Here is a 55,986-nt window from a genome sequence, read left to right as displayed (position 1 = left end):
CCTGCAAACCAGCAGGCAGGTACACCCAATGGGATTGACCACAGGATGGCGGTGACAGGCTCAATCACTCCGAATCCGGCGCTGTTGGCGATCAGGCCAGCCAGAAAAAGGTTTATGGCCACGGTCAGCGCAGACGCTGGATACAGCAACATGGCCAGTTTCCACACCGGCCATTTGCCCTCAGTGGCTGGTTCCTTCCGAGAAGGTGATTTTGTTCCAGACATTGTACTTTCCCGAAGGTTTGCGCATCGGCAGACGGCGGACCTCTTCCAGTGTTTTTGCATCATAGATGATCACCGCGCCGTCATCTTCCCAGATCGAAACCAACGCATGGCTTCCGTCCTTGGTGAATTCCACATGGGCCACGGTTTTGCCCGGCGCTGGGCGCAGGGTCCGCACGATCTCAAGGCTTTGCTTGTCGATCACATGCATCACATCCTTGTTGGGCCCAAAGAAAACATCGGCCCAGACATATGGCGAGTTTTCATGGCTGCGCATGAAAAACCCCGGCCCTTCGGTCTTGATCCGCTTGACCGTTTCCCATGTCTCCATATCGATCACCGAGACGGTGCCATCAGTCAGGTGCGGCGTTGCCATCACAGTTGTATCGCCGCGCCGCCAGGTAATCCCGGAACCCAGATGCGGCATGCCGGGCAGATCCAGGTCAGCCACTTTTTGGCCAATGACCAGATCAATCACCTGACCGCCGTTCCCGTCGCGAGATGCGCCCATGACGTATTCATAAGTCTGGTCGAAAAAGAAATCGTCCAGATAGTCGGGCGTAGTGATCTTGCGTACTGGGAAAGGGTTAGGGTTCTTGAACTGCCCTTCGATACGAAAATCGTGTCCCAGCCCGGATTGGGGTGGATTGGCGCCATAGAAGACCTCCCAAATCTCTGGCACATCCTTCAAGGCCAGCACAAAGCTTTCCCGTGGCGGAGCTTGATAAACGGCCGAAACGCGGCTGGGATTACCTTTCCTGCTTTTAATCTCGATCACTTTTGCCACCGAAAGATCCCGGGTGGACAAAAGGGTCAGGCTGTTGGGTAGGTAATTCGCCACCGCCAGCCATTTGCCATCGCCTGACATGGCAATGTTGCGGCTGTTTAGTCCCGCCCGCACGCGACCCACCTGTTGCAACGCCCAGATGTCATATTTCTGGACCCAGCCATCGCGGGACATGATGAACACGTAACGTCCATCGGGGCTGAACTTTGGGCCGCCATGAACGGCAAAAGGAGTTTCAAATCTGTCCAAAACCTCAAATGTGTCACCGTCCAGAACGCTGACATGGTGGTCTCCGGTTTCCACCACCAACGTGATGTTCATCGGATCACTGGACCAGACGGGCGCATCAATCTCGACATAGTCTGCGTCCAGCGTACGGCTGGCCATGATGTCCGCCTCGGCCCAGTCCGGGGCGGTCTCGAGCGGGGATTTCAGCCAACCTGCCAACTCCTCGATCTGCAGGGCGTTCAGATTATGCGCAAAGGCTGGCATCTGGGTGGCGGTGCGCCCTTCGGCGATCACGGCGGCGACCCGCGGGCCGCGCATGCGTTTTAGCGTTTCGGGTATCAAGGCCGGACCAACACCGCCCAGCCGGGTGTCACCGTGGCAGGACGCACAATGTTCGGCATAGTCGGACTGGGCGTCGGCCCATGCGGCGCTGGTCAGCAGAAGCGCACACAGTGTTCCAAGCGTCCGAGCCCTAAAAGAACTGATGCGCCGGATCATGGCTTTTCCCCCGGAAAGGTGTGACCTGCAGGCGTTTGCCCGCTTTATCCACGCCAATTTCATCGTTTGACAGGTAACAGGCCGGGTCCTCGGCCCAGGGATCGCCCGTCAGTTGCAGGGCCCGGATGCGCGTGTTGCCACCGCAAACATCCCTGAGCTGACAAACTCCACAGCGCCCTTTCAACGGACGCGGGCGAGTGCGCAGCATGGCCAGCATCTTGTCGTCCCCGGTCCACAACTCGGAAAACGGCGTCGTTTTCACATTCCCGACCGTGTAATCTGACCAGTAGGTGTCGGGATGGACCCGACCAAGATTGTCGATATTGGCCACCCCCAACCCGCTGGAGTTCCCGCCCCAGGCCGCCAAATGCGCACGTATATGCGAGGTCTTTTCGGCATCAAAATGCGTCCTGACCCAGTTCAGAAAATATCCGGCGTCGGCATCGTTATTGCCGGTGACGATATCCAGCGGGCGCCCGCCCGAGGCTGCCTCCCACGCACGGTCCAATAACAGATCCAGACCTTTGCGCGTGCGCAGGTGTTCGGCATCTTCGCCCCTGTTCTTGTCGCCGCGACCGGCGTAAACCAGATGAGACAGGTAGAATTTGTCGACCCCCTCATCATCACACAACTGCAGGAGATCGGGCAGATGGTGCTGCGTGCCCTCGGTCAAACAGAATCGCAAACCGACCTTGATGCCGCGTTTCTTGCACTCGCGCACGCCGCGCAGGGCATCTGAAAAGGCGCCCTCGACACCTCGGAACCAGTCGTTTGTGGCCCCGATTCCGTCAAGTGATATGCCGACATAGTTAAAGCCGACATCAGCGATCATATCGGCGGTTTCATCGTAAATCCGCGTGCCATTCGTCGACAGCGCCAGCATCGGCACCAACTTGCGCGCCCGGTTGGCGATATCAAAGAAATCGAACCGATCCAGCGGTTCCCCCCCCGAGAGGATCAGGGCCGGGACGCGAAATTGGCCGAGATCCTCAAGGGTTACCATGGCTTGCTCGTGGCTGAGCTCACCCGGGAACGCGACATCCGCCGAAACAGTATAGCAATGGCGGCATTTCAGGTTGCAGCGCCGGGTCAGATTCCAGATGACCACCGGCTTAACCGGGCCGGGGCGGCGCTTGCGCACGGGGGTCGGGGTGACCAGTTGCTGCATGTATTCAGTCAGGCGGAACATGGCGTTTGGCCTTTCGGTTTCAGGCGCAGCCCGGTCTTTTTCAGGATGCGCGTTGAATACAGGATGTCCTTGGCCCGGCAGGCACTGCCCAGAATACCGGCAATCTCGGCCCGTTTTTCTTCGACTTCACCCCTGTCTTTGCCATGCACCATGGCGAACAGGTTGTAAGGCCAGTCGGGCAGGGCACGTGGACGTTCATAGCAATGGGTGACAAAAGGCAGACCGCCAATATGTGCCCCCAAATCAGCGATTTGACTGTCATCGACGTCCCAGACTGTCATGCCGTTCGAAGTCATGCCCAGTTTGTAGTGGTTCGGGGCTGCGGCGATACGACGTATAACGCCGCGCGCCTTAAGTTCTGCGAGGCGATACAGCAGCGCTTGTTCGTCCATCCCAAGGCTTTCAGCGACCCGAGCGTAGGGCGAAGGCACCAGGGGCAATCCGCCCTGCAGAACCTCGATAATCAGTCTGTCTTTTGCGTCGATCATGCCGCCACCCGGAAGCCGATGAAGAATTCCTGCAACTTGGGAAATCTGAGAACTTCGATCCCCGTCTCTTGTTCGATCGCATCGGCGCAGGCCTCAATCCCGTGGGGCGTTTCGGTGGCCAACACGAACCACATGTTCAGCCGGTGCGTACGTTCATAATTATGGGCAACTTCGGGATGCGCATTGACTTTGGTCAGGACGGATTCAAATGCCTCTGTCGGTATGGCCATGGCACATAGGCAAAAAGCCCCGCCCATCGCGGCCGCGTCAAAGAACGGGCCAAAGCGCGTGATGACCCGGTCATCCTTCATCCGTGATAAGCGAACCAACAGATCCTGTTCCGAAATCCCCAGTTCTTGGGCCACCATCGCATAGGGTTGTGAGGTCAGAGGTAAGTCGTCCTGCATTCGGTTCAGGATTGCCCGATCAGTTTCGTCCAGGGTCATGCCGCCGTCTCCTTGGGTTGGATCAGCGCGCCGGTCTGTTTGAAACAGCGCGTCGAAAACAACACCTTGTGCTGCGCGCCAAACAGCTCAGGCAATGCCGCAGCCCCGGCCAGGACGTTTCGCGCTTCGCTGCGCGAGCGGGCGTGGATCATGGAATACAGGCGGTAGGGCCAGATGTTTTCAACGGGTCGACGCTCATAACACAGTGTCACGCCAGGGTATTTTGCCAGCGCAGGTCCGGCACGATCGACCTGATCAGTTGGCATATCCCAGACCACCATCGCATTGGCCGACCAGCCCAGTGCCCGGTGTCTTACGATCACGCCAAGACGCGAGACAATTCCAGCCTCGTGTAAGATCCGGATCCGCGTCATGGCGTCCTCTGGTTTACGGTCCAAAGAGGCGGCCAGCGCTGCGTAAGGTTCGCAAACCAGCGGTAAGCCGGAACTAAGCGCCTGCATCAATGAGCGATCACCCTTTTGCAAAACGGAACAGTCCACCTTGCGCGGTGCCGGTACGTTGCGTTGCTTGCCTGTCATTCGGAAGCCCAAATCAACATTGAACGGCCGAACCAGACGCAAGTCCAAAACCTGCAAACCGGTTTGCAGGCCAATCCGGGCCAGAGTGGCGTCCACATGCGCGCGATCAGGGCCGGTCGCTACAAACCAGAGGTTCCATTTGTCCTCACGTTGATAATTGTGGTTCACACCGGGCTCTGCGTCGATCAGGGCGGCAATGTCCTCCAGATGCTCCTCGGGTGCGGCCACCGCGGCCAGAGTGCTGGCCGTCACCGCGCCCGGAGTGATCGTGGCCCCGACCCGGGTGATCCGGCCGGTCGAACGCATTCGCGCCAGGCGGTTCAGCACTTCAGCTTCGTCCAGCCCCAGCGCCTTGGCCACTGGCTGAAACGGGCGGTCGACAATCGGAAATTCGCGCTGAAAATCGTCCAGCAGGCGACGGTCGATCGGGTCAGTGATATGTTGCATGGGTTACAACCCTGTTCTGTGCGCGCGGGCGGTGAAAAAGATACCCGAGGGGCTGTCCGCCGCGATCTCGCGCAGCTTTTCAAAGCTATGCGTGTCGTAGACCACGACCTTGTTGGCGTCGCGGACACTGATCCAGACCTCATGCCCGCGTGCCGTGAACTCCATATGCAGGACGGCAGGGCCCGGAGAGAATTCGTGGATGACCTGTTTGCTGACGCTGTCGATGACCTGAATTGTATCGTTCAATGGATGGGCAAAATTCACCCAGACCTGTCGCCCATCCGGGCGCGCCATGGCAAAGACCGGCTGACCATGGGTTTGGGTGCGGCCTGTTTCTGTCAAGGTTTCGGCGTCAATCCAAAGAACCTCATGGTGGCCGACCGCGGGCAGGACAAATTCGCGATCCGTCAGTGCCCAGCCCTCAAGATGAGGCATCTTGTATACCGGCATCTCTTCCTGTCCGCGCCCATAGCCCGGAAGCACGCGGATCGGTTTTGGATTGTCTGCCCATAGGTCCAGCGCGGTCAGCCCGTCCTCGCCAAACAGACCGGTGATATAAGTGCGACCATTGGCGGTGATCAGCGCGTCATAGGGGTTCTTACCCATATCGGTGATCTTGGTGATCTCGGGCGCGCCATTTGCGAAATCAGCAATCCAGGTCTCGCCCGTGTCCCACATGGAAAACACGAACCGACGGCCCGGCGCATCGACAAGACCTATGGTTTTGCTGTCGGTGGGAATGTCGGCAACCAGTTCCAGCGTATCCGCGTCGAACACGCGTACGCCACCCGGCTCATAGTTCGACACCGCAACCAGTTGGCCGTCATCCGAAATTGCGCCGCCAATGGAATTGCCAGCCTGCACGACCCGATTTGCAATCTGACGGGTCACTATATCAACCTTGGTCAGCCCGCCATCGCGGCCAAAAACATAGGCAAAGCGTTCGTCGGGTGAATAGACCAGGGAGGCGTGGGACAGATCGCCCAACCCTTCGATCCGTGCCAATGCGGCCCGGTCCGACTGGTCCACCAATAAGACCGACCCTTTTGCCCGTTCGATCACAAGGCCCAGATCTCCGGTGGCGGTGGGGTCTGCATTGGCAGGTGTCATCATCATTAGGGCAACGATGCCAAGGGCAAGTTGTTTCATTTTGCCTCCTGTTCCAGCAGGTATCGGGCGATCCATTCGGCCTCTTCTTCGCTGATCAGGGGGCGCCAGGGGGGCATAGCCGTGTCGGGGATGCCGTCTAGTATGACCCCCGTCAGGACGTCCGCCTCGTAATGTTCCAGAGTTTCCGGTCGCAGATCAGGACCAAGCCCACCTTTCAGGGACAATCCGTGACACGAGCCGCAATCCTGGTGGACCAACCGTTTCAGGGCGGTTGGGTCGATGGCGTCAGCGGCCAGAGCGGAAGTGGCAACCAGAACGACGGCTGTCAGAACAGTATGCGCGGCCCAGCCCGGCTGCTTGCGGTCCATATGCGCCAGGCTACCCATGCGCCCGCTCCAAAATCTCGGTCAGGGCCTGATTGGCATAAAGCGAAACGACCTTTCCGATAATGAATAAGGTAGGGGCCTTCAGATCCGCCTTGCGCACATCCGCGGCAATCTGGTCCAGTCGGGATACAAGGCGGCGTTCAGAGGCACTGGTGGCCTGCCCAACAGCCAGGACCGGGGTGGATCCGGGTAGGTTCTCGGTCATCAAGCCGATGGCGATCTGGCCGATATTGGCCACGCCCATATAGACGACCAGCGTCGTATCCGGGTCCGCCAGTCGTTTCCAATCCAGATCAAGAACCTTGTCGGACTGCCTGTGCCCGGTGACATATTGAACCGAGGTCGCCAGTCCGCGATGGGTCAGGGGCACGCCGGTCGAACACGATGCGCCTTGTGCCGCCGTGATGCCCGGTGCGTATTCGACCGTAACACCGTGTGCCATCAGAAAAGCGGCCTCTTCCGAGCCGCGACCAAAGATCATCGGATCCCCGCCTTTCAGCCGGGCCACAACGTGACCTGCGCGTGCGTGTTCCAGCAGGATTTCGTTGATACGATCCTGAGGAACAGTGTGGCACTTGGGGGCCTTGCCGACGGCGATCAGCCGTGCGCCCTCGGTGTGCATGGCCAGAATTTCATCCGAAACAAGGCGGTCATAGACCACCACGTCCGCCTCCTGCAGCATACGCAGGGCGCGCATGGTGATCAGTTCGGGATCACCAGGGCCTGCACCAATCAGAAAAACCTTACCGCTCATGTGCAAACTCGCTTGTTCTGAATGTCTTCGGAACCCGGTGTTTTGGTCGTTTCCATGCGCGAATATGGGACGTTGCTGGGGGAACCGGGCGTGTCATGGAAACAAGTTGGCGCACAGGTAAACCGACCTCCTTGACTTAAGTTAAGGAGCACGGGAATTGCGCCCGCGCATCTTTCAGCCTGCCGCTTATCAGGGCTCTACGGTGACCATTCCGAACATGTTCTGTGTCTCCCAATGTGGTCCGCACAGGTAATCCTGGGCGCCGGGAACAAGAAATGTCAGATCAACAAATTCCTCGGGGAACAGGCGGTCACTCTCGGCTTTGCTGCCATCTTTCAGCAGGACGCTATGGCTGGTGCGTTTGTCTACGTTCACCCAACGCACTGTGGTCCCCGCTTTGACCGTCAGTTGGGCTGGGCAGAAATTGTATTTGTACATCAGCACAACCTCTGCATCTTCCACATCTGAAGACGGCTGACCGAACAGGTCCACGTAGCGGGTTTCTGCCTCAGCGCAGATCTCAGCTGTGTCTTCGTCAGCGGCCACCGCAGGTGACGCCAAAGTCAGAAATGCAGGAAGAAGTAGGCGGATCTTCATCGTCCAAGTCTCCATACCTAATACTTTGGGGCCGGTTTACCCGGCCCCATCAGTCATTGCCCGACCACGTTGATATTGGCACTGTCGTCGTCCAGCGCGAAGCTTGTGTTCAGCGTTACGTGGTGGAAACGTGCCGCGGCAAAGTCATCGTGGATTGCAAAGCCGACCGTATAGGTCTTGCCCGGTTCCAATGGCACATCACCCGGTGCGCCCGAGTTTAAGGGCCGCGAGAACGTGACGGTCCAAATACCACCCGACAAGTTGGCCGAGGCGGCGATTTCACCATCATTGACTATGCGCTGTTCCAGAAGATAGCCGTTGCTGGCGCTGCCATCGGCATAGACGCGCATCAGATCCAGATAGGTGCCGTCATCCAGATATTGCGCGATCTGCGCTTCGGCCTGCAATTTGTCCCAGCCACCCAGAGCTTTCCCGCGCCGGCCTTTGACTTCGACCTCGGTGCGGCTTTCGCTGATATATTTGGTCACAGTGTCCTGAGCGGCCAGGCGGCCTGCAACATCGCCATTGGCGACAATCGCATCTGCACCCGGATCAAACGGCATATAGGTGTTGTCCGCGTGGCACGAGGCCCAGCAGCCCACCTGATCCCCCATTTCGATCCCGGTTCCGGTGATCATCATGGCGACCTTGATCTGGTTGTCCGGGTCCATCTTCCCGCCATCCACAAATGGTGCAGGATTGTGACCTGCATCCGGCCATTGCAGGCGGATATAGAGGTTTTCGGCATCATGGGCCGCCTGAACAGTTGCGTCGATCACACCACGTTTTCCAGGGATCGGGGTTGGTTCCAGCTCGCCGCCTGCGACGATCTTGTTTCCAATCATGTCCAATTCCTTGGCATGACAAGTCGAACATTGGTCGCCACCTTTTGTCAGTGGTCGGGCGCCGCCGTGGAACTTGCCATTCTGAACCCATTCAAACGAAGCCTGACCGGGATAAAACAACTTCAGATCCGCGCTTGCGATGCTGGTCCAGTCGATATCGCCTCCGATATCGCTGCCACCGCCTGCCGGGGCTGTAGATTCTTCACCGCTTGATTTGGCGCGCTCTTCGGCGACTGCAGCGTCCACAGCGGCTGCGATCTGGGCTTGCACCGCCTCTTGTTGTGCTGTCTTGGCCGATTTTTCGGCTTCGGCCTCAGCCGCCTCCTTGGCTTCTACACGGTCGAGACTGGCCAGGTATTCTGGCGGAATTGCACGGATGAAATCAGGATTCGGGGCTTCAATCTGTTCCAGATATTCATCTGTGGCCCTGTCACGGATGTTCGAATGCGCAATCCCTTTGTGGCAGTCGATACAGGTCTGGCCTGTCTCCATTGCGTTCAAATGTTGCTGGCGCGCGCGGGGGCGCTGGAACTCGGGCATCATCGATTCAAAGTCGTGGCAGTTGCGGCACTCGCGCGAATCTGTAGCCTTCATCCTTTCCCATTCATTCATCGCCAGATGGATACGCTTAGCTTCGAACTTCTCGGGTGTACTGATCGAGCCAACCACCTTGCCATATAGTTCTTTGGACGCCTTGATCTTGCGGATCATCTTGTGGGTCCAGTCCTTGGGTACGTGACAGTCGGAACAGACCGCCCCGACCCCCGATCGGTTCACATCGTGGATGGTCCCGGTGTATTCTTCATAGACGAAATCGCGCATCTCGTGGCACGAGATACAGAACTCTTTGGTGTTGGTGGCTTCCATGGCGGTGTTGAACCCACCCCAAAAGACGATCCCGGCGGCAAAGGCAGCGGCAATACCGGCCACAGGCATTCCCCACAGGAAATACCGACGCCAGATCGGTGGTTTCTTATCTGGATCGGAGGTCATGTCCGGGCTCCGTTTTGGCTGTGTTGACTGGCGCGGCGTGTTAGGCCTGCGCATTCGGCTGATGGATGAAACAAGGACAGGGCGGGCGAGGGGCCCGCCCTGCTCCGAGTTGATCGAAACCCGTCAGGTGACGTGGTTCGACCGGTTGTAGACGTTGAACTTGCCGGTCGGGGCGTACAGCCCTTCGATGCGACCGATCTCTTCCAAAGTCTTGGCGTCAAAGATCACGATCTGACCGTTGGGTTCTTTTGAATCCGACAGGTTCCACTTGGACACCCAGACCTCGGTTCCATCCGCGTTGAATTCAAAGTGAACAGCGGCGCTGCCTTCGTCTTCGGTGATCTGGATGGTTTTCACGATCTCGCCGGTCTCTTTCGAGATGACCTGCACAGATTGCTGCACTTCCGGTTCCGGGTGTTTGGTCTGGTCAGCCCAAATATAGTCCGATTCCGGATGCGTACGGACGAACAGGCCCGGGCCGTCTGTTTCCACTTCGTAGCAGATCTTCCAGGCGTCATCGGGTCGGTTTTCGGGGTCGTTGCCCCAGACCGTCACGGTGCCAACCCCGAGGTGGGTTGTGCCAGCTACCGGCCCGCAATTCGGGTCAATCCAGTTTGCGCCCGGACCGGGATGCGGCAACGCGGCCGTGTCGATCATCGCCTCAAGCTTGTGGGTCTCGGTATCTACAACCACCATCTTGTTCGATGCGTTTGCAGCGATTTGGAAATACCGGCCCGTCGGATCGAAGAACCCGTCATGCAGGAATTTGGCGCTGTCGATCTTGTCGATCCGCAGATTGTCTAGATCAGTATAATCTACTTGCCACAGTTGCCCCAACTCTTTGACGGCAACGATCCAGGTCGGCTCATTCGGAGTTGTGTAGATAGCGGCCACGCGAGCCTCTTCCACATAGTCCCCGTCTACGTTCACGCCTCGGGTCGATACAACCTTGACCGGCTCCATCGTCTGGGCGTCAACGATTGCAAAGTGCGGCGGCCAATAGCCCCCACCGATGACGTATTTGCCATCGCCGGAAACAGCAACGTCGCGGGCGTCATAGGCAATCTTTACCTCAGACACCAACATCTTGTCCGGCGTCTGCCAGAGGTCGATCTTGGTCATCTTGCCGTCGCGGCCCATGGTGTACCAGAAGCGACCGGGCTGTTCCGGCTCTTCCAGAGAATGGTGTTCGGATGCTTTCAGAACGTGCACCGCATAGCCGGTCGGAATATGTGTCAGCACCTCTTTGGTGTCGCCATCGATAACAGCGACTTTGCCGACGTCGCGCTCGATAACAACAAAGAAGTTTTCCCAGTTGCGGCCATGCATCGGCTCGGTTGGGTAGTCCTCTTCTTCAACATATATCTTGCGGGTCGCCATCATCTGGTCCAGCGACATTTCAGGTGGTTTGGGCGGCTCCATCATGATGTAAGTCGCCATGTCTTTGATTTCCTGCTCGGACATGATGTCCGAGAAGTTGTTCATCCCGCCTTCGGTGCCCCAGGCGATGATCTTCTCAAGCCGCTCTTGCCCAAGCGCAAGTGTACCGCCTTCGGTCACGGCGCCGTCAGCTGCGGTTTTCTTCCAATGCGGTTCAAGGTTCTTGCCAGTGGCGCCTTTACGCAAGACACCGTGGCACCCCGCGCATTGTTCAAAGTAAAGTTGTTTGGACGCTTCAAACGCTTCTTCGTTCAAAGTTGGCTCTTCGGCGAAAGCTGGTGCAGCGACACTGCCCAGCAACATCGCGAAACCGACCCCGAAGACGCGGCCCGTTTTGGTATAGCTGATTCCAAGTGACATGATCACTCTCCATTTGCTGGTGAGGCGGTCCAAGCGTGGGGCATCGCGCAAGGGTGCTCCTTGACGAAAGTCAACACCAGTCGCGCAATTCAGGTGGCGGGCAGGGAAAAACGTCAATTTTCCGGCTGGGAAAATCTGTATCTTTGGCACACTTTTTCGGCCGGTTTGATTTTTGTTAAGTCGCGCAGCCGGGCGGCTTGCTAGGGCTTGGAAAACACCAAGGAGAGCAGCCATGCCCGCAATCATCACCCGCGTGTTTGGTGAAGGGTTTCGTGTATTCTTTCTGTCCGCCGGCCTCTATGGCCTCTTTGTCGGAGTGGTTTGGGGGCTGTGGCTGACGGTGCCATATGCAGTGCCGGATTATGGCATGGCCCCGCCCATGTGGCACGCGCATGAGATGATCTTCGGCTATGCAACAGCCGCGCTGGGCGGGTTCTTTCTGACCGCGGTGCCAAATTGGACCGGCGCACCAGATGCGCGTGCGCAGTTCATAACGTTGGCCGCCGGATTGTGGTTGGCTGGTCGGATGGCGATGTGGTTTTCAGGGATGCTGCCTGCGGCGCTTGTGGCGGTGGTCGACCTGGCCTTTGTACCGATTCTGGCGGCCAAGATTGCAACCCAGCTCATCCGGAGGCCGAAACCTCAGAACATGCTCTTTCTGCTGTTGCTCAGCTTTATCTGGATTGCTGATCTGTTCTCGCATCTTGAATGGACGAGGATAACAGATGACACATTGCATACCGGGCTGCGCGCGGGGTTGCTGGCGCTCTGCGCGATGATTGCCATTCTTGGCGGACGGATCACCCCGGCCTTTACCCGAAACGCCATGAGACGCGCGGGCGTTCCCGAGTCGAACTGGCCAATATCTGTGCCAATTCTGGACAAATCAGCGATGGCGGTTGCCCTGACCCTGCCACCAATCGTTCTGGTGCTGGGATCAGGTGCTGTGGCTGGATCGATGGCGCTGGTTCTAGGGGTGGCGCAGGTTTCGCGCATGGCCCGCTGGCGCGCGGGCTGGGCTGCGCGGGAGCCGATCCTATTGGCACTGTATCTTGGGCTTGCAATGCTGGCGCTGGGACTGATCCTCTGGGGGCTGTCAGTGCTGGGTTTCGGAAACGAGATCGCTGCCCTTCACATCCTGGGCATCGGATGCGTCGGCGGCATGACCCTAGCGGTCATGAGCCGCGCCGCGCTTGGCCACAGTGGTCGCGCGCTGGTGGCACCCGGCCCAATGGCGGTGGCCTATGGTCTGATGGCGGTGGCGGCCCTGTCGCGGTGGATTGGGGCAGATCTGAATGCAGGTTACATGGTTGCGATGCTGCTGTCGGACGGGTTGTGGGTCAGCGCATTTGCGCTTTTCCTGATCGCGATGTGGCCCGCGCTGACGGGTCCCAAGGTGCAACGGTCAGCGTGATTTGATTTCCTTTTGCAAGTCTTGACTTTCGTTAAGGATATACCGTGCCCATCCCGTCATTTTAGCCAGACTAGCTAATCTGCGCAAAGGAGAGCGCAATGCGAGAAGTCATGACCAAGAGCATGGCACGCAATATATTCTATGGCGGGTCACTGTTCTTTATCCTCATCTTTCTGGCTCTGTCGGCCCATTCTCACTGGTATATCGTGAACTCTGAGAACGCAGCAAAGCTCGATGAAAGTGTTATCAGGGGCAAGCACGTCTGGGAAAAACACGCCTGCATCAACTGTCATACCATCCTTGGCGAAGGTGCATACTTTGCACCAGAGGTTGGCAATGTGATGACACGTTGGGGCGTGCTGGACGACCCGGAATCGGCCTTTGAAGCCCTCAAAGGCTGGATGGAGGCGCAGCCGACAGACATTCCCGGTCGTCGTCAGATGCCCAATTTCAACCTCAGCGACGAAGACATCCGTGATCTGACCAACTTTCTGATCTGGACGGACAATATCGACGCTCAGGACTGGCCGCCCAACGAGGCGGGCTGAGAAGGGAACGGAGCAATGAAATACGAATCCCAAAAAATCGCCTATGCCTACTTTGCGGTGGCAATGGCCCTGTTCGCGATACAGGTTCTGGGCGGCCTTCTGGCCGGCTTTATCTATGTATCACCCAATTTCCTGAGCGAGCTTTTGCCGTTCAACATTGTGCGGATGCTGCACACCAATTCGCTGATCGTGTGGCTGATCCTCGGGTTCTTTGGTGCGGCCTATTTTCTGATCCCGGAAGAGGCCGAGCGTGAGATCCATTCGCCCATGCTGGCCTATCTGCAGCTGATCATTCTGGTGGTCGGTACACTGGGCGTGGTCTTGACCTATACGTTCAACCTGTTTGAAGGCAACTGGCTGCTGGGTAAAGAAGGGCGCGAGTTCCTTGAGCAACCCAAATGGGTCAAGGCCGGCATCGTCGTGGCCGCACTGATCTTCCTGTACAACGTGTCGATGACCGTTCTGAAGGGCAAGAAGACCGCGATCACCAACATCTTGTTGCTGGGTCTTTGGGGTCTGGCGCTGCTGTTCCTGTTTGCCTTCTACAACCCGGGCAACCTGTCCTTGGACAAGCAATACTGGTGGTATGTTGTCCACCTGTGGGTCGAAGGTGTCTGGGAACTGATCATGGCCTCGATCCTGGCCTATCTGATGCTGAAGCTGACCGGGGTAGACCGTGAGGTTGTCGAGAAATGGCTCTATGTCATTGTCGCCGCCGCGTTGTTTTCGGGTATCCTTGGTACAGGTCACCATTACTATTGGATAGGCACACCAGGGTACTGGCAGTGGATCGGCTCGATCTTCTCAAGCCTCGAAGTGATCCCCTTCTTTGCGATGATGGCCTTTGCCTTTGTGATGGTCTGGAAGGGCCGTCGGGACCACCCGAACAAAGCGGCGCTGCTGTGGTCGCTGGGCTGTGCCACATTGGCCTTCTTCGGTGCCGGTGTCTGGGGCTTCCTGCACACGCTGCACGGGGTGAACTACTATACCCACGGTACGCAGATCACTGCGGCTCACGGTCACCTGGCGTTCTATGGTGCGTATGTCTGCCTCAACCTGGCAATCTTCAGCTATGCAATGCCGATCCTGAAGAACCGCGATCCTTATAATCAGGTTCTGAACATGGGCAGCTTCTGGCTGATGTCCAGCGGTATGGTTTTCATGACCTTTGTGCTGACCTTTGCTGGAACAGTGCAGACGCACATGCAGCGGGTGGTCGGAGATTACTTCATGGATGTGCAGGATCAGGTCGCGATCTTCTATTGGATGCGCCTTGGCTCTGGCATCGTCGTGGTCTTGGGTGCGCTGCTGTTCATCTACTCGATCTGGGTTCCCCGGAAAGAGATCATTGAAGCCGGCGCGGCCGAAACCCCAGCGGAGTGATGGATATGGATGGCTCCATGAAACTGAGAACGGGGGCGGCTGACGCCCCCTTCTACCTGCCACAGGGTGATGAATGTGACGTGTTCGCTGCTGCCTATACCAACAACCTGCCGGTCCTGCTGAAAGGCCCGACAGGTTGCGGCAAGACCCGGTTTGTGGCGCATATGGCCGCCAGCCTTGGCCGCCCGCTTTACACGGTGGCCTGTCACGATGACCTTGCCGCTGCGGACCTGATCGGGCGCTACCTGCTGAAAGGCGGGGAAACGATCTGGGTCGATGGCCCCCTGACCCGCGCGGTGCGCGAAGGCGCGATCTGCTATCTGGATGAAGTGGTCGAGGCGCGCAAGGACGTGACCGTCGTGCTGCACCCGCTGACTGACGACAGGCGCATCCTGCCGATCGACCGCACCGGTGAGGAGCTTGTGGCCGCGCCCGGTTTCATGCTGGTCGCCTCATATAACCCGGGATATCAGAATATCCTGAAAACCCTGAAACCCTCGACCCGGCAGCGGTTCATCTCACTGGAGTTCGACTTTCCGTCGCCCGAGATGGAGGCAAAGGTCGTCGCTAAGGAAAGCGGGCTGGCGCTGGAACGCTGCAAGCCGCTGATCCGCTTGGCAGGTAAACTGCGCGGGCTCAGGGGGCAGGATCTTGAAGAGGGCGTTTCCACCCGTCTGGTCGTCTATGCCGCCACGCTGATCGCGCAGGGCATGTCCACCGACCGCGCGATCCTTGCCGCCATGATCGAACCTCTGACAGATGACGAGGACATCAAACGCGGGCTCCTCGATCTTGTCACGGCTGTCTTTGGGTGAGGCCGGCCGATGGTCAGGATCGATTTTGAGCCATGGGAACCCGAAGAAACGATCGGGAAACTGTGGCACTCCCTTGCCAGCCGTCTCGATGCACCCCAGGTGCATGTTGGAGCCGCGGTCGACCTTTCTGAGGTCGCGGGGCGGCTGGCAGTCCTTTTTCGCGGGCTTGGGGGCAGCCCGGGCGTTGAATTGCGCCCGGTCTCGCCCGAGGTTTCACACCATCGCCTAAGCTGGCGCCGTCGGTTGGGTACCGAAGTTGAACTGATGCCGCGCGCTTCGTTCGATGGCGAAGTGCTGCGCCTCCCGGACCGTCTGGCGGTGTTTCCCGCGCGCGAGGCGAACGGAGCGCTGTATGTTTGGCTGGCCGCCGCAGCGGCCCATGCGGGAACCCGGATCGTCGAAGGTGATCCGTTGCGCGCCGATCTGCACGCGCTGAGCGCTGCACAAACCATGGTTAATGCAACCTTGGACAACGCCCCCGGCTTGCGACCGCTTTACACCGAGCTTTGCAAAGGTGTTCTGCATGACCGCAACAAATCCGGCCTCCCGCCTGTGGAAACAGCGGTTGAAGAACTGATCCGCCATCGGCTGGGCGACCCCGCGTCTTTATCCCCGAAGGCCAGGCAATTCATGTCATTTGACGATGACCTGACTGCCCCACGCGGATATCAATCTTTCCGCCCTGTCCCTCTGTGGCCGGAATTGCGCGCTGTTGGTTTTTCAGAGCATAACGATGTCGAAAACCCCGATACTGAAGGCCCGCCCGAGGAATCGGGTGAGAAAACCCACCGTGCCCGGCGGCGCAAATCCGACCAGGCTGAACGCAGTGACAGTTTCATCCTTCATAAATTCGAAGCGATCCTCAGCTGGGCCGAGTTTCTGAACATCAACCGTCGCATTGATGACGATGATCCCGACAATGCCAAAAAGGCCGCCGATGATCAGGATGAGATCGGTTTGGGCCAGATTTCCAAGGCGCCGCCGACCAAGCTGAAATTGCATCTGGACCTGGCACCCGAGGATGTGAATCGCGAACGTCTGTCGGGCCGTATTCTCTATCCGGAATGGGACGTGCGCACCGGGCAATATCTGCCCGATCACGTCAACGTTCTAACCTCGGACGCCGATATTCGTGAGGATGCCGCCGAGTTTGGAAAAGACCCCGCCACCGCCCGCCGTATCCGCGCCGTCAAACGCCAGTTCGAAGCGCTGCGCCCGGGCCGCGTGATGACCCGAGGCCATCTGGACGGCGATCAACTGGACATAGAAGCCGCCGTTCGGGCGCAGGTTGACCGCTGTGCAAACGGTGAAGGTACCGAACGCATCTGGCAACAATCCCGCCCCGAGGCACGCGATCTGGCGGTTTCCATCCTGCTGGATGTCAGCCGCTCGACCGAAAGTGCCGTGACTGGCCGCGCCGTGATCGACATCGAACGCGAGGCGCTGGCAGCGCTGGCCTGGGGCCTGAACGCCTGTGGTGACGATTTCGCCATTCACGCCTTCAGTTCACTGAAACGACAGCGGGTCTATGTGCAACGCTGCAAACGGTTTGATGAGGTGATGGGCAGCCAGGTTGAACAGCGCATCGCATCGTTACGCCCGGGGCACTATACAAGGCTGGGCGCCGCGATCCGCCATTGCTCGGCCGATCTGGCCACCCAAACGCGTAAGCGCCGGTTGTTACTGGTGATCACCGATGGCAAACCCAATGATCTTGACCACTACGAAGGCCGCCACGGAATCGAAGACACCCACATGGCCGTGCGCGAGGCGCGCCGGGCCGGGCAATCGGTCTTTGGCGTCACCATCGACAAGACAGGTAAAAGCTGGTTCCCGCGGATGTTCGGGCAGGGCGGCTTTGCCGTCATCCCGGACCCGCATCGCCTGACCATGGCGCTGCCGCAAATCTACCGCCAACTGGTCGGCGCATGAGCGACGCGTCCCTTATCGACGAGTTGCCCGGCGAATTACTGATGTGGGTTCTGATCATTTCGGAGCTGCTGGTCTTTGGCGCGGGTCTGATCGCTTTCATGGGCGTGCGCCTGACCGATCCGGCGGGCTTTGCCGAGGCGCAATCGCATCTGCACCGCACCGGAGCCGCGCTGAACACTGCGGTTCTGGTCACCTCTGGCTATCTGGCCGCGCAAGCCTTGCATTGGCGGCAGATTGCGCGTCGGACTGCTGCCCGCCTGGCGTTAATCGCAGCTGCCGCGCTGGGCGTTATATTCCTGATTATCAAAGGCATGGAATACGCGGACAAGGCTGCACAAGGAATTACCTACGAGACCCATCCGTTCTTCCTGTTCTACTATCTGCTCACCGGCTTCCACGCGGCACATGTGTTGGCTGGGGTTGTTATCCTGCTGCTGGTCGCCTGGCGGGACAATCCCCGCAACATCGAGGCCGGCGCCCAGTTTTGGCACATGGTCGATCTCGTCTGGATCATGCTGTTCCCCGTGATCTACCTGTTGGGATGACGGACATGACCCAAACCTCATCGGATCCAAAAAGCTCCCGCTGGATGCTCTCAAACCCGCTCACCCGCGCATGGCTCAGCCTGTTGGTTCTGAGCACCGCTTCGGCCCTGCTGACGATACTCCCTCTGTCCGCACCGGTGTTGAGCGCAGGCATTTTGATCCTGGCCCTGTCTAAAGCCCGCATTATCCTTGCACGATATCTGGACCTGACGCACAGCCTGGCCTGGCTGAGCGGTTTCACCATGGTGCTGACCGGATTTGCGATGGTGATCTTCGGCCTCTCACTGTTTTGACATGAAAAAAGCCACCCCCGTGGGGCGGCAGTTCTCCAAGTGCGGGGACGCCTCGGTTATTGTGCGGCCATCGGCATTCTCGCGATCTGACACCGTTGCCACAGGGCCGATAAGGCACCGACCAGATGGTCGATATCTTCGTTTGTATGAACCGGAGAGGGGGTAATTCTCAGGCGTTCGGTGCCTTTGGGAACGGTCGGATAGTTGATCGGCTGAATATAGATCCCGAATTCTTCCAGCAGCGTATCCGAGATGAATTTGCATTTCACCGGGTCACCTACCATCACCGGGATGATGTGGCTGGGATTGGGCAAATGCGGGATGCCTTCGGCGTCCAGTTTGGCGCGCACCTGCGCAACGCGGGTTTTCTGCAGATCGCGCTCGGTATTGGATTGCTTGAGGTGTCGGATCGAGGCGGCAGCGCCTGCTGCTATTGCGGGCGGGAGGGCGGTGGTAAATATGAACCCGCTGGCAAAGCTGCGGACAAAGTCACACAAGGCAGCGGATGCCGCGATGTAACCGCCAACCACGCCGAAGGCCTTGCCCAGCGTCCCTTCGATGACAGTCAGGCGATCCATCAACCCTTCGCGTTCGGCGATGCCACCACCGCGCGAGCCATAAAGGCCAACGGCGTGGACCTCGTCCAGATAGGTCATCGCACCATATCTATCCGCCAGGTCGCAAATCTCTTTGATCGGAGCGATATCCCCATCCATCGAATAGACAGATTCGAAGGCGATCATCTTGGGCGCATCTGGATCGGCTGCGGCCAGCTTTGCCTCGAGGTCCGCCAGATCATTGTGCTTCCAGATCACTTTTTGTGCCCGCGAATGGCGGATGCCTTCAATCATGGAGGCATGGTTCAAAGCGTCCGAGAATACGATCAGACCTGGGATCTTCGCAGCCAGCGTCCCAAGTGCCGCCCAGTTCGACACATAGCCAGAGGTGAACAGAAGGGCGGCTTCTTTCCCGTGGAGGTCGGCCAGTTCCTGTTCCAGCAAAACGTGGTCATGTGTCGTGCCCGAGATATTGCGTGTGCCCCCTGCGCCCGCGCCGCAACGGTCGAGTGCATTGTGCATTGCCCCGACTACATCAGGATGCTGGCCCATTCCCAGATAGTCGTTGGAACACCAAATTCGTACGTCGCGCTGTAAAGCGCCATCTGTCTGGCGTGCATTCGGGAACGCGCCACAGCGGCGCTGTAGATCAATGAAGATGCGGTAGTTGCCTTCGTCGCGCAGATGCTCAAGGCTTTCGCCAAAAAAACGCTCGTAGTCCATCTCGAACACTCCTGGGAATACTGGCTTTCCAGCAAGACTATGTGCCGGGCCCGCTACGCAACATGACAAATGTCAAGCCGCAGAAAGGAAAGGCTGGCTTGGAAGCCGAAGGTTTGGCATAGCCTTAAGAGGACGGACGTACTGATCGGGTACGCAACTAGAAAAGAGGGGAAAGCTTCGTGGCGCATGAGGCACTAAAAGCGATCGCCAAGCAGTCACTATTGCTCAAGAGCTTTCCCGAGCATCATATCGACACGCTGTTAAGTCACGCGATCTGGCGGAAATATGATCGCGGAGAGACGATTTTTCTACAGGAAGAAAAAGCCCAGGCCATTCATGTGGTTCTGTCGGGCTGGGTAAAGCTGTTTCGCATGTCCCCTACCGGTGCCGAAGCAGTTGTCAGCGTTTTCACCCGCGGCGAAAGCTTTGGCGAAGCGGTCGCCTTGCGTAACGTTCCCTATCCGGTTTCGGCCGAGGCAGTTTCGGCCTGTGAGATCATGCACATTCCAAGTCCGGTCCTTTTGTCCCTTATGCGAGAGGACCCGGAAATTGGGGTGTCAATTCTGGCAGCTACCTTTACCCATCTGCATTCTCTGGTCGCCCAGCTTGAGCAGCTTAAGGCCCAGACCGGCGCACAGCGGGTGGCAGAATTTCTTCTGACTCTCTGCGAAGCCGAGATGGGGGACTGCATTGTCGAGCTGCCCTATGACAAGATGTTGATTGCCGGGCGCCTGGGCATGAAGCCCGAAAGCCTGAGCCGCGCCTTTTCCCGGCTAAAGCCGTTTGGCGTTAAAATTGACCGGACACATGCCCTGCTCTCGGACATTCAAGTACTGCGAGACTATGCAGAAAGTGACCCCTCCGAAAAGTGACCGAATTTATTGACCGGTGCTTTGCCGGGTGCGCCAAAGAGCCCCGAGAACGTGCTTCTTTGTTCAGGCTAGGACATGCGCATCGATCCCGTGAACGCGATTCCCTGTTTCCGGATAAGGGCCTTGTGCAACGTCAGGTAGTCCAGAACTCCAAAACAAGCTGGTTTTGGTGCTTCCTGGATCCACGCAGCTGAGTGATATGCCGCCAAGTTCCAGTCGGCATCTTCCGTCTGTACTTAGGGTCGAAATCGAATGGGAAACTCTAACCTTCAGGGGCTTCTACGATGTCAAAAATCCGTTCAACGACTATCTATTCGGAACCGGCATTCTGACAGCGCTAATTACCGCTTTCCTGTCGATAGTCATTTCTTTTGCGGCTTCGGCGGAGGAAGATTGTCTCAACATCTTTGCCCACATGCGGGATGTTTTGCTTTCGGTTCTAGAGTTGATCGAAACTGAGCGGCTGCCTGAAACCAACACCTTTATCCAGCATAGTTTTGGCGGATCCAAATTTGCAGCACACGGTGATAAGCATGTGAGCACCGAATACGAACAGCATGGTGCAAAGGCTTATATGCAGGGACCCGTGTTTACCACCGGGTCAGTGCATCTTCGTCTTCGTCCTTGGCCGAAACCCACTCCGCACCAGCGGTGGTGATTTCTTTCTTCCAGAAGGGGGCGCGGGATTTTAGGTAGTCCATCAGATATTCGGCCGCCTCGAACGCATCCTTGCGATGCGGTGCGGCAGTGGCCACCATCATGATCCGATCCCCCGGAGCGAGCCTGCCATGCCGATGGATCACCAGCACATTGCCCAGCGACCAGCGGTCTATTGCTTCTTGCGCAATCTGGGTCAAGGCCCGTTCCGTCATGCCCGGATAATGCTCAATCTCCATCACGTCCAAATCGCCCGTGGCCAGATCACGCACAACACCGGTAAAGGTCACGATTGCGCCATTTGCAGCATCGCCCGCCGCAAAGTCATTTGCCTCGGTACCTAGGTCAAACGGGTCTTCCTGCACCACGATGCGCATGACTTCAGCCACCTGTCATTGGTGGGAAAAAGGCAACCTCACGAACGCCCGCCAACGGGGCGTCAAAATCCGACAATTCCTGATCCAGCGCAACACGTAAGGCCGACAGATCCGCAAAGGCCGCTGCATAGCGATCCTCGCGCGCGCTAAGTTCTGCGACCAGATCGGATACGGTGGCGGCCTCGGTTTCAACCCGTTCTTTCGGCAGGCCAATCCGTTCGCGGACCCATGCGAAATACAGCACATCCATCCCTTAGTTCTCCTTCAGGTGTGGCATGGCTTTACGTAGGTAGTCATAGCCGGTGATCAATGTCAGCGCTGCTGCGATCCACAGCAGCCACAGGCCGATCCGACTGGACCAGAACATCCCTTCAAGATGCCAGCGCAGGCCGTTCAGGTCGTCTTCCTGCCCGGTCAGAATCTGGTCGATCAGCGTTGGGTCCATGCCGAAGCTGGCCATCACAAAGTAATGCTCGAAGATGCCCTGTGAAAACAAGACGGCTATCGCCACCATCTGAGCCGTGGTTTTCCATTTGGCAAGTTTGGTAACTTTCAGCGTTCCAGCCGTATCACCCAAATATTCGCGCAGGCCTGACACAAAGACCTCTCGGAACAGGATCACAGTGGCAGGCAGGACCAGCCACGGCGTCCAGTGTTCGGCCGAATACCCGACCAAGATCATCAGCGCGATCACCACCATCGCCTTATCGGCAATCGGGTCCAGCATGGCGCCAATTTTTGTTTCCTGCTTCCACGCTCGTGCCAGATAGCCATCGAACCAGTCGGTTAAGGCGGCTGTCAGAAACAGGATCAACGCGAACCAGTCGGCATAGGGCCGGGTGAAATACAAAAACATCACGGCCAGCCCCGGGGCTGCCAGCAGACGCAGGACGGTCAGAATATTGGGCAGGTTCCACTTCATGCAGCGGACCCTACATCGCTAAAATCCAACAGAAAAGATAGACAGTCAAAAAACCGTACTTGTCCCCTGAACTTGGTCAAAGCGCCGCAGGCAAGGCGTGGTGCGCCCATGCCCCTTGGAGTTTGTTCTTTTTGCGGTCAGGTTCACCGCACGTATCCGGGACAGAAGGCACATCATGACAGCTCATATACAAACCGATGCCCGGTCAAATCTGACCGGCAGCCTGTGGATGATCGCTGCAATGGCGGGGTTTGCGCTGGAAGACGCGCTGTTGAAAGCGGCTTCGGGTGCCGTACCGATCTGGCAGGTGATGGTTCTGTTCGGGGTGGGTGGGGCGCTGGTCTTTGCGGCGGTTGCACTGGCGCGCGGCACGCAACTGTTTCAGCCGGATGTCCTGTCGCGCCCGATGAAAGTGCGCGTGCTCTTCGAGGTATTCGGACGGTTATTCTATGTCTTAGCCATTGTGCTGACGCCTTTGTCCTCAGCTACTGTGATTTTGCAGGCGACTCCGTTGGTCGTGGTCGCTGGCGCTGCGCTGATCTTTGGCGAAACAGTTGGCTGGCGACGGTGGAGCGCGATTCTGATCGGTCTGATTGGCGTTGTAGTCATCCTGCAACCGACCGGAGACAGCTTTTCGGCGCTGTCCATTCTGGCGGTGCTGGGCATGTTGGGCTTTGCCGGTCGCGATCTGGCCAGCCGCGCAGCCCCGGCGACACTGGGGACTGAGGTTTTGGGCTTTTACGGCTTCCTCAGCATCATCGTTGCCGGTTTGGCCTATCGCCTGTGGGAGGGCGTGCCAATCGTCCCGCTCGATCTGTACAACGGTCTGTTTCTGACCGGTGCGGTGCTTATGGGTGTGATGGCCTATGCCTCGCTTATGAAGGCGATGCGGATCGGAGAGGTCTCGGCCGTGACGCCGTTCCGCTATACGCGTCTGCTGTTCGGTATCGGTCTGGGCGTGTTCCTGTTCGGCGAGCAACTAAACCAGACCATGTGGATCGGCAGCGCGCTGATTGTGGCCTCGGGGCTGTACATCCTGTGGCGCGGGCGGCGGGCCTAGCCCTTGTCGTGGAAGAAATCATAGACCTTTTGCGCCAAGCCGGCCGAAATCCCTTCGACCGCTTTCAGATCGGCCAGGTTGGCCCGGCCAACTGCTTTGGCGCTGCCGAAATGAGCCAACAGGGCACGTTTGCGCGCGGCCCCCACGCCGGGGATTTCATCCAGCGGTGTGGCCCCCACGGCCTTGGCACGCTTGGCTCGATGGGTGCCGATGGCAAACCGGTGGGCCTCGTCTCTTAGGCGCTGAATGAAATAGAGCACCGGGTCGTTGCGTTTCAGCGCAAAGGGCCTTTGGCCGGTGCGGTGAAATTCTTCCTTACCATGGTCGCGGTCAACGCCTTTGGCGACACCTATCATGGGAATCTCCTCGACCCCGTGCTGCGCCATAATCTCATGGACGGCGCTCACTTGCCCGGCGCCACCGTCAATCAGCAGCAGATCGGGCCACATTCCCTTGTCACGGTCGGGATCTTCTTTTTGCAGGCGGGTAAAGCGGCGGGTCAGCACCTCTTTCATCATGCCAAAGTCGTCACCGGGGGTCAGGTCATCTCCACGAATGTTGAACTTGCGATAGGCATTTTTCATGAAACCTTCGGGGCCGGCCACGATCATGCCGCCCACGGCATTGGTGCCTTGAATATGGGAGTTGTCGTAGACTTCGATCCGGTTTGGCGGGGCATCCAGATTAAATGCCTCGGCGATCCCGCGCAACAGTTTGGCCTGCGTGGCACTTTCCGACATCCGCCGGGCCAGGGATTCACGCGCGTTGCGTATGGCCCCTGCGACAAGTTCTTGTTTCTCACCACGCTGGGGCACAAGGATTTCTACCTTGCGACCGGCTTTTTCGGTCAGCGCCTCTTGCATCAGATCGGCGTTTTCAATGGAATCTGACAGGATCAACTGACGGGGTGGTTCCTTGTTGTCGTAGAACTGACCCAGAAACGCCTCCATCACCTCGGCGGCTGACACATCTGCCCCGACGCGGGGATAGAAGTCCTTGTTGCCCCAGTTCTGGTTGGCGCGGATGAAGAACACCTGAACGCAAGCCTGCCCACTGTCCATATACAGGCCGATCACGTCCGCCTCGGCCACACCGCGCGGGTTAATGCCTTGCGAGGTCTGCACCTGCGTCAGCGCCCGGATGCGATCGCGCAGGCCAGCGGCGCGTTCAAACTCCATCGCCTCAGACGCGGCCATCATCTGTTCGGCCAGCTCCTCTTGCACTTTGGTCGACCGGCCTGACAGGAATCGTTCCGCATCCTTGACGCTTTCACGGTAATCCTGATCCGAGATCAACCCGACACAAGGCCCAGAACACCGCTTGATCTGATAGAGCAGGCAGGGACGGGTGCGGCTTTCGAACATCGAGTCAGAACAGTTGCGCAGCAGGAAGGCCTTTTGCAGCTGGTTCAGGGTTCGGTTCACGGCACCCGCGCTGGCGAAGGGGCCGAAATACGCGCCTTTTTCCTTTTTTGCTCCCCGATGCTTTTTGATCTGTGGAAAGACATGGTCCTTTGCCACCAGAATATTGGGAAAGCTTTTGTCGTCGCGCAGCAGGACGTTGTATTTCGGTTTGAGCTGCTTGATCAGGTTCTGTTCAAGCAGCAGCGCCTCGGTCTCGGTCCGGGTCGTCAGGAACATCATCGAGGCCGTGGCCGCAATCATCCGCTCGATCCGGCCAGAGTGTCCCGGTCTTGTATAGTTCGACACCCGTGCCTTCAGATTGCGCGCCTTGCCGACGTAAAGAACCCGGCTGTCCGCATCCAGCATCCTGTACACGCCAGGTGAACTGTCGAGCGTTTTCGCATATCGCTGGATGCAGGCGTATCCTGTCGACTGGGCCGTCGAATGGGCGTCATTCTGAGAGCTGTTGGTGTCGTCTTGAGAGGTCATGGCCAAAATATGTGATTCTTTGACCATGGCTGCAATCTTGAGCGCTTCAGATCAAGGGAAAACAAATCCACGTATTCTGTGGATAACTGTGCAGATAACTTTTGTGGGGCTTGAATTTTCCCTTGTTTCATTAAGGATTCCTTGATTTGCTTAAAAAATAGGCACATATGTAATCTATTGAATTTAAACAGTAAAAATTTCTACACATGGCAAGTGTATGAAAAAAAAGACATTTTTGTAACGGATTGATAACAGAAATGAGAGCGGTGCAAAACTTCCAGCACCAAACGTTATTCCACGCCCAGAACATCCGGTGTCTGCCACCCCAAATGCTGTCCGCCATCCACGCAGAGAATCTGGCCGGTGACCGCATGAGCATCCAGGAAATACCCAAGTGCAGCGGTGATGTCAGAGGGGTTTGACCCACGTTCCAGAATGGTGTTGGCGCGCTGTGCTTTGAAGTGATCTTCGGATTGCCTGTGACCCTGCATCGTCGGTCCCGGTCCGATGGCATTGACGCGGATCGCCGGGGTTAGCGCCTGAGCTGCAGTACGGGTCAACGCCCATAGCCCCATTTTGGCGACGGTGTAGGACATGAATTCGGGCGTTAGTTTGCGGACCCGCATGTCGACCATATTAACAATCAGGCCCGTTGCCAGCGGCTCGCCCATATCATCGGTTTCAGGTTCCAGACCCTGTTCAGCCATCGCCTGAGTCAAAACGAATGGCGCCCGCAGGTTGCTGTTCATGTGGCGGTCCCAGCTTTGCCGGGTGGCCGTGTGGATGTTGTCGTATTCAAATATCGAAGCGTTGTTGACCAGGCAGGTAATGGGTCCGCCCAGCGCCTCGGATGCGCGTGGCAGCAGGGCAGCCACGCTTGCTTCTTCTAACAGGTCGGCCTGCAGAGCTACAGCATTGCGGCCTAGGGCCCTGATTTCAGCGACAACCTTAGATGCCTCTTGTTCAGAGGAGGCGTAATGGACCGCCACGTCGTACCCACGCCCGGCCAGATAAAGGGCCATTGCCCTACCAAGGCGAATTCCGGCACCGGTAACTAGGGCTCGGGTCATGCGGCCTCTCTTTGTGTCACACCAACAAGGAAATAACGTAAACCGCGTAAAGGCTTGTCAACAGAATTCCCCATCCGCGGGTGATATCCCGTTTGAAAAATACAAAGGGGACCAAAAGGAGTGATGCGCCCAGCATGACCCAAAGATCAAATCGCAGGAATTCTGGATCAACAGGAATGCGCCCAAACAGGGTTGCAATGCCGACGATGGCCAACAGATTGAACATGTTGGACCCGATAACATTGCCCAATGCGACATCGGCTTGTCGGCGCAGTGCTGCCATAACTGTGGTCGCCAGTTCCGGCAGGGAAGTTCCCACCGCTATAAGTGTCAGTCCGATTACAGTCTCGCTGACGCCGTAAGTGCGGGCAATGATTGTAGCGTTGTCGACCAGAAGATGTGCGCCCATCGGCAGGCCTATCAGTCCGAGCACCAGGTAGACTGAAATCTTCCAATAGGGCATGTCTGGATCGGCTTCTTCCAAGCCATCAAAATCGTCATCCTCGGCGCAGGCTTTGCCACAGGCCTTGCGATGGGCATGGGCTTCTCGGAAGGCGGTCCATAGAACAAAGCTGAGAGCAGCCAGCAAAATCGCGCCGCTGAACAGGTTGAACACGCCGCAGAAGGCAAGGCCGATGAACAGAACGGTTGCCAGCAACATGAACACATAGTTCTTGCGGCTGTCACATTCGCTGGTGTGCAGCGTGGCAAGCAGCGCTGGCAGGCCCAGCACCAGCAGGATATTGGCCGTGTTCGACCCCACAACGTTACCCAGGGCGATGCCCGGTGCGTTTTCCTTAATTGCGCTGATTGCAATCAGAAGTTCTGGCGCCGAGGTGCCGAATGCCACGATCGTCAAACTAACGATCAACGCCGGTACTCCAATCCGCAGGCTGAGGTTCACGGCACCGCGTACCAGCGCATCACCCGCCAGCAACAGGATCAACAAACCGAGACCGGATAACAGCCATGCCGTCATGCGCGGCCTCCTTTTTCGCAGGCACAGGGACCTTTACCGATCCTGAACCGATGACAGCGCGGGCATCTTGCGGATTGCAGTTTTTTCTGCCCCGGGAACCGCAGTTTGCCGAACATTGCCAGGACGCCCATGGCAATCAAAAAGAGGGTCACGATCTTGATAATCACGTTACAAACCGAAACGTGCGTATGCGGCACGCTCCTCAAGTCCGGCAACCGCGTCCTGTGCCAAGGAGGCGCCGAACCGTGACCAGAATGGCTTGCGCAGCCCGTAACGGCGGAATTTTACTTTATCGCCAAACCGGTCCTGCATTTTGGGTTTGAGATGCGCGATGCCGTCGATCAGGCCAAGTTCATGCGCGCGGCGTGCCAGCCAGACTTCGCCAGTGAACAGATCAGCACCCGTTTCAAGCTTTGCCCCGCGTCGTGCTTTGACATGAGCAGTGAAGTTTTCGTGGATATCGCGTAGCAGGCCTTCAAGCCTTGCGACATCTTCGGGTTTTTCCGGGGCAAAGGGATCCAACATGGATTTCGAATGACCCGCCGTGTGCACTCGCCGTTCGAAACCTTGCCTCTCAAGGAAAAGATGTGCGCCGAACCCCGAAGAGATCACGCCAATCGAACCCAGTACCGAACTGTCATCGGCGTAAATCTCATCAGCTGCCGCTGCCAACCAATAGCCACCCGAAGCTGCCACATCCTCGACAAATGCGAAGACGGGAACATCCAGTTCTTTCGAAAGACGCTGAATGCGCGCACCGATCAATGAACTTTGGACCGGGGATCCGCCGGGCGAGTTGACCTCAAGCGCGACGGCGGCAGGTTTGCCTTTGCGAAATGCTTTTTCGAGAACCGGTGCCAGAGTTGTGTCAGACATCGACCCGCGCCCGGACATGCCGATTGCACCCGACAAGCGCACGACCGAAACGGTTGGCTGTTTTTTGAGAAACGGCAGGCTGACCTTCATGGGTGCCGATGTAGAGTGCGCCCACGCGGTAAACAAGGGAGCGGCTGACCGTTATCGGTCGCGTGAACGTATTTACTGAAGGTGATGGGCAAAAATGCAACGCCGTCCATGGCCTAACTCCGGATGCGCCAGCCAGTTTTGAAGATCCATCCGATGATGCCCAGACACACGCCGGTAAACGCCAGTATGGCCAAAAGGCTGAACATGATCGGCACATCGGCCAGGCCGTAAAACGACCAGCGAAAGCCTGAGATCAGATAGACGACCGGGTTGAACAGGGTGATGGTCTGCCACAGCGGGGGCAGCATCGAAATCGAATAAAAGGTACCGCCCAGAAAGATCAGCGGTGTCACCACGAGTTGCGGAACCAAAGACATCTGCTCGAAATTGCTGGCCCAGATGCCGATGATGAAGCCCAGCAAGGAAAAGCTGAGGCAGGTTAGGACTAGAAATGTCGCCATGGCAAGCGGGTGTTCAATACGCAAATCCACAAAGAATGCAGAGGTCACAAGGATCACGACACCCACAAACAGCGATTTTGTCGCTGCCGCTCCGACATAGCCGATGACGATCTCGATGAAATTCACCGGCGCCGAAAGAAGCTCATATATCGTTCCCAGAAACTTTGGGAAATAGATCCCGAAAGAGGCGTTCGAGATCGACAGCGTCACAACAGATAACATGACCAGCCCCGGAACGATGAACGCCCCATAGGATACGCCTTCGACCTCTTGTATGCGGCTGCCAATCGCCGTGCCAAAGACAACGAAATACAGCGATGTCGACAGGACCGGAGATATGAAGCTTTGCGCAAGGGTGCGGAAGAACCGGGCCATTTCGAACCGGTAGATGGCAGTAATGGCGGACCAGTTCATGTGGCTTCTCCCGACACCATATTGACAAAGATCTCTTCAAGGCTGGACTGACGCGTTTGTACATCGCGTAAAATCAGCCCGGCCTCGGCCACATCGTTCAACAGGGTGGTGATGCCAGTGCGGTCGGCGTTTGTGTCGTAGGTATAAACCAGCGCGTCACCCTTGCCATTCAGTTTGAGATTGTGTGCGGCCAGACTGTCGGGGACGGTTTGAATGGGCTGGGTCAGCATGACTTCGATCTGCTTCTTTCCCATCTGCGCCATCAAAGTGTCTTTGTCCTGAACCAGTAGCAGTTCACCCTTGTCGATGACGCCGACACGGTCGGCAATGGCCTCGGCCTCTTCGATATAGTGGGTGGTTAGAATGATGGTGACACCGGCCTGCTTCAACTCGGCCACGATTTCCCACATGTCTTTGCGCAGTTCGACATCAACACCTGCGGTCGGCTCGTCCAGAAACAGAACACGCGGCTCGTGTGCCAGCGCTTTTGCGATCAGAACCCGACGTTTCATACCGCCCGATAGTTCTTTGATCGCGTTTTTGCGTTTTTCCCACAAAGACAATTTGCGCAGAATTTCTTCGATACGTGCGTTGTTCTGCCCAAGCCCGAACAGCCCGCGCGACAATCGCACAGTGTTCCAGACCTTTTCAAAGGGTTCGAGCGCGATTTCCTGCGGAACCAAACCGATCATCCGGCGTGCTGCGCGAAAATCAGTCTGGATATCGTGGCCGCCGACGGTCACGCTTCCTGAGGTTGGCGTCGTTATTCCACACACCGTCGAAATCAGCGTGGTCTTGCCTGCACCGTTGGGACCCAGAAGAGCCAGGATTTCTCCCTGCTCGATGTCCAGAGACACGCCCTTTAGCGCCTCAAAACCTCCGGCATAGGACTTTCGCAAATCCCTGATGGACAGAATTGTTGTCATGCGCCTCCCCCGTTCTGGCGGCGACACTACCCTGCGAGTTAGCCACAGAACAGGCCCAATTCACACATTCTGCTCAGCTTTCCAATTGGCCTTTCCAGTCCGGGCTTGCATTTCCTGGCTGGCCCCGAAACCCTGCGCGGGCAGGAGGACTGGTATGTTAAGTGGAATTCGGATCATCGAAATCGAGGGCTTGGGCCCCGGTCCCTTTGCCGCCATGCTGTTGGCCGATCTTGGTGCAGATGTGATCACCATCCACCGCAAGGGTCAGGCCGCGACTCCGGGCCTGCCCGAACAGTCAATTCTGGATCGGGGCAAGCGGTCGATCAGCCTGAACCTCAAAGACCCGGCCGATCTGGATGTGGCCCGGCGCCTGATCGCCACGGCTGATGCACTGATCGAAGGGTTTCGACCCGGTGTGATGGAAAAGCTGGGCCTTGGCCCTGATATCTGTCGCGATCTGAACCCAAAGCTGATTTATGGCCGTATGACGGGTTGGGGACAGAACAGCTCCTTGTCCAAGAATGCCGGGCACGATCTGAACTATATCGCCCTGTCCGGGGCGCTCTGGTACGCGTCGCAACCGGACCAACCGCCGCAAACCCCGGCCACTTTGGTGGGTGATATCGGTGGCGGTGCCATGTATCTGGTCGCGGGCATTCTGGCCGGATTGCTGAATGCGGCACGCACAGGAAAGGGCACGGTCGTGGACGCCGCTATTTATGACGGCTCGGCCCATATGATGAACCTGCTGATGAGCCTGCGCCAAACCGGAAACCTGTCAGATACGCGCGGACACAGCCTTCTGGACGGTCCCCATTGGAGCCGAACCTATGCCTGCTCTGATGGTGGATTTGTGGCGGTGCAGTGCCTGGAGCCGAAATTCTATGCCGAGTTCCTGCAGATATTGGACCTGTCTGGCGATCCCGAATTTCGGCAGCAATATGATGCTTCCACCTGGCCCGCGCTGACCCGGCGGCTGGCTGAAATCTTTGCTGGCAAACCACGTGATCATTGGGCGGCGCTGTTTGCAGCAAGTGACGCCTGTGTTGCACCGGTGCTCAACCCGTCCGAAGCGCAGAACCATGCCATGAACACAGCACGCCAGATCTGGCTTGCCCCCGACGGTATGCTACAGGCCGCCGCCGCGCCGCGGTTTTCCGAGCGGGAGTGGAAGCCCAGACCCAGCCCGCGCCGCGGAGATCATACACAAGACATACTGGCCGAGCTGGACGCCCGACCCAAAGCCTAGCGGTTGCGCACTGCGTCGATCATACGCTGAACGTTGTCGGGATCGGCATCGGGCGTGATGCCATGACCCAGATTGAAGATATGCGGCCCTTTGGAGAATGCATCGACAATCCGCCGGGTCTCGTCCACCAGCGCTTGACCGCCGGTCACCATATGCGACGACGCCAGATTGCCCTGTACGCAACCATCCACCTGGACATGCTCGGCGCCCCATTCCGGCGAGACCGAATTGTCCAGCGCGACGCAATCAACCCCCGTGGTTTTGGCGAACCCGATATAGCCATCTCCGGCCTCTCGCGGGAATCCGATCACCGGGATGCCGGGGTGACGTTCCTTGATGGCCTGGGTGATTACGCGGCACGGCTCGACCGCATATTTGCGGAACGCCTCACCCTTCAGCGATCCGGCCCAGCTGTCGAATATCTTGACTACCTCGGCCCCGGCCTCGATCTGGGCTGAAAGATATTCGATCGTGGCCAGCGTGATCTGGTCCAGCAACGCTTCGAACAGCGCAGTATCCCCCTCGCGCAGCGCATGGGCGGGGCCTTGATCCGGGGTGCCGCGTCCGGCGATCATGTAGGTCGCCACTGTCCATGGGGCGCCAGCAAAACCGATCAAGGTTGTCTCGGACGGCAACTCCTGTGACAGGATGCGCACTGTCTCATAGACTGGCGAGAGTGTTTCGTGGATATCCTCGACCGATTTCAGCGCATCAAACTCGGATTGCTGCGTGATAGTCGACAAACGCGGGCCTTCACCGGTGACAAACCAAAGATCCGCACCCAGCGCCTGTGGTACCAGCAGGATATCCGCAAACAGGATAGCTGCATCGAACCCATAGCGACGGATCGGCTGCAATGTGACCTCGGCCGCAAGCTCGGGATTGTAGCACAGCGACAGGAAATCCCCGGCCTGCGCGCGCGTTGCACGATATTCTGGCAGATACCGCCCGGCCTGGCGCATCATCCAGATCGGAGGCACATCCTGCACCTGTCCTGCCAATGCCCGCAGCAGTTTCTTTGTTTCGGCCATCTCTGCCCCCAATCGTCTGGTTTGTGGCAACGGGTCTTCCTTCGGCGGCAATTTGTCAAGCTCTGCCCCCATTGTCAGGGCAATGTGACGCGACTAAAGCTGTGTCCATGACATTGACCCTGCCTTCACCCGCCTCACCGCTGAAAATCGGCACCCGTGGTTCGCCCCTGGCGCTGGCGCAAGCCTATGAAACCCGGCAGCGGTTAGGCACAGCCTTTGATCTGCCCGAAGATGCATTCGAAATCGTGGTGATCAAGACCACCGGCGACAATCGCGCGATGATCGACGCGGACCGCCCGCTGAAAGAGATCGGCAACAAAGGCCTGTTCACCAAGGAAATCGAAGAAGCGATGCTGCGAGGTGATATCGACATCGCTGTGCATTCGACCAAGGACATGCCGGTCGAACAGCCCGCGGGTCTTGTGTTGGACACGTTCCTGCCGCGCGAAGATGTGCGCGACGCATTTATTTCGCCCAGCCTGAACTCTATTCATGACCTGCCCAATGGCGCGGTGGTTGGCACCTCGTCTTTGCGCCGCCGGGCTCAGCTGTTGAACCGGCGCCCTGACCTGAATGTGGTCGAGTTCCGTGGCAACGTGCAAACGCGCCTGAAGAAACTGACCGATGGCGTAGCGGATTGCACGTTTCTGGCGATGGCAGGTATCCGGCGCCTGAATATGGACGACGTTCCCGCAACTGCTATCTCGCCCGAGGATATGCTGCCCGCCATTGCACAAGGTACAATCGGTATCGAACGTCGCAGTGACGATCCCCGTGCTGCAGGGATGTTGGAGGCAATTCATCATAGCGAAACCGGGTATCGACTTTTGGCCGAGCGCGCCTTGCTGGCCGCGCTTGACGGGTCCTGCGAGACTCCGATTGCCGGGCTGGCTGATATCAGTGGTGGCATTCTGCGCCTGCGCGGAGAAGTCCTGCGCCCGGACGGGTCTGATTCTATCGCTGAAGACGCCACTGGCGTGATTGGTGATGGTGCAGAAATGGCGCGCGCAATGGCCGAAAAACTACTGACAAAGGCCGGCCCCGGGTTCTTTGATTGGAAGAATTGAAGAAAAATTTATTTAATGTGAACTAGTTCACTGTCGCGCTTCCAAAGATCAGGCATTAAGGATGCACACCGATTGAGAAATCGGGTTGGTCTCGAAGAAGTCGAAAGTTTTTGTTAGTCTGTCCATTTTTAAGTGGTATTCGAGGGGGCGAGACCAAACCCCGACATTCAGTCAGTAAGGGCCGCTGTCTCATTAAGACGGCGGCCCGTTTACTTTTGGGTGCCTTAAATCGCCGCGACGTCTTGAACCGCTTGCACAATCGCGGCCCGCTGGTGAAGCGATGTCAGTACATATAATTGCCTGGCTTCAAGACTGGATGCGCGGGTCAGTGGAATGATCCTCGTGCCATGGGGCTAGAAAATTCGTCGCATTTTCTTAACCGGCGTAAAGTGGAAGCGTTGATAGTACCTGTAAGAGGCGTAGAGTGCATCAGCGCATCGCTTCATAGTGACGATTACCGGAGACCAAAATGGCCGAGACTTTCGACGAAGATCTGTTCCTCAGAGGGCTGGAGCAACGCAAAAGCACCCTGGGCGCGGAATATGTTGAGAAAAACCTGGCTTCCGCCGACGATTTTACCCGGCCGTTTCAAGAGGCAATGACCGCTTGGTGCTGGGGTTTCGGCTGGGGCGACGATGTGATTGACGCCAAGACCCGGTCAATGATGAACCTGTCCATGATCGGCGCGCTGGGCAAGATGCACGAATGGGAACTCCACTGTCGCGGCGCCATCAGCAACGGCGTCAGCAAAGAAGAAATCCGGGCCATTATTCACGTGATCGGCATCTATTGTGGCGTGCCGCAGGCGCTGGAATGCTTTCGTGTCGCGCGCAAGGTTCTGGACGAGGCAGAGACAACCTCTGAGACATGATCATGAATTGAACTGTGCCCAAGCTGCATCAAGCTGAGGGGATTTTCGGGCCCGGTTTGGCAGGTGTCTGAAACACACAACGGCGCCCTTATATTTGCGGGTGTCGCAAGTTGCCGATTCCTCTATTTCTCTTAGTCCGCGTTGTTGATCCGGCCGCGTAATTCTTCGGCCTCCTGCCGCGCGGCGCGCAACCCGTCCATGGCAGCGCCTAGTTCCGCCTCGGTCTGGGTCAGCTGATTGGTTAGCTCGGCCTCACGCTGTTGCAGATAGGTGATGGCCTGATCGCGGGTTTCTTCGGCCTCATGCAATTCCTGGCTCATGCGATCCAGATCGGCGACGTCGCTTTGGCGAACACGAGACAGACGATGGGCCAGCCAGTTGGCGAACCACCCCATGCAGAAGGCTGCGAACAGGATGATGGCGGTGGCAATGATGAATTCTATTCTGTTCAACTTACTGATCCTCTGCGCCGGTATCTGCGGCGTCTTCTGGCGTCTCTGTCTCGGCCTCCAGCGCCTCAAGCCCGGTCTCGGAATTGGCAATGGGCTCGGGCCGGATCAGGCGGAATTCAATGCGACGGTTTTCTTCTCGGCCAGCCTCGGTATCGTTGTCTGCGATCGGTTCCGTTTCGCCATATCCCACGGCCGAATAGCTTGAGGTCGGAATGCGGCGTCCGCGCAGCTCGTTCAGGATCGACTGAGCCCGCGCCTGGCTAAGCTGCTGGTTCATCTCTTCGCGGCCCTGACTGTCTGTATGGCCTTGAATTTCGATCCGGATGGGGCCGCATTCGCGCATAATCTCGGCGATCTGATTGACGGTATCGCGCGAATCCGCTGCAACCGTGGCCGATCCCGGTTCGAATGCGATTTTGCTGCTGGCCTGAACCTCAGCAAGCTGGTCTTCGCACAGCTCTGGGTCGGGCAGGCTGTCTGCGGGTTTCGGCGGCTCTTGATAGGTGATCGAAAGGGTGAAACCTTTGGCATCCCCAAGCTTTTCCGACAGCAATCCGGCGATACGGGCTTTGGCGTCCGGGTCGTAGCTGACCCCGCTGAGAGAAACGTCGTCAGGGGTAACAGTCAGAGCGCCGTTATGCAGCAGAGACAACGCTTCCAGCCCCGCCAGAACACGCACCGGCCAGTCTGCGGGTAAGTCGGAGGCGATGCGGGTGGCGGTATAAACCTGTTCCGATCCAAATGCCGCGCGGGCAAAACTGTCGGCCATGTCGCGCGATGTCTCATTGCTCAGACGACCGCGCATTTGGACCAGCCCTTCGGGGCTGCGCGTGGTCGAGAACTCGGGGGGGCCGGTGGATTCGGCGGTTTCGGGTTCGGGCAGGACGGCGTGCAGGGCGAAAACCTCGGGCAGCGCATTTTCCAGCTCGCCCACCACACGGTCAAAGACCCCAGCCTCTGTTCCCTGCGCCGCCACCAGCGTGATATCCGCATCCGAAATCGTGACCGAACCCTGACCAATCTTGGACAGGGCACGAATGCTGAGCGTTGCCGCTTCGGGCCAACGGGGTGAGGGCACGCCCAAACCGATTGTACAGTTAAACGGGCCAGCAAGGCCTGCCTCTTTGGCAGCAGCGACGATGGCATCCCGCGCTTTTTCATTCTGGGCCGAGCAGGCATCGAACTGGCCGCCGTTGGCATCAATCAGGTAGCGCAGTGTAAAGGGGGTGATTACGGGGCGCGGAGCCGAGATCGACAACCCGATTCGCAAACTGGGAGGTGCTGCGCGGGTCAGGCTCTGTTCCAGTCGTTCTTTTTCCCGAAGGCTGTCTGCAATGGCGGTGATTTTCACCAAACCGGGGCTGGCCGATATTTTGGCGCGCGGCAGGCGGGTCAACGCTTCGAGCGCATAGTTCAACGCGTCGTCCCAGCCTTCGGGTATAGGGTAATCCGCCGTTTCCATCAGGTCCGAAACGGTGTCGCCGTCCATCCGGCGCAACCTTTCGATCAACTCGCTGCGGTCTTGGCTTGCGGGTATCAGACCAATAATCGAAATACCGCTGTCGTTTCGCAAAATTTCAGCGGAAAAGCGCGGTGCTGCCAGTTGCCGGGTGGGGGCGACCTGCATGTCATCAATAACGCGTGAGGTATCAACCTCGGTCCCGGCTGCGGTCAGCGCATTGAACCGCGTTGCTTCGTCAATGGCTGTGCCGGTCAGGACAACGCGCAGGCCATCGGATTCGACTTCGGCCCAGTCATGCCCTTTTAGGTCAAGCGCACGCCGCACGGCGAGTTCCGACGCTTCTTCGACTTTGGTTACCGCATATCCTGCGGCCACGAGCGAAAGGCTGGCCGAAACGAGGAATATCAGGGAGGCAGCTAGGAAATAGGGCAGGCGCATGTGCGGGCAGACGACTCCTGAAGTTATTGAGCAGGACTCTTACAGAGGCCCGCGCCGAGGTGCAATCAGAGCAGCACAGCAATGCAAAGGAAGATCAGCGGAATAAGGCCGGTGTCACGATTGGCGCGGAAAAGTTGCAGTAATTTGGCGTTGTCTTCAGTGTCCAGCCCACGCAGTTGCCACGTCATGTGCCATCCCATCGCCCAAGGTCCGGCAAGTGCCACGAACATGGCTGTAATCGGCTCCTGCCCTGTCATGGCGTCGATAATGGCCAGCGCCATTAGGGATACAGTGGCGACCAGGAAATACTTTAACCAATGCGCAGTATTTGTCCCGAACAGGCGGGCGGTGGATTTGATACCGATCAGCTCGTCATCCTCGGCGTCCTGATGCGCATAGATCGTGTCGTAGAACAGCGTCCAGGCGATGCCGGCCAGGTACAGAGTGATAGCCGGGCCGCCGACCGTTCCAGTATGCGCGGCCCAGGTCAGCAGGATGCCCCAGTTGAAGGCCAGTCCTAGAAATACCTGTGGCCACCAGGTGAACCTTTTGGCGAAGGGGTAGACAGCGACGGGCAACAGGGACAGCACGCCCATGGCGATGGCGGCCTGGTTGAAGCTCAGCAGAACCAACAGTGCCAGCAGGCATTGCAGCACCATCCAGATCGCGGCCTGCCGAACACTGACCTGCCCGGAAGGGATCGGGCGCGACCGGGTCCGTTCCACTTTTGCATCAAAGTCGCGGTCCGAAATGTCATTCCAAGTGCAGCCCGCGCCGCGCATCAAAAAGGCACCGATGGCACAACCGATGGCGATCCAGAGGTCCTCCCACCGCGGGGTGCCGTCGCTGAGGATGGCCAGCGCCAGCCCCCACCAGCAGGGGATCAGCAGCAGCCATGTGCCGATAGGCCGATCGGCCCGGCTCAGCCGCAGGTAAGGGCGCGAGAATTCCGGCGCATAGGTGTCGACCCAGTTGCCGCTGACCGCATCAGCGACCTGACCGTCTGGTGTTGGCGCATTGCCTTGCATATGTAAGGTCTCATGAGTGCAAAGATCAGACTGTATGTAGAGCACCCTTTGGGTCCGGGGCAATCGGTAGAATTGACGCGCGAGCAGGCACATTACCTGTTCGGTGTCATGCGCCTGGCTTTGGGGGGGCAGGTTGCCTTGTTTAACGGACAGGACGGAGAATGGCAGGCCAAAGTGGCCGAAGCGGGAAAGCGTGGCGGTGTACTGACCTGTGTCGAACAGACCAAACCGCTGCAACGGCCACCCGACCTGTGGTTCCTGTTCGCCCCAATCAAAAAGGCACGCACCGATTTCATCGTTGAAAAGGCGGCGGAAATGGGTGCGGCGCGGATCATGCCGGTGCAGACAGAATTCACCAATTCCGAACGTATCCGCCAGGACCGCTTGCAAGCCCACGCGGTCGAGGCCGCCGAGCAATGCGGAGGTACCTTTGTGCCCGAGGTCGCCGATCTGCAGCGGCTGGACCGAGTTCTGGATAGCTGGCCCGAGGGGCGTCAACTGATGTTCTGTAACGAGGCCGAGGTCGGCTCGGCCCTGCGCCTGGCGGCGAATGAAAAGGGGTTGCCATGGGCGATCCTTATCGGACCCGAGGGCGGCTTTTCCCAACGTGAGCGCGCCCGGCTGACCGCCTTACCCTATGCCCATGTCGTCAGTCTTGGCCCGCGTATCCTGCGCGCGGATACAGCAGCCGTTGCGGCTCTGACCATGTGGCAGCAGGCGTTGGGGGACTGGTCATGATTTGGCGTCTCGCGCAGGAGGCGGATCTACCGAAGATCGACCAGTTTCTAATGCGCCACATTCAGACGTCGATGTTCCCCTTGGCCAATCTGCGTGATTTTGGATTGCGGGGCACGGACCGACGTGCCGTTAATATCTGGGTGTTGGGCGACGATCCCCGTGCGGCGTTCTCCATCACGAATGAGGGCATGGTTTTACCGCAATGTCCCGATTGCACAGATGAAGAACTGGCCGCTGCGATTGATCTGATCCGGGGGCGTGCCTTGTTTGGAATGGCGGCTGAGGCAACACAGGCCCGCCGGATCATGCGTCTTGCGGGGTGGGAGGAACGGCCGGCAACGCTGAACAGCGATGAACCGGGTTTCACGCTGGATTTGGAACAGCTTGCTATTCCGGATGCCACAAGCGCAGAATTGGTGCCTTTGGGTGCGTTTGATCGTGAAATCGTCGAAAGGTGGCGGTCTGACTACCTGATCGAAGCAATGGAATTCAATTCGTCACGAGCGCAAAAACAGTCTGGCTTGGATTGCGACGCCTATACCGCACGTGATTCTCATCGTGTGTTGCTGGTCGACGATCGGCCTGTCGCCATGACTGGTTTTAACGCGCGGTTGCAAGAAGTCGTGCAGATTGGTGGGGTCTTTACACCTCGTGAAATGCGCGGCCGTGGATATGCGCGTCTGGCCGTCGCGCTGCATCTGGAGGAGGCGCGCCGTACGGGTGCGAAACGCGCGGTTTTGTTTGCGGCTTCCGATTCCGCTGCGCGTGCTTATATCGGTATCGGTTTTCAATCCGCGGGGCAGTACTCGCTCATCCTGTTCATAAACCCAGAGGATACCGCATGAGTTTCATCCGACCCGAAGCGAAACTGGCCCTGTGGCGCTGGCGCGAAGTGCTGGTTGCCGGTGTCATTCTGTTGGTTGGCCTCAGCTGGATCAGCGGCCCGGGTGGGTTGCTGGGCTGGTTGGGCTGGGTTTTGGTGGCGGTGTCGCTTGCACTGGCCGTTATCGGGGTTCAGCGCTCCAGGTTTCGCACCGGCGTCGGTGGCCCCGGAGTTGTGACCATCGACGAAGGCCAGATATCTTATTTTGGCCCGCTGGACGGTGGCATGGTCGCGACGCGGGAAATCGAGCGGTTGGCGTTGGACCCATCCTCGAATCCGGCGCATTGGGTGTTGGAACAGCCTGGCCAGCCGACACTTCACATTCCTGTGAATGCCGAAGGGGCCGAAGCGCTGTTTGACGTGTTCTCGGCGCTGCCGGGGTTGAAAACAGAACATATGTTGTCGGAATTGAACGGTGGGGCCGTACATCCCGTAGTAATTTGGGAGCGTCAGCCGATGCGCCCTGCGCATATGCGGTTGCATTGACACCGCCGTCGTTTGCGACCACGACTGACCAACAAGACAGACACATCAGGATCGGAGCACGGTTCATGTCCATCCCCCAGTCCGGCGGCGGACCGATCGAACGCCACGAGCAACTTGCCGAATATCTGGAAGCGGGCTGCAAGCCCAAAGCCGATTGGCGCATCGGAACCGAACATGAAAAGTTCGGCTATTGTAAAGACTCACTGAAACCGCTGCCATTCGAAGGCACGCGGTCGATTGTGGCGGTGCTTGAAGGGCTGCGTGACCGGCACGGCTGGGCCGAGGTGCGCGAAGCGGGCCACCTGATCGGTCTGGAAAAAGACGGGGCCAATGTCAGCCTTGAACCGGGCGGTGCACTAGAGCTGTCGGGTGCGCCGTTGGAGACGATCCACGAGACCTGCGACGAGGTGAACACCCACCTGCGCGAGGTTAAGGATATCGCTGATGAAATCGGCGTGGGCTTTATCGGTCTGGGCGCGGCCCCGATCTGGACCCATGAGCAGATGCCTCTGATGCCCAAAGGCCGTTATCGGCTGATGAACGATTACATGGAGAAAGTCGGCTCGATGGGTCGTGCCATGATGCGGCGCACTTGCACGGTTCAGGTCAATATCGACTTTGGGTCCGAGGCCGACATGGTGCAGAAACTGCGCGTGGCGCTGGCTTTGCAGCCGGTGGCGACGGCGCTGTTTGCCAATTCACCCTTCTTCGAAGGACAGGTCAACGGCCAGAAAAGCTGGCGCAGCCATATCTGGCGGCATCTGGACGATGCACGCACCGGTATGTTGCCCTTTGTGTTCGAAGAAGGCTTTGGGTTCGAGCGCTACGTGCAATACGCGTTGGATGTGCCGATGTACTTTGTCTATCGCGATGGCCAGTATATCAACGCGCTGGGCATGTCCTTCCGCGATTTCCTGCAGGGCAAACTGCCCGCGCTGCCGGGTGAAACACCTACCCTGTCCGATTGGGCCGATCACCTGACCACCGCCTTCCCCGAGGCGCGGATCAAGAAATTCATGGAGATGCGCGGCGCGGATGGTGGCCCGTGGCGGCGTCTGTGTGCGCTGCCTGCCTTCTGGGTTGGCCTGACCTATGATCAGGGCGCGCTGGATGCGGCCTGGGATCTGGTCAAGGGCTGGGATGCCGAAACGCGCGAGGAACTGCGCGTTCAGGCGGCCGTCAATGGCCTGCAGGCGCAGGTTGGCGACATCAACATGCATGATCTTGCCCGCGAAGTGGTTGCGATCTCGGAAAGTGGTCTCAAGGCCCGGGCCTATCCCGGCGCAGGTGGTCTGGTTCCCGATGAGACGCATTTCCTGAACGCGCTGAAGGAGAGTCTCGATACCGGCAAGGTTCCGGCGGATGAGTTGCTGGAACACTACAATGGCGACTGGAACGGCGATCTGACCCGAATTTATCCCGAATACAGCTATTGACCCACCGCGTCCCGCTTGCATTCGCGGGGCGGGGCCGATAGCAGGTTGGCGACCAAATTCAGAGGGCGTCATGGACGATCTTAAGGCAAAATATCTGGGGCAAATCGCCGAGGCGGGCGATGAGAACGCGCTTGAGGCGATCCGCGTCGCCGCCGTGGGCAAAAAGGGCGAGGTCGCGCTGAAGATGCGCGAGCTGGGCAAGATGACCCCCGAGGAACGTCAGGTCGCTGGCCCCGCGCTGAACGCCCTGAAGGATGAGATCAACTCGGCCCTGGCCGCCAAGAAAGCCGGTCTTGCCGATGCCGCGCTGGACGAACGTCTACGCACCGAATGGCTGGACGTTACCCTGCCGACGCGCGCGCGCCGCCAAGGCTCGATCCACCCGGTCAGCCAGGCGACCGAGGAACTGACTGCGATCTTTGCCGAACTGGGTTTCTCGGTGGCTGAAGGGCCGCGGATCGAGACCGACTGGCACAATTTCGACGCCCTGAACATCCCCGGCCACCACCCCGCGCGCGCCGAGATGGACACGTTCTATATGCACCGTGCCGAGGGCGACGAGCGCCCGCCGCATGTGCTGCGCACCCATACTTCGCCGGTCCAGATCCGCTCGATGGAGCTGCAGGGCGCGCCGATCCGCATCATTTGCCCGGGCGGCGTCTACCGCGCCGACTATGACCAGACCCACACGCCGATGTTCCATCAGGTCGAGGGGCTGGCCATCGACAAGGACATCTCGATGGCGAACCTGAAATGGGTTCTGGAAGAGTTCGTGAAGGCGTTCTTCGAGGTCGACGATGTCGAACTGCGCTTCCGCGCCTCGCACTTCCCCTTCACCGAGCCGTCGGCCGAGGTCGATATCCGCTGTTCCTGGGACAACGGTCAGCTGAAAATCGGCGAGGGCGACGACTGGATGGAGATTCTGGGTTCCGGCATGGTCCACCCCAAGGTGATTGCCGCCGGTGGAATTGATCCGGACGTCTATCAGGGCTTTGCCTTTGGCATCGGCATCGACCGTCTGGCGATGCTGAAATACGGCATTCCGGATCTGAGGGCGTTCTTTGACAGCGATCTGCGGTGGTTGCGGCACTACGGGTTTGCAGCGCTGGATATGCCGAACCTGCATGGTGGTTTGAGCCGGTAGTTGTATCCGCTGGGCGTATATCTGGCTCGGTACATCGATTGGTGGCACCGCCGCGTAGCCAAAGCTCCTTTGGTGTGGTTGGTTGGAATTACGGTCTCAGTAATTGTTTTTCAGATTGCAACGGTGCACATGTTTGAAACCGCTGTTCGCTGGATTTTACCCTTTGTTGGGATCGCTTTGCTTCCCGGTGCATGGGCGGCAATGACTGTTCATTCCAATCGAATGAACCAAAGGAAAGAAGCGACAGATCAGCAGGAAATCGCTAAGAAGTTCATTGATAAATATGCGAAAGAGAAGTCGAAGTAGCTTATTTTTAGGCACGAGAGATTATAGCCACGTATACTGAAGTGAGGCATCTTTATGCCGCGCTATCGCCAGACCGCCCGCACGGGCTGGCGATTTGTCTCCGTCAGTGCAGCGCTCGAACAGCGCACGGATTTGGCCAGCATAAACTGCCCTCCACAGCCCAAGGATCACCACCCCGCGGTCTAGCGATAGCGCGGCTTGTTTCAGCCTCCCACGGGGTTGTGACGTGACTTCGTGCGCGGGCCGGGTAGGCTCCGAGTTATGTTTCGGATTCTGACCTGCCTGTTTTTCCTTCTCCCGCTCCAAGCTGTAGCAAATGGCTGCCACGGCGACACAGCCTGCCCGCTGGGCGACCGTTCCTATCATGTGCTTGAACCCGACGGCTGGGATGGCGAAAGCCCTCTGCCGGTATTGCTGCATTTCCACGGCTGGGCGCGGCAGGGGGATGTGGTGGTCAACCACGAAAGGATCGCAGGGGCCACCAAACTGCGCGGCGTATTGCTGGTGGCCCCGAACGGGCTGGGCAAAAGCTGGGATTTCTGGACCTCCGAGACCGATGACGTTCCCTTCGCGGATCGGGTGCTAGAGGATGTGGCGGCGCGCTATCCCATCGACCCGGATCGCATCTATGTCTCGGGCTATTCCTATGGCGGCGCGATGGCGTGGCGCTATGTCTGTCAGTCCGGCGATGACGTTGCGGCCCTGCTGGCTGTAGCTGGCAGCATTCGCCAGACCGAAGATTGCCCGCAGGCCCCGCGCCAGGTGCGCCATGTGCATGGGTTGGACGACACGGTGATGGATTTTCCCTTGGGTCCGGGCGGGGACACGACCTATCCGGTGGCGTTGTGGAAGGCGAAGTTCGACTGCAACGGTGCAACTCCGCGTGGCGATTGGAGCGTGAAGCCTTTCCTGACCCTCAGCCGTGTGGAATGGACCGATTGCGCGCAGGGGCAGGTTACGTTGGACACGCATCCGGGCGGGCATTTCATCCCTCATGGCTGGATCGGCTGGCAGTTGGATGAGCTGGCCGGACGAGCGCCGGTCTATCCCTGAGCTGTTTGACAGCCCTTTGCATCCGAGTTCATCTGCGCAGGCCATCTGAGCAAGGAGCCCTTTCCGATGAAACCCCTGTTGGTGACCGCCGCGATCCTGACTGCGACCTCTGCCCTCGCGCGCGACGCCTATCCGCCTGTCGATGTTTTGCTGCAAACGGACAAGTCGGTGATCGGCGAGCCGCTGGAATACCCGGACGGCACGCCGCAGATCACCATGGCCATCATCACCATGCAGCCGGGTCAGGTGACCGGTAGTCACCGGCATAATGCTCCGCTGATGGCATATGTGCTGGAAGGGGAAATCACTGTCGATTACGGCGCGGCGGGGGTAAAGACCTACAAAACCGGTGATGCCTTTGTCGAAGCGTTCCGATCCCCGCATGTGGGGGCGAATTCAGGCGAAAGCATCGCGCGGATTTTGGCGGTGTTTGCCGGATCGGATAGCGTCGCCAACACAGTTGCCGAACAGTAGGTGATCATGTGGCACACGGCCTCTTTCCCCTTGTCTGAATATCCGTTACACGCGGGCTGACCCAAGATTATGCGGAATACGACCGATGAAATTCACCCTTTCCTGGCTCAAGGATCACCTGGACACTGACGCGTCGGTCGATGAGATCGCCGAAACGCTGACCGATCTGGGGCTCGAAGTCGAAGAGATCGTCAATCCGGCGGACCGACTGGCGGGCTTTACGCTGGGAAAAGTGACCCATGCCGAACAGCACCCTGATGCCGACAAGCTGCGGGTCTGTACGGTTGCGACGGATGAGGGTGATCTGCAGATCATCTGCGGCGCGCCCAATGCGCGCGAAGGTATCACTGTCGTGGTCTGCAAACCGGGCATGTATATTCCGGGCCTGGACATCACCATCAGCGTCGGCAAGATCCGCGGTGTCGAAAGCTTTGGCATGATGGCCTCGGAGCGCGAGCTGGAGCTGTCGGAAGAGCATGACGGCATCATCGAGCTGCCCTCGGGTGAGGTCGGCGATCAGTTCGTTGACTGGCTGGCCGAGAATGATCCCGCAAAGGTCGATCCGATGATCGAGATTGCGATCACCCCGAACCGTCCCGATGCGCTGGGCGTCGCCGGGATCGCGCGCGATCTGGCGGCACGCGGGGTCGGCACGCTGAAAGAGCGCGACTATGTGCCGGTGCCGGGCGATTTCGTCAGCCCGATCAAGGTGACGATTGATGATGACACGCTGGACGGAGCACCTCATTTCACCGGGCGTCTGATCAAGGGTGTCAAGAACGGCCCCAGCCCGCAGTGGCTGCAGGATCAGTTGAAGGCGATCGGCCTGCGTCCGATCTCGGCCTTGGTGGATATCACCAACTATATGACCTTCGACCAGAACCGTCCGCTGCATGTCTTTGATGCGGACAAGGTTCAGGGCAACCTGCGCGTACATAGGGCCAAGGGCGGCGAAAAGCTGGTGGCGCTGGACGAAAAGGAATACACGCTGCAACCCGGCATGATGGTGATTTCGGACGACAACGGCCCGGAATCCATTGCAGGGATCATGGGCGGCGAAGAAACCGGCTGTACCGAGGGTACCGTGAACGTCTTCCTCGAAAGCGCGTTTTGGGATCATGTGCAAATTGCACTGACAGGCCGGGCGTTGAAAATCAACTCGGATGCGCGCTACCGGTTCGAACGGGGTGTTGATCCGGAATATACGCTGGAAGGGCTGGAACAAGCGACGCAGATGATCCTGGATATCTGCGGTGGCGAGGTCTCTAAAGTGGTTGAGGCGGGCAAAGCGCCGAACCATGCGCGATCCTACAAGTTGGACTCGGCCCGGGTGCAATCGCTGGTCGGGATGGTCATTCCCGAAAGCGAGCAGCGCCAGACCCTGACCCGTCTGGGTTTCCGCCTTGAAGGTGAGATGGCCCATGTCCCCAGCTGGCGCCCCGATGTCATGGGCGAGGCTGATCTGGTGGAAGAGGTCGCACGGATTGCGTCCCTGACCAAGCTGCAAGGCAAGCCGCTGCCGCGTGTGACCGATGGTATTCCGAAACCGGTTATGACGGCCACGCAGCGCCGCCAATCGATGGCGCGTCGCACCTGTGCCGCCTTGGGTTATAACGAATGCGTCAGCTATACCTTCATTGATCAGGCCGCCGCTGCGCTGTTTGGCGGTGGCGATGAGGCGACGCAGTTGGAAAACCCGATTTCGTCCGAGATGAGCCATATGCGCCCCGATCTGTTGCCCGGTCTGCTGCAAGCTGCCGCCCGCAATCAGGCGCGCGGCTATGCGGATGTGGCGCTGTTTGAAGTTGGCCCAGTTTTTCACGACGGCGAGCCAGGCGATCAGAAAATCCAGATTACCGGCCTGCTGGTCGGTCGCGACGGCCCCAAGGATGTGCATAGCGCCACACGCCCGGCGGATGTGTTCGACGCCAAGGCAGATGCCGAGGCCGTTTTGGCCGCCATCGGCGCACCCGCCAAGGTTCAGATCCTACGCGAGGGCGACGCCTGGTGGCATCCGGGCCGGCACGGCAAGATTTGCCTGGGCCCGAAAAAGGTACTGGGCGTGTTTGGAGAGCTGCACCCGCGCGTCTTGCAGGCGATGGATATCAAGGGCTCGGCAATGGCCTTCACCATCTGGCCCGATGAGGTGCCTCTGCCGCGCAAATCCGGGGCGACCCGCGCGGCGCTGGAACTGCGCGATCTTCAGGCGGTCGAGCGTGACTTTGCCTTTGTCGTCGACGAAAGCGTCGAGGCGCTGACGCTGGTCAACGCCGCTGCCGGTGCCGACAAGGTGCTGATCGAAGATGTGCGCGTTTTTGATGAGTTCATTGGCGGCAGCCTGGGTGAGGGCAAGAAATCTCTGGCCATCACCGTTCGGCTGCAGCCGACAGATGCGACGCTGAAGGAAAAAGATATCGAAGCGGTGGCTGAAAAGATCATCGCCAAGGTGTCCAAGGCAACAGGCGGCGTTTTGCGCGGCTAACGCCATAGTAATCCAAATGCAAAGCGCGCCCTTCGGCGCGCTTTTCTCGTTTCTCAGACGCCAGTGTTGCCGTGCTGCAACGTCCCTGCGTCCTGAAAATCCAGGGGTTGAGTGGAATCACCCCCTGGCCGTAAGCCCAGCCCCCTGATGCAATTACAATCCGGAGTCGGCCCAATGCCAGATCCCAGCCTCGCAAAAGCAATGCCCAAACCCTGATTGCCCGCCAACTGACCGGCGGGCCTTTTTCCCGTTGGAGAGTTGTCATGAAACGCCAAGACATCTCGATGATCCGGCAGATTCTGCCGGAAGAGATGCCATTCTACTATTATACCGACCGGCAAAGCCCCTGGTTGCTGTGCCAGTCGATGGAGGCCGAAATGTCGGTTTCGGATCTAAAGCAATCGGGGCTGTCCCGTTTGCTGGCGCGTCCTTTGCTGAAACCCATGATCGCGCGGTGCGGCGGGGTTTTGCGGCGGCACGATGTGCTGGCCGTGGCCCATGCGGATCGCGCCGTGCGTCTGGCAGGGCTAAGCCCTGCGGCGTACCATGGTTTAGAAGCGGTCTATCAGTCCGAATGGCTGGATTTCTGCCTGAGCTTTGAGCGCTGGTCTGGTGAACAAACCACGCGCAAGGCGCATAACCTTGTGGTGCAGTTGGGCTTCCCGACCGAGCATGCCGAGCTGTTGTGGAAATTCGAACAGCGCGCGGCGGTGGGTGCGTTCCAAAGCTGTTGGCACCCGGTACGCACGCATGGCCGTCCGACTCTGGCCTGGTGCCGCTTGGATATAGATTTAACAAGTGGCTATTGTCTGATTGAAGAAATTCAGTCCGACTGGTTGCGCTTTGTCGGCCATGCCCGGCGTCGACTGCAATGCCGGGCGCCCCGGTCGCGTGAGTTGCGTTTGACGCGTGAATACGAGCAGGCGCTGCAGCAGAAATACGCGAAAATATGGGCCGAGGTCATGATGTTGGCAGTGTTGGTGCTGCTGCGCGACGAATTCGCCATTCGCGAAGTCTGGATGCACCAGCCAGAACCGGGCGCGCAGCTGAAAGGGATCACCTGGGGGCGGTTGCCGCCTCGGTCGATCTATACCCGTTTGCCCCGCAGTTTCGGGTTCGAGCCAACATCCGAGATGCCGGGGTTTCTGGGAAGCAAGCAGCGCAGCGCGGCCCGTAGGGCAGTTCCCAACGGGCAGCCGGTGTTTTGGCGGTTAGCTTTCTGAGCCCCCCTTGGGTCAGGGCCATTTTGTCTTTAGGGTCGCCAATAAAATCAAAGGAGAAATCAATGGGCCTGAACGTCTACCTGTCCGGAGAGATACACACCGACTGGCGCGAGCAGATCATTGACGGGGCGAAAGGGTTGGACATTTCGTTCAACAGCCCTGTCACGGTTCACGAAGCCAGCGACGATTGCGGCGTTGCAATTTTGGGGTCCGAGCCAAACAAGTATTGGCATGACCACAAGGGTGCGATGGTCAATGCGATCCGAACCCGCAAGGGCATTTCAGACGCGGATGTCGTGGTCGTCCGCTTTGGCGATCAATACAAGCAATGGAACGCAGCCTTTGACGCGGGATATGCGGCGGCTTTGGGCAAGTCGATCATCGTAGTGCACGGGCCAGATCATCAGCACGCGTTGAAAGAGGTAGATGCAGCCGCCCTGGCTGTTGCTGAACATCCCTCGCAGGTGGTGGATGTGCTGCGGTATGTTCTGACGGGCAAGCTTCCAAGTTAAATGGATGGGGTGAGGTATTGCCTCACCCCACACGTGTTAACCTGGGGAAGGAATCTGCAGCCCGCGCTGAACGGCGGGACGCGCAAGAAACCGATCAAGATAAGGTTGGAGATTTGCGTACTCATCCCAGCCAACAATGTCTCGGGCACCATAAAAATCCAACCCGCGCAGCCAGGGGACGATTGCAATGTCGGCGATCGAGTAATCCCCGGCGATCCATTCCTGGCCATCAAGTTGATTGTTCACGACATTTAACAGCCGCTTTGCCTCTTTGAGATAACGCTCACGGGGGCGCGGATCTTCGATCTCTTTCCCGGCGAATTTGTGGAAGAAGCCAAGTTGCCCAAGCATGGGACCAATTCCACCCATCTGGAACATGAGCCATTGGGTAATGCGATGTCTGTCGCTTTGTGTCTGACCCATGAATTTCCCTGACTTCTCGGCCAGATACAACAGGATCGCACCGCTTTCGAACAGGCCCAGGGGATGTCCATCAGGACCGTTCGGGTCAATGATTGCAGGGATTTTGTTGTTTGGGTTCAGCGACAGGAACTCGGAGCTTTTGACATCCGCATCCGCAAGCGTGACCAGATGCGCCTCGTAGGGCAGGCCGGTTTCCTCAAGCATGATCGAGGCTTTGACGCCATTAGGCGTCGGATAAGAATAGAGCTGAATGACCGAAGGGTCATTGGCAGGCCATTTGTCTGTAATGGAATAAGACGCAAAATGTGTCATGGGGTCTCCTGAATAAGCCGATTGGGGAAAAATAGTCACGATTTCCCATAAAAACATACATTTTATAGTGCAATTAGCGCACAGTTGCCGTGCGTTTAGGCGCATAAAAATGACAACAGGGAAAGAGGGAAGTTATGTTCCAGGAGTTCAAGACATTCATTGCCAAAGGCAATGTTATGGATATGGCGGTGGGTATCATCATTGGAGCTGCATTTACCGCAATTGTTACGTCGCTTGTTGGCGATCTGATCAATCCATTGATTGGTCTGTTCACGGGTGGGGTTGATTTCACCAACAACTACTCCGTTCTGGCCGGTGATGTCGCCGAAGGGGCGAGCTTGGAAGCGGCGCGGGAAACCGGTGCTTCTGTTTTTGCATATGGTGCGTTCATCATGGCTATCATCAACTTTCTGATCATCGCCTGGGTGGTTTTCATGCTGGTCAAAATGGTGAACCGTGTGAAAGAGGCGGCAGAAGAGGAAGCTCCGGCGGAAGAAGAAGCGCCAGCCGGGCCAAGCGAGCTGGACATCCTGATGGAAATCCGCGACGCACTGAAAAAGTGACTCCTGCAGTTACGGCAGAAGAGGAGCCCACCAGATAGGTGGGATTCAATTAACGATCTGAAAGCAGAAGGAAACCCGAATTGGAGCAGACGATGGAAATGGCAAATCAAGCCATGGATATGGCAAACGGCTATGTGCCAATCTTGATGAGTGCGGGCAAGGCTCTGATTGTTCTGATATTGGGCTGGATTGCGGCAGGTATGGTCGCTGGGGTTGTTCGCCGGCGTATCAACAAAACGCCCCATATTGATCCGACGCTGGGCAATTTTGCCGCCAGCATGATCAAATGGGTCATTCTGGCCATGGTAATTGTGGCTGTTCTGGGCATCTTCGGGATCGAAGCAACCAGTATCGTTGCCATTTTGGGCGCTGCTTCGCTGGCCATAGGCCTGGCGCTGCAGGGTACACTTAGTGATCTGGCGGCAGGCGTGATGTTGGTTGTCTTCCGGCCGTATAAGCTTGGCCAATATGTCGACATCGGCGGAACAGCTGGAACTGTCAAAGATCTGAATCTGTTCACGACCGAACTCGTGACCCCCGACAATGTGCAGATCATTGTACCCAATGGCCAGGCTTGGGGGTCAGTTATCACCAACTACTCGGCACACGAGACGCGTCGTGTAGATTTGGTGTTTGGTATCGACTATGGCGATAGCGCGGATGAGGCGATGAAAATCATTCTGGACCTCGCAATGGCTGATGGGCGCATCCACGGCGATCCCGAGCCCTGGGTGCGGGTCACAAATCTGGGGGACAGCTCGGTCGATCTGACGGCGCGCTTGTGGTGTGCCGCTGTCGATTATTGGGATGTCAAATTTGAAATGACCAAAGCAGTCAAAGAAGCGTTTGATGCAAAAGGCGTTTCGATTCCATACCCGCATTCGGTCGAGATCCAGAAACAGGGATGATGCTCCCGCCCGTCGCTCGGGCATTGAAATACCCTCCTCCGGTTGGGCCCGGCGCCGCGCTAATCGCGCGGCGTCGTTGTTTTTGGTGCCCCGTTCAACGCTGTGAACAGGTCACGCCGCTTCGAAAAGGCGGCGCTATGCCCAACGCTGCAAACGCCCTCGGGAGAGGGCGCTTCAGGGGCTGGAGGGTTTCGTCAGGATTTGATGACAACGTTGGGGGATACCACGTCAATCCCAAGCGCTTTGCCAACCGCATAATAGGTGAGTTGGCCGGCGTGAACGTTCAAGCCAGCCAGCAGGTGCGGATCATCCTGACAGGCCTGTTTCCATCCTTTATCCGCCAGTGCCAGCATGAACGGCATTGTGGCGTTGCCCAGTGCTATTGTTGACGTTCTTGCAACCGCGCCGGGCATGTTGGCCACGCAGTAATGCATGACGCCGTCAACTTCATAGATCGGGTCCGCATGGGTTGTGGCCTTTGAGGTTTCAAAACAGCCGCCCTGGTCGATGGCAACATCCACCAGAACCGCGCCGGGTTTCATGGTGGACAGCTGCGCGCGCGTCACCAGTTTCGGCGCTGCAGCACCCGGAATCAGCACAGCGCCAATCACCATGTCGGCTGTCTGGATCAGCTCCGCGGTCGCACCTGCAGTTGAATACTGGTTCTTGAACTGACCGCCGAACACGTCGTCCAGATAACGCAGCCGGGGCAGGGACCGGTCCAGTACCGTCACATCCGCGCCCATACCTGCGGCGATCTTGGCGGCATGGGTGCCGACGACGCCCCCACCGATAACCACAACTTTTGCTGGACCAACGCCGGGGACGCCACCCATCAGAACTCCGCGGCCGCCATTGGCCTTTTGCAGCGTCCAAGATCCGACCTGTGGTGCGAGACGGCCCGCAACCTCGGACATGGGTGCAAGCAGGGGCAGACCTCCATTTGCATCGGTCACTGTCTCATAGGCGATAGCCGTACAGCCCGATTCCAGCAGGTCATGGGTCTGATCCGGATCCGGGGCCAGATGCAGGTAGGTGAACAAAAGCTGCCCTTCACGCAGCATCTTGCGTTCGCCCGCCTGGGGTTCTTTGACTTTGACAATCATCTCTGCGGTGGCAAAAACTTCTTCTGCACTGTCCACGATGCGGGCACCTGCGGCGACGTAATCATCGTTATCAAACCCGGCGCCAATGCCAGCTCCGTTTTCGATTATCACGTCATGGCCACGAGACACTGCCTCTTGTGCGGCGTTGGGCGTCATGCCGACACGAAATTCCTGCGGCTTGATTTCTTTGGGGCAACCGATTTTCATTAGGTCTCTCCGTTCCTAAACTGCCTAAATAATGGGCGGTTTCGGGTGCAATTTCTGTGAAACTCTGCCCGCATTCTGGCTTTTCTTCGGGAAAATCTTCGCTACAATGGGTAAAACCCGCAAAGGAATTGCGTGGATGAGCCTTGATACGACAGATAGAAAGATTCTGGCTGCCTTGCAGCGGAATGGTCGTATGTCGAATGCCGAATTGTCCGAGCAGGTGAATTTGTCGCCTTCGGCCTGCCACAGGCGGGTACAGAGGCTTGAGGCCGATGGCTATATCCGCAACTACGTTGCCTTGTTGGACGCACGCAAGATGAATGTGCCAACAACGGTGTTTGTCGAGATCACCTTGCAGGGTCAGGCCGAGGAAGTACTGGAGGCTTTTGAGAAAGCCGTTGCGCGGATCCCGGATGTTTTGGAATGCCACCTGATGGCAGGAACTGCGGACTACATCCTGAAGGTCGTTGCCGAAAACACCGAGGATTTCGCCCGCATCCACCGCCAATATCTGTCTCGACTTCCAGGCGTGGCGCAGATGCAAAGTTCATTCGCGCTTCGGACTGTGTTCAAGACGACGGCGTTGCCGGTTTAACCTAGGCTGGGCCGGGATAGGTGAAAATCACCAGATGCGCCGCGTTAAAGGCGAAATGCATCAGAACCGGAACCCAAAGACGTCCTGTCGCGTAATATCCCAGGCCACATGCCGCGCCAAGAAGGGCTGCAAAGAAAACCAATGCAGGTCCACCTGCAAAATGTGCAAGCCCGAAAAGCAGGCTGGCCGCAGCAATCCCCGCAGCAGCCCCCAGGCGTTTGGAAAGTGCTGATTGCAGATAGCCACGGAAAAAGGCCTCTTCCGTGAGGCAGGTCAGAAACAGGTTGGAAAGTGCAAAGATCATCCACCAATGGGGAAGGGTGAACTCTGGCCGGATGGCACCAACTGAGAGGCCCAGTAGAAACAGGGCCGGCAATGCGACCAGCCCGACCGCCAGCGGCGATTTGCGTATATACGCTACCCCATCATTCATGCGTGGCCAGGCCAGAAGGACGGCGAACAGGATCAGAGGCTTGTCCAGGTTCAGGTACATCGTGAAATCGGTGCTGCCCGGACCGGAATGAACCCGGTCCAGTACCAGAAGGTTATGAAAGCCCGGAACCAGATGTGCGCCCATGGCCAAGCACCACAGGATCAAGGCGATATGTCCAACAAAGGAAAACGCACCGTTCAAACCGCGTAGCATCAACGCCCCGGCAAGACCTGCTGACGAAATAGCTGCGGCAAAGGGCGTGACCAGACCCAAGGTCAGGGCAATCAGGCCAAAACAGGTCAGCAGAACGAACCCCAAAGACCATTTCCCCGAAACAGCGCATATCTGCGCGGCGATCAGGATAAACCAGGGCCAAACAACCGGCAGAACAGATATGAAATGCGCCACGGCCCCTCTCTGAAATGACCTGTGCTTTGATGCCCTCAGAACACTCGGGCTGGCAAGTCGTGTTAACAGGCTTCATACAAACTGAAGTAGGGGTGGTTCTGGCGATTGAATGATCCAGCCGAGGGGAAATGCCAAGTTTCCGATTTCCTGGGGCAGTGATCTTGCTGACCCCGGCAGATAAGCTTAGAAAAAGGCTTTCATCTACCTCTGTGATGACATCAGGCGGTTACACGCGCCTGATAGGGTCCTGACCCGAGAATTGATAAGGAGCAGACCTTGACCGACGAGTTTAACCATGCACCAAAAGACTGGCTCGAAGCCGAGTTGGAAGACGCGCTGGACGAAGATTTTGAGATCGAATTCAGCGAGCCCATGCTGTCGGTGGAAGTGCGGAAGATCTACAAGGATCAGCATCCCGACATGCTGGATCGCAAGGTCTATTTCCGTAACTTGCTGCGACTTCAGGCTGAACTGATCAAGGTGCAGGACTGGGTGCAACATACCGGTGCCAAGGTCTGTATCCTGTTTGAAGGCCGGGACAGTGCTGGCAAAGGGGGGGTGATTAAGCGGATTACGCAGCGTCTGAATCCGCGTGTTGCCCGGGTGGTTGCTCTGCCGGCGCCCAGTCGTCGTGAGCAGAGCCAGTGGTATTTCCAGCGTTACGTCCCGCATCTGCCCGCCGCCGGTGAGATCGTTCTGTTCGATCGGTCCTGGTATAACCGTGCCGGGGTCGAAAGGGTGATGGGGTTTGCCAGCAAAGATCAGGTTGATCAGTTCTTTCAGGACGTTCCCGAATTCGAACGGATGTTGGTTCGATCCGGGATCATCTTGCTGAAATACTGGTTCTCGATCACGGATGAGGAACAGCAGCTGCGATTCCTTATGCGGATTCACGATCCTATGAAACAGTGGAAACTGTCCCCCATGGATCTGGAATCCCGTATCCGCTGGGAGGCCTATACCAAAGCCAAAGAGGACATGCTGTTCCGTACCAACATCCGAGAGGCGCCCTGGTACATCGTCGAAGGCAACGACAAAAAGCGTGAGCGCCTGAACTGTATTGAGCATCTTCTGACCAAGATCCCCTATACGGATGTACCGCAGGAAAAAGTCGACCTCCCGGATCGCAAATATAATCCGGAATACGAACGGCGTGTTTTGCCGGACGAGCTGTACGTGCCCAAGATTTACTGATCACGAAAAACGCCCCCGGATTCGGGGGCGTGGCTTTAGTTTTCGCTTGTCCGGCCTTCAGAACACAAAGTCGTCTCTGGCCAGGTCCGATAACAAGGTATCTTCTAGTGTTAGGGTGTGGCCGTTACCGGCATCGATGATGACGTCATTTCCGGATTGCGAAATGTGGTTCTTCATCAGATCGTTATACCCAACGATAGACTTGGCCTGCCGGAGGTTGACGATATCCTCGTCGGTGAAGTCCGTCACAGTATCCGCGCCCTTGGTGAAGTAGAATTGATCCACTCCGGTGCCACCGGTCATGACATCTGCGCCATTGCCACCAAGCAATTTATCGTTGCCAGCGCCACCGATAAGAATGTCGTTGTCCTGCCCGCCTTTAAGCACATCGTTTCCGGCGCCGCCGTCCAGCTGGTCAATGCCATAGCCGCCTTTCAGAAGGTCTTTGCCATCACCCCCATTCAGGTCGTCATTATCAGCTCCGCCAACCAGAGTGTCATTTCCGCCTTCGCCGTTCAGGGTGTCGTCGCCGGAGCGGCCAAGCAGCTTATCTCGGCCGCCGCCACCAACCAGGGTATCATCACCGCCGCGCCCATCCAAAAGGCCAGACTGTCCGGATTTCAAAACGAACCAGTCATCCGCAGCAGTGCCGATCTTGCCAGCCCTGACGTCCAACTGCCCCGAGGGCGGTGGAGGTGTGGAACCACCGGAACCACCCGAACTGCTGGTATCAAGCTGCAAAGGCGCAGAAGTCCGTGCAAAGTTCTGGGTCACCATGATGGCGTTCCAGCCGTCATAGTTTCCGACCTCAATCCCAATTCCGATAACGGTCACGTTGGCGTCCAGAATATTCGCGCGATGGCCGGAACTGTTCATCAGGCTGTTGTGCAGATCCTGAACGTCATCCGACAGCCCCGGCGCACCGCGGACACTCTGCCATGCGATGTTTTCAGTTGCACGCCAGCTTCCGGAGAATTCGAAGCCCGCATCTTCCATTCTGTCCGATGGTCGCGAACCTCCGGCGCCGGTATGGCTGAACTTATCGACGTTCAGCATCCACTCGCTGTGATCTTCCGCCGCTGCGTTCAGCCGAAGCTCAAGCTTGACCGGTTGTAAGCCCGCCTTCGCCCGCTCTGCATTGATCAATGCGAGCATCTGCCGTTCTAGATCGCTGGCCGTTGACATGATTCTGCCTCCAATAGATTGCGTTATTTTGGCGGGACATTAGTGGCGAGAACTTGGCGACGAGAAGACACAATCGTGCCGCTCGCGGTTGGTGGGCAGATCGCCACCGGAAGTTGAATCTGAGTTCGCGATTTATCGCGCATTGACGCTGGGTTGCGTCAGCCAGTCGCGAAAAAGCGCGCA

57 protein-coding genes (1 of these 57 only partly in view) are annotated in these 55,986 nt (G+C 57.9%); 27 read left to right on the top strand and 30 right to left on the bottom strand.

All coding sequences use genetic code 11. From position 1 onward, the window contains the following. The 12 genes from AC2FH6_RS07145 to AC2FH6_RS07090 all read right to left on the bottom strand — a co-directional run. Positions 1-152, bottom strand: the 5' portion of a protein-coding gene (locus AC2FH6_RS07145; protein ID WP_496691879.1) for a hypothetical protein. Its footprint begins 40 nt before the window's first position; the window shows 152 of its 192 coding nt (coding positions 1-152); it begins with the start codon at positions 150-152; its stop codon lies off the left edge, out of view. 28 nt (positions 153-180) lie between these two features. Continuing rightward, on the bottom strand, positions 181-1,734 hold the full coding sequence (locus AC2FH6_RS07140) for a cytochrome D1 domain-containing protein (RefSeq protein ID WP_496701845.1): 1,554 nt from the start codon (positions 1,732-1,734) through the stop codon (positions 181-183). Next, positions 1,709-2,923 carry a heme d1 biosynthesis radical SAM protein NirJ gene (gene nirJ / locus AC2FH6_RS07135; RefSeq protein WP_496691877.1) on the bottom strand — a complete coding sequence of 405 codons (1,215 nt, stop codon included), beginning with the start codon at positions 2,921-2,923 and terminating at the stop codon, positions 1,709-1,711. Before nirJ ends, AC2FH6_RS07140 begins: the two co-directional genes overlap by 26 nt. Next, positions 2,911-3,411 (bottom strand): siroheme decarboxylase subunit beta, encoded by a 501-nt coding sequence (gene ahbB, locus AC2FH6_RS07130; RefSeq protein WP_496691876.1) that lies wholly within the window; start codon positions 3,409-3,411, stop codon positions 2,911-2,913. The genes nirJ and ahbB (AC2FH6_RS07130) overlap by 13 nt, the downstream gene beginning before the upstream one ends. Beyond that, on the bottom strand, positions 3,408-3,857 hold the full coding sequence (locus AC2FH6_RS07125; protein ID WP_496701844.1) for an Lrp/AsnC family transcriptional regulator: 450 nt from the start codon (positions 3,855-3,857) through the stop codon (positions 3,408-3,410). The genes ahbB (AC2FH6_RS07130) and AC2FH6_RS07125 overlap by 4 nt, the downstream gene beginning before the upstream one ends. Then, entirely contained in the window at positions 3,854-4,843 is a 990-nt protein-coding gene (gene ahbB / locus AC2FH6_RS07120; protein ID WP_496696563.1) for a siroheme decarboxylase subunit beta, read from the bottom strand. The genes AC2FH6_RS07125 and ahbB (AC2FH6_RS07120) overlap by 4 nt, the downstream gene beginning before the upstream one ends. Positions 4,844-4,846: 3 nt before the next feature. Next, complete coding sequence (locus AC2FH6_RS07115; RefSeq protein ID WP_496691874.1) at positions 4,847-5,992, bottom strand: cytochrome D1 domain-containing protein; 1,146 nt, start codon at positions 5,990-5,992, stop codon at positions 4,847-4,849. Next, a complete protein-coding gene (locus AC2FH6_RS07110; RefSeq protein WP_271948625.1) occupies positions 5,989-6,339 on the bottom strand; it encodes a c-type cytochrome in 351 nt (116 codons plus the stop codon). The genes AC2FH6_RS07115 and AC2FH6_RS07110 overlap by 4 nt, the downstream gene beginning before the upstream one ends. Beyond that, entirely contained in the window at positions 6,332-7,093 is a 762-nt protein-coding gene (gene cobA, locus AC2FH6_RS07105) for a uroporphyrinogen-III C-methyltransferase (RefSeq protein ID WP_281972619.1), read from the bottom strand. The genes AC2FH6_RS07110 and cobA overlap by 8 nt, the downstream gene beginning before the upstream one ends. Positions 7,094-7,282: 189 nt before the next feature. After that, positions 7,283-7,690, bottom strand: a complete 408-nt coding sequence (locus AC2FH6_RS07100; protein ID WP_496701841.1) for a cupredoxin domain-containing protein — start codon at positions 7,688-7,690, stop codon at positions 7,283-7,285. 53 nt (positions 7,691-7,743) lie between these two features. Continuing rightward, positions 7,744-9,528 (bottom strand): NapC/NirT family cytochrome c, encoded by a 1,785-nt coding sequence (locus AC2FH6_RS07095; RefSeq protein ID WP_496691872.1) that lies wholly within the window; start codon positions 9,526-9,528, stop codon positions 7,744-7,746. Positions 9,529-9,651: 123 nt separating this feature from the next. Continuing rightward, positions 9,652-11,328, bottom strand: coding sequence for a cytochrome D1 domain-containing protein (locus AC2FH6_RS07090; RefSeq protein ID WP_142635247.1), 1,677 nt, complete (start codon positions 11,326-11,328; stop codon positions 9,652-9,654). A gap of 232 nt (positions 11,329-11,560) precedes the next feature. On the opposite strand from AC2FH6_RS07090, the gene AC2FH6_RS07085 reads away from it, so the two are divergent. The 7 genes from AC2FH6_RS07085 (at position 11,561) to AC2FH6_RS07055 (ending at position 18,258) form a co-directional block, all read left to right on the top strand. Next, on the top strand, positions 11,561-12,742 hold the full coding sequence (locus tag AC2FH6_RS07085; protein WP_496701839.1) for an NnrS family protein: 1,182 nt from the start codon (positions 11,561-11,563) through the stop codon (positions 12,740-12,742). A 98-nt stretch (positions 12,743-12,840) separates the two neighbouring features. Beyond that, a complete protein-coding gene (locus AC2FH6_RS07080) occupies positions 12,841-13,290 on the top strand; it encodes a c-type cytochrome (protein ID WP_142635251.1) in 450 nt (149 codons plus the stop codon). Between the two features lie 15 nt (positions 13,291-13,305). After that, positions 13,306-14,673 (top strand): cbb3-type cytochrome c oxidase subunit I, encoded by a 1,368-nt coding sequence (locus AC2FH6_RS07075; RefSeq protein ID WP_496676741.1) that lies wholly within the window; start codon positions 13,306-13,308, stop codon positions 14,671-14,673. A gap of 5 nt (positions 14,674-14,678) precedes the next feature. Next, the gene (locus AC2FH6_RS07070) at positions 14,679-15,488 is read left to right on the top strand and encodes a CbbQ/NirQ/NorQ/GpvN family protein (RefSeq protein WP_416383916.1); all 810 of its coding nucleotides are present in this window, start codon (positions 14,679-14,681) and stop codon (positions 15,486-15,488) included. A gap of 9 nt (positions 15,489-15,497) precedes the next feature. Beyond that, positions 15,498-17,420 carry a nitric oxide reductase activation protein NorD gene (locus AC2FH6_RS07065; RefSeq protein ID WP_496701837.1) on the top strand — a complete coding sequence of 641 codons (1,923 nt, stop codon included), beginning with the start codon at positions 15,498-15,500 and terminating at the stop codon, positions 17,418-17,420. Beyond that, on the top strand, positions 17,417-17,965 hold the full coding sequence (locus AC2FH6_RS07060; RefSeq protein ID WP_496696553.1) for a cytochrome c oxidase subunit 3: 549 nt from the start codon (positions 17,417-17,419) through the stop codon (positions 17,963-17,965). Before AC2FH6_RS07065 ends, AC2FH6_RS07060 begins: the two co-directional genes overlap by 4 nt. Before the next feature lie 5 nt (positions 17,966-17,970). Continuing rightward, positions 17,971-18,258 carry a nitric oxide reductase F protein gene (locus tag AC2FH6_RS07055; RefSeq protein WP_496696551.1) on the top strand — a complete coding sequence of 96 codons (288 nt, stop codon included), beginning with the start codon at positions 17,971-17,973 and terminating at the stop codon, positions 18,256-18,258. A 56-nt stretch (positions 18,259-18,314) separates the two neighbouring features. On the opposite strand, the gene hemA is transcribed toward AC2FH6_RS07055, so the two are convergent. After that, positions 18,315-19,538, bottom strand: a complete 1,224-nt coding sequence (gene hemA / locus AC2FH6_RS07050; protein WP_496701016.1) for a 5-aminolevulinate synthase — start codon at positions 19,536-19,538, stop codon at positions 18,315-18,317. Between the two features lie 179 nt (positions 19,539-19,717). Here hemA and AC2FH6_RS07045 point away from each other — a divergent pair, with 179 nt between their 5' ends. Further along, positions 19,718-20,410 (top strand): Crp/Fnr family transcriptional regulator, encoded by a 693-nt coding sequence (locus tag AC2FH6_RS07045; protein ID WP_271948599.1) that lies wholly within the window; start codon positions 19,718-19,720, stop codon positions 20,408-20,410. Positions 20,411-21,000: 590 nt separating this feature from the next. On the opposite strand, the gene AC2FH6_RS07040 is transcribed toward AC2FH6_RS07045, so the two are convergent. The 3 genes from AC2FH6_RS07040 to pgsA are packed head-to-tail and all read right to left on the bottom strand — an operon-like array spanning position 21,001 to position 22,366. Then, positions 21,001-21,444 carry a molybdenum cofactor biosynthesis protein MoaE gene (locus tag AC2FH6_RS07040; RefSeq protein ID WP_142635265.1) on the bottom strand — a complete coding sequence of 148 codons (444 nt, stop codon included), beginning with the start codon at positions 21,442-21,444 and terminating at the stop codon, positions 21,001-21,003. A gap of 4 nt (positions 21,445-21,448) precedes the next feature. Further along, entirely contained in the window at positions 21,449-21,694 is a 246-nt protein-coding gene (moaD, locus tag AC2FH6_RS07035) for a molybdopterin converting factor subunit 1 (protein WP_142635267.1), read from the bottom strand. 3 nt (positions 21,695-21,697) lie between these two features. Then, positions 21,698-22,366 carry a CDP-diacylglycerol--glycerol-3-phosphate 3-phosphatidyltransferase gene (pgsA, locus tag AC2FH6_RS07030; RefSeq protein ID WP_142635269.1) on the bottom strand — a complete coding sequence of 223 codons (669 nt, stop codon included), beginning with the start codon at positions 22,364-22,366 and terminating at the stop codon, positions 21,698-21,700. 175 nt (positions 22,367-22,541) lie between these two features. Here pgsA and AC2FH6_RS07025 point away from each other — a divergent pair, with 175 nt between their 5' ends. Beyond that, a complete protein-coding gene (locus tag AC2FH6_RS07025; RefSeq protein ID WP_496701834.1) occupies positions 22,542-23,426 on the top strand; it encodes a DMT family transporter in 885 nt (294 codons plus the stop codon). On the opposite strand, the gene uvrC is transcribed toward AC2FH6_RS07025, so the two are convergent. The 6 genes from uvrC to AC2FH6_RS06995 all read right to left on the bottom strand — a co-directional run bounded on the left by uvrC (position 23,423) and on the right by AC2FH6_RS06995 (position 30,134). Then, on the bottom strand, positions 23,423-25,318 hold the full coding sequence (gene uvrC / locus AC2FH6_RS07020; RefSeq protein WP_496701867.1) for an excinuclease ABC subunit UvrC: 1,896 nt from the start codon (positions 25,316-25,318) through the stop codon (positions 23,423-23,425). The genes AC2FH6_RS07025 and uvrC overlap by 4 nt on opposite strands. A 290-nt stretch (positions 25,319-25,608) precedes the next feature. After that, positions 25,609-26,388: an SDR family oxidoreductase gene (locus tag AC2FH6_RS07015; protein ID WP_496701833.1), complete on the bottom strand. Its 780-nt coding sequence runs from the start codon at positions 26,386-26,388 to the stop codon at positions 25,609-25,611. 16 nt (positions 26,389-26,404) lie between these two features. Beyond that, entirely contained in the window at positions 26,405-27,367 is a 963-nt protein-coding gene (locus AC2FH6_RS07010; RefSeq protein ID WP_142635277.1) for a calcium/sodium antiporter, read from the bottom strand. A 168-nt stretch (positions 27,368-27,535) separates the two neighbouring features. Then, positions 27,536-28,333, bottom strand: coding sequence for a S49 family peptidase (locus tag AC2FH6_RS07005; RefSeq protein WP_142635281.1), 798 nt, complete (start codon positions 28,331-28,333; stop codon positions 27,536-27,538). A gap of 113 nt (positions 28,334-28,446) precedes the next feature. Continuing rightward, positions 28,447-29,208, bottom strand: coding sequence for an ABC transporter permease (locus AC2FH6_RS07000; RefSeq protein WP_142635283.1), 762 nt, complete (start codon positions 29,206-29,208; stop codon positions 28,447-28,449). Beyond that, positions 29,205-30,134, bottom strand: a complete 930-nt coding sequence (locus AC2FH6_RS06995; RefSeq protein WP_142635285.1) for an ABC transporter ATP-binding protein — start codon at positions 30,132-30,134, stop codon at positions 29,205-29,207. The genes AC2FH6_RS07000 and AC2FH6_RS06995 overlap by 4 nt, the downstream gene beginning before the upstream one ends. A gap of 154 nt (positions 30,135-30,288) precedes the next feature. On the opposite strand from AC2FH6_RS06995, the gene AC2FH6_RS06990 reads away from it, so the two are divergent. Continuing rightward, entirely contained in the window at positions 30,289-31,383 is a 1,095-nt protein-coding gene (locus tag AC2FH6_RS06990) for a CaiB/BaiF CoA transferase family protein (RefSeq protein ID WP_496701832.1), read from the top strand. On the opposite strand, the gene hemE is transcribed toward AC2FH6_RS06990, so the two are convergent. Further along, complete coding sequence (gene hemE / locus AC2FH6_RS06985; RefSeq protein ID WP_496701831.1) at positions 31,380-32,414, bottom strand: uroporphyrinogen decarboxylase; 1,035 nt, start codon at positions 32,412-32,414, stop codon at positions 31,380-31,382. The genes AC2FH6_RS06990 and hemE overlap by 4 nt on opposite strands. A gap of 107 nt (positions 32,415-32,521) precedes the next feature. On the opposite strand from hemE, the gene hemC reads away from it, so the two are divergent. Then, positions 32,522-33,481, top strand: a complete 960-nt coding sequence (gene hemC / locus AC2FH6_RS06980) for a hydroxymethylbilane synthase (RefSeq protein WP_271948580.1) — start codon at positions 32,522-32,524, stop codon at positions 33,479-33,481. Positions 33,482-33,950: 469 nt separating this feature from the next. Next, a complete protein-coding gene (locus AC2FH6_RS06975) occupies positions 33,951-34,352 on the top strand; it encodes a carboxymuconolactone decarboxylase family protein (protein WP_496701829.1) in 402 nt (133 codons plus the stop codon). A gap of 131 nt (positions 34,353-34,483) precedes the next feature. Here the strand turns inward: AC2FH6_RS06975 and AC2FH6_RS06970 are convergent, their stop codons facing one another. From AC2FH6_RS06970 to ubiA, 3 genes are all read right to left on the bottom strand, one after another. Continuing rightward, complete coding sequence (locus tag AC2FH6_RS06970) at positions 34,484-34,804, bottom strand: hypothetical protein (protein ID WP_142635291.1); 321 nt, start codon at positions 34,802-34,804, stop codon at positions 34,484-34,486. A gap of 1 nt (position 34,805) precedes the next feature. Beyond that, positions 34,806-36,704 carry an OmpA family protein gene (locus AC2FH6_RS06965; protein ID WP_496701828.1) on the bottom strand — a complete coding sequence of 633 codons (1,899 nt, stop codon included), beginning with the start codon at positions 36,702-36,704 and terminating at the stop codon, positions 34,806-34,808. Between the two features lie 65 nt (positions 36,705-36,769). Next, entirely contained in the window at positions 36,770-37,732 is a 963-nt protein-coding gene (ubiA, locus tag AC2FH6_RS06960; RefSeq protein ID WP_496701006.1) for a 4-hydroxybenzoate octaprenyltransferase, read from the bottom strand. A gap of 12 nt (positions 37,733-37,744) precedes the next feature. Between ubiA and AC2FH6_RS06955 the strand changes: the two genes are divergently transcribed. The 11 genes from AC2FH6_RS06955 (at position 37,745) to AC2FH6_RS06905 (ending at position 48,469) form a co-directional block, all read left to right on the top strand. After that, the gene (locus AC2FH6_RS06955; RefSeq protein ID WP_496701827.1) at positions 37,745-38,470 is read left to right on the top strand and encodes a 16S rRNA (uracil(1498)-N(3))-methyltransferase; all 726 of its coding nucleotides are present in this window, start codon (positions 37,745-37,747) and stop codon (positions 38,468-38,470) included. Next, positions 38,467-39,315, top strand: a complete 849-nt coding sequence (locus tag AC2FH6_RS06950; RefSeq protein WP_496701826.1) for a GNAT family N-acetyltransferase — start codon at positions 38,467-38,469, stop codon at positions 39,313-39,315. The genes AC2FH6_RS06955 and AC2FH6_RS06950 overlap by 4 nt, the downstream gene beginning before the upstream one ends. Then, positions 39,312-39,839 (top strand): hypothetical protein, encoded by a 528-nt coding sequence (locus AC2FH6_RS06945; RefSeq protein ID WP_496701825.1) that lies wholly within the window; start codon positions 39,312-39,314, stop codon positions 39,837-39,839. Before AC2FH6_RS06950 ends, AC2FH6_RS06945 begins: the two co-directional genes overlap by 4 nt. A gap of 65 nt (positions 39,840-39,904) precedes the next feature. Beyond that, on the top strand, positions 39,905-41,275 hold the full coding sequence (locus AC2FH6_RS06940; RefSeq protein WP_496691856.1) for a glutamate--cysteine ligase: 1,371 nt from the start codon (positions 39,905-39,907) through the stop codon (positions 41,273-41,275). 70 nt (positions 41,276-41,345) lie between these two features. Continuing rightward, entirely contained in the window at positions 41,346-42,419 is a 1,074-nt protein-coding gene (gene pheS, locus AC2FH6_RS06935) for a phenylalanine--tRNA ligase subunit alpha (protein WP_281995269.1), read from the top strand. After that, entirely contained in the window at positions 42,420-42,725 is a 306-nt protein-coding gene (locus AC2FH6_RS06930) for a hypothetical protein (RefSeq protein ID WP_496701824.1), read from the top strand. 261 nt (positions 42,726-42,986) lie between these two features. Further along, a complete protein-coding gene (locus tag AC2FH6_RS06925; RefSeq protein WP_496701822.1) occupies positions 42,987-43,778 on the top strand; it encodes a CE1 family esterase in 792 nt (263 codons plus the stop codon). Between the two features lie 66 nt (positions 43,779-43,844). After that, positions 43,845-44,252, top strand: a complete 408-nt coding sequence (locus AC2FH6_RS06920; protein ID WP_281972598.1) for a cupin domain-containing protein — start codon at positions 43,845-43,847, stop codon at positions 44,250-44,252. Positions 44,253-44,337: 85 nt separating this feature from the next. Next, positions 44,338-46,734, top strand: a complete 2,397-nt coding sequence (gene pheT / locus AC2FH6_RS06915; protein WP_496701820.1) for a phenylalanine--tRNA ligase subunit beta — start codon at positions 44,338-44,340, stop codon at positions 46,732-46,734. 263 nt (positions 46,735-46,997) lie between these two features. Continuing rightward, complete coding sequence (locus AC2FH6_RS06910; protein ID WP_496701819.1) at positions 46,998-47,957, top strand: hypothetical protein; 960 nt, start codon at positions 46,998-47,000, stop codon at positions 47,955-47,957. A gap of 62 nt (positions 47,958-48,019) precedes the next feature. Continuing rightward, the gene (locus tag AC2FH6_RS06905) at positions 48,020-48,469 is read left to right on the top strand and encodes a YtoQ family protein (protein ID WP_271948554.1); all 450 of its coding nucleotides are present in this window, start codon (positions 48,020-48,022) and stop codon (positions 48,467-48,469) included. Between the two features lie 36 nt (positions 48,470-48,505). On the opposite strand, the gene AC2FH6_RS06900 is transcribed toward AC2FH6_RS06905, so the two are convergent. After that, on the bottom strand, positions 48,506-49,204 hold the full coding sequence (locus AC2FH6_RS06900) for a glutathione S-transferase family protein (protein ID WP_496701818.1): 699 nt from the start codon (positions 49,202-49,204) through the stop codon (positions 48,506-48,508). Positions 49,205-49,338: 134 nt separating this feature from the next. On the opposite strand from AC2FH6_RS06900, the gene mscL reads away from it, so the two are divergent. Both mscL and AC2FH6_RS06890 read left to right on the top strand, forming a co-directional pair. Then, positions 49,339-49,767, top strand: a complete 429-nt coding sequence (mscL, locus tag AC2FH6_RS06895; RefSeq protein ID WP_142635318.1) for a large conductance mechanosensitive channel protein MscL — start codon at positions 49,339-49,341, stop codon at positions 49,765-49,767. A 98-nt stretch (positions 49,768-49,865) separates the two neighbouring features. Further along, positions 49,866-50,675, top strand: coding sequence for a mechanosensitive ion channel family protein (locus AC2FH6_RS06890; RefSeq protein WP_496691894.1), 810 nt, complete (start codon positions 49,866-49,868; stop codon positions 50,673-50,675). Positions 50,676-50,869: 194 nt separating this feature from the next. On the opposite strand, the gene ald is transcribed toward AC2FH6_RS06890, so the two are convergent. Further along, positions 50,870-51,988, bottom strand: a complete 1,119-nt coding sequence (gene ald / locus AC2FH6_RS06885; protein WP_271948547.1) for an alanine dehydrogenase — start codon at positions 51,986-51,988, stop codon at positions 50,870-50,872. A 136-nt stretch (positions 51,989-52,124) separates the two neighbouring features. On the opposite strand from ald, the gene AC2FH6_RS06880 reads away from it, so the two are divergent. Further along, complete coding sequence (locus AC2FH6_RS06880; protein ID WP_142635322.1) at positions 52,125-52,583, top strand: Lrp/AsnC family transcriptional regulator; 459 nt, start codon at positions 52,125-52,127, stop codon at positions 52,581-52,583. 1 nt (position 52,584) lies between these two features. Here the strand turns inward: AC2FH6_RS06880 and AC2FH6_RS06875 are convergent, their stop codons facing one another. Continuing rightward, the gene (locus tag AC2FH6_RS06875; RefSeq protein WP_496701817.1) at positions 52,585-53,424 is read right to left on the bottom strand and encodes a CPBP family intramembrane glutamic endopeptidase; all 840 of its coding nucleotides are present in this window, start codon (positions 53,422-53,424) and stop codon (positions 52,585-52,587) included. Positions 53,425-53,700: 276 nt separating this feature from the next. Here AC2FH6_RS06875 and ppk2 point away from each other — a divergent pair, with 276 nt between their 5' ends. Beyond that, positions 53,701-54,618, top strand: coding sequence for a polyphosphate kinase 2 (gene ppk2 / locus AC2FH6_RS06870; protein WP_496689073.1), 918 nt, complete (start codon positions 53,701-53,703; stop codon positions 54,616-54,618). 57 nt (positions 54,619-54,675) lie between these two features. Here the strand turns inward: ppk2 and AC2FH6_RS06865 are convergent, their stop codons facing one another. After that, positions 54,676-55,803, bottom strand: coding sequence for a CAP domain-containing protein (locus AC2FH6_RS06865; RefSeq protein WP_496693539.1), 1,128 nt, complete (start codon positions 55,801-55,803; stop codon positions 54,676-54,678). Positions 55,804-55,986: the final 183 nt, after the last annotated feature.

The organism is Ruegeria sp. CDSC045 (genome assembly GCF_059610725.1).
This window is presented reverse-complemented; position numbering and strand designations above follow the sequence as displayed.

Excerpts from the sequence above, each read along its gene's own strand:
- AC2FH6_RS07140 (WP_496701845.1), bottom strand. The coding sequence starts at position 1,734 with ATGATCCGGCGCATCAGTTCTTTTAGGGCTCGGACGCTTGGAACACTG.
- nirJ (WP_496691877.1), bottom strand. The coding sequence starts at position 2,923 with ATGTTCCGCCTGACTGAATACATGCAGCAACTGGTCACCCCGACCCCC.
- ahbB (WP_496691876.1), bottom strand. The coding sequence starts at position 3,411 with ATGATCGACGCAAAAGACAGACTGATTATCGAGGTTCTGCAGGGCGGA.
- AC2FH6_RS07125 (WP_496701844.1), bottom strand. The coding sequence starts at position 3,857 with ATGACCCTGGACGAAACTGATCGGGCAATCCTGAACCGAATGCAGGAC.
- ahbB (WP_496696563.1), bottom strand. The coding sequence starts at position 4,843 with ATGCAACATATCACTGACCCGATCGACCGTCGCCTGCTGGACGATTTT.
- AC2FH6_RS07115 (WP_496691874.1), bottom strand. The coding sequence starts at position 5,992 with ATGAAACAACTTGCCCTTGGCATCGTTGCCCTAATGATGATGACACCT.
- AC2FH6_RS07110 (WP_271948625.1), bottom strand. The coding sequence starts at position 6,339 with ATGGGTAGCCTGGCGCATATGGACCGCAAGCAGCCGGGCTGGGCCGCG.
- cobA (WP_281972619.1), bottom strand. The coding sequence starts at position 7,093 with ATGAGCGGTAAGGTTTTTCTGATTGGTGCAGGCCCTGGTGATCCCGAA.
- AC2FH6_RS07100 (WP_496701841.1), bottom strand. The coding sequence starts at position 7,690 with ATGAAGATCCGCCTACTTCTTCCTGCATTTCTGACTTTGGCGTCACCT.
- AC2FH6_RS07095 (WP_496691872.1), bottom strand. The coding sequence starts at position 9,528 with ATGACCTCCGATCCAGATAAGAAACCACCGATCTGGCGTCGGTATTTC.
- AC2FH6_RS07090 (WP_142635247.1), bottom strand. The coding sequence starts at position 11,328 with ATGTCACTTGGAATCAGCTATACCAAAACGGGCCGCGTCTTCGGGGTC.
- AC2FH6_RS07085 (WP_496701839.1), top strand. The coding sequence starts at position 11,561 with ATGCCCGCAATCATCACCCGCGTGTTTGGTGAAGGGTTTCGTGTATTC.
- AC2FH6_RS07080 (WP_142635251.1), top strand. The coding sequence starts at position 12,841 with ATGCGAGAAGTCATGACCAAGAGCATGGCACGCAATATATTCTATGGC.
- AC2FH6_RS07075 (WP_496676741.1), top strand. The coding sequence starts at position 13,306 with ATGAAATACGAATCCCAAAAAATCGCCTATGCCTACTTTGCGGTGGCA.
- AC2FH6_RS07070 (WP_416383916.1), top strand. The coding sequence starts at position 14,679 with ATGGATGGCTCCATGAAACTGAGAACGGGGGCGGCTGACGCCCCCTTC.
- AC2FH6_RS07065 (WP_496701837.1), top strand. The coding sequence starts at position 15,498 with ATGGTCAGGATCGATTTTGAGCCATGGGAACCCGAAGAAACGATCGGG.
- AC2FH6_RS07060 (WP_496696553.1), top strand. The coding sequence starts at position 17,417 with ATGAGCGACGCGTCCCTTATCGACGAGTTGCCCGGCGAATTACTGATG.
- AC2FH6_RS07055 (WP_496696551.1), top strand. The coding sequence starts at position 17,971 with ATGACCCAAACCTCATCGGATCCAAAAAGCTCCCGCTGGATGCTCTCA.
- hemA (WP_496701016.1), bottom strand. The coding sequence starts at position 19,538 with ATGGACTACGAGCGTTTTTTTGGCGAAAGCCTTGAGCATCTGCGCGAC.
- AC2FH6_RS07040 (WP_142635265.1), bottom strand. The coding sequence starts at position 21,444 with ATGCGCATCGTGGTGCAGGAAGACCCGTTTGACCTAGGTACCGAGGCA.
- moaD (WP_142635267.1), bottom strand. The coding sequence starts at position 21,694 with ATGGATGTGCTGTATTTCGCATGGGTCCGCGAACGGATTGGCCTGCCG.
- pgsA (WP_142635269.1), bottom strand. The coding sequence starts at position 22,366 with ATGAAGTGGAACCTGCCCAATATTCTGACCGTCCTGCGTCTGCTGGCA.
- AC2FH6_RS07025 (WP_496701834.1), top strand. The coding sequence starts at position 22,542 with ATGACAGCTCATATACAAACCGATGCCCGGTCAAATCTGACCGGCAGC.
- uvrC (WP_496701867.1), bottom strand. The coding sequence starts at position 25,318 with ATGACCTCTCAAGACGACACCAACAGCTCTCAGAATGACGCCCATTCG.
- AC2FH6_RS07015 (WP_496701833.1), bottom strand. The coding sequence starts at position 26,388 with ATGACCCGAGCCCTAGTTACCGGTGCCGGAATTCGCCTTGGTAGGGCA.
- AC2FH6_RS07010 (WP_142635277.1), bottom strand. The coding sequence starts at position 27,367 with ATGACGGCATGGCTGTTATCCGGTCTCGGTTTGTTGATCCTGTTGCTG.
- AC2FH6_RS07005 (WP_142635281.1), bottom strand. The coding sequence starts at position 28,333 with ATGAAGGTCAGCCTGCCGTTTCTCAAAAAACAGCCAACCGTTTCGGTC.
- AC2FH6_RS07000 (WP_142635283.1), bottom strand. The coding sequence starts at position 29,208 with ATGAACTGGTCCGCCATTACTGCCATCTACCGGTTCGAAATGGCCCGG.
- AC2FH6_RS06995 (WP_142635285.1), bottom strand. The coding sequence starts at position 30,134 with ATGACAACAATTCTGTCCATCAGGGATTTGCGAAAGTCCTATGCCGGA.
- AC2FH6_RS06990 (WP_496701832.1), top strand. The coding sequence starts at position 30,289 with ATGTTAAGTGGAATTCGGATCATCGAAATCGAGGGCTTGGGCCCCGGT.
- hemE (WP_496701831.1), bottom strand. The coding sequence starts at position 32,414 with ATGGCCGAAACAAAGAAACTGCTGCGGGCATTGGCAGGACAGGTGCAG.
- hemC (WP_271948580.1), top strand. The coding sequence starts at position 32,522 with ATGACATTGACCCTGCCTTCACCCGCCTCACCGCTGAAAATCGGCACC.
- AC2FH6_RS06975 (WP_496701829.1), top strand. The coding sequence starts at position 33,951 with ATGGCCGAGACTTTCGACGAAGATCTGTTCCTCAGAGGGCTGGAGCAA.
- AC2FH6_RS06965 (WP_496701828.1), bottom strand. The coding sequence starts at position 36,704 with ATGCGCCTGCCCTATTTCCTAGCTGCCTCCCTGATATTCCTCGTTTCG.
- ubiA (WP_496701006.1), bottom strand. The coding sequence starts at position 37,732 with ATGCAAGGCAATGCGCCAACACCAGACGGTCAGGTCGCTGATGCGGTC.
- AC2FH6_RS06955 (WP_496701827.1), top strand. The coding sequence starts at position 37,745 with ATGAGTGCAAAGATCAGACTGTATGTAGAGCACCCTTTGGGTCCGGGG.
- AC2FH6_RS06950 (WP_496701826.1), top strand. The coding sequence starts at position 38,467 with ATGATTTGGCGTCTCGCGCAGGAGGCGGATCTACCGAAGATCGACCAG.
- AC2FH6_RS06945 (WP_496701825.1), top strand. The coding sequence starts at position 39,312 with ATGAGTTTCATCCGACCCGAAGCGAAACTGGCCCTGTGGCGCTGGCGC.
- AC2FH6_RS06940 (WP_496691856.1), top strand. The coding sequence starts at position 39,905 with ATGTCCATCCCCCAGTCCGGCGGCGGACCGATCGAACGCCACGAGCAA.
- pheS (WP_281995269.1), top strand. The coding sequence starts at position 41,346 with ATGGACGATCTTAAGGCAAAATATCTGGGGCAAATCGCCGAGGCGGGC.
- AC2FH6_RS06925 (WP_496701822.1), top strand. The coding sequence starts at position 42,987 with ATGTTTCGGATTCTGACCTGCCTGTTTTTCCTTCTCCCGCTCCAAGCT.
- AC2FH6_RS06920 (WP_281972598.1), top strand. The coding sequence starts at position 43,845 with ATGAAACCCCTGTTGGTGACCGCCGCGATCCTGACTGCGACCTCTGCC.
- pheT (WP_496701820.1), top strand. The coding sequence starts at position 44,338 with ATGAAATTCACCCTTTCCTGGCTCAAGGATCACCTGGACACTGACGCG.
- AC2FH6_RS06910 (WP_496701819.1), top strand. The coding sequence starts at position 46,998 with ATGAAACGCCAAGACATCTCGATGATCCGGCAGATTCTGCCGGAAGAG.
- AC2FH6_RS06905 (WP_271948554.1), top strand. The coding sequence starts at position 48,020 with ATGGGCCTGAACGTCTACCTGTCCGGAGAGATACACACCGACTGGCGC.
- AC2FH6_RS06900 (WP_496701818.1), bottom strand. The coding sequence starts at position 49,204 with ATGACACATTTTGCGTCTTATTCCATTACAGACAAATGGCCTGCCAAT.
- mscL (WP_142635318.1), top strand. The coding sequence starts at position 49,339 with ATGTTCCAGGAGTTCAAGACATTCATTGCCAAAGGCAATGTTATGGAT.
- AC2FH6_RS06890 (WP_496691894.1), top strand. The coding sequence starts at position 49,866 with ATGGCAAATCAAGCCATGGATATGGCAAACGGCTATGTGCCAATCTTG.
- ald (WP_271948547.1), bottom strand. The coding sequence starts at position 51,988 with ATGAAAATCGGTTGCCCCAAAGAAATCAAGCCGCAGGAATTTCGTGTC.
- AC2FH6_RS06880 (WP_142635322.1), top strand. The coding sequence starts at position 52,125 with ATGAGCCTTGATACGACAGATAGAAAGATTCTGGCTGCCTTGCAGCGG.
- AC2FH6_RS06865 (WP_496693539.1), bottom strand. The coding sequence starts at position 55,803 with ATGTCAACGGCCAGCGATCTAGAACGGCAGATGCTCGCATTGATCAAT.